At 66.0% G+C, this 57,671-nt stretch carries 47 protein-coding genes and 1 pseudogene (2 of these 48 cut by a window edge); 21 read left to right on the top strand and 27 right to left on the bottom strand.

The annotated features are described in order from the left end of the window. On the top strand, positions 1-1,046 hold the 3' portion of the coding sequence (locus tag ML401_RS23575; protein ID WP_194403268.1) for a PLP-dependent aminotransferase family protein. 298 nt of this gene lie to the left of the window's left edge; 1,046 of the gene's 1,344 nt are visible here — the last part of the coding sequence; its start codon lies off the left edge, out of view; it ends in the stop codon at positions 1,044-1,046. Between the two features lie 153 nt (positions 1,047-1,199). Here ML401_RS23575 and ML401_RS23580 read toward each other — a convergent pair whose 3' ends face one another. Continuing rightward, positions 1,200-1,787, bottom strand: a complete 588-nt coding sequence (locus ML401_RS23580) for a hypothetical protein (RefSeq protein ID WP_285807074.1) — start codon at positions 1,785-1,787, stop codon at positions 1,200-1,202. A 93-nt stretch (positions 1,788-1,880) separates the two neighbouring features. Here ML401_RS23580 and ML401_RS23585 point away from each other — a divergent pair, with 93 nt between their 5' ends. Further along, positions 1,881-2,315 carry a hypothetical protein gene (locus ML401_RS23585; protein ID WP_285807075.1) on the top strand — a complete coding sequence of 145 codons (435 nt, stop codon included), beginning with the start codon at positions 1,881-1,883 and terminating at the stop codon, positions 2,313-2,315. Between the two features lie 3 nt (positions 2,316-2,318). Here ML401_RS23585 and ML401_RS23590 read toward each other — a convergent pair whose 3' ends face one another. From ML401_RS23590 to ML401_RS23600, 3 genes are all read right to left on the bottom strand, one after another. After that, on the bottom strand, positions 2,319-4,718 hold the full coding sequence (locus tag ML401_RS23590) for an EAL domain-containing protein (RefSeq protein WP_285807076.1): 2,400 nt from the start codon (positions 4,716-4,718) through the stop codon (positions 2,319-2,321). A 116-nt stretch (positions 4,719-4,834) separates the two neighbouring features. After that, on the bottom strand, positions 4,835-6,244 hold the full coding sequence (locus ML401_RS23595; protein WP_285807077.1) for an MFS transporter: 1,410 nt from the start codon (positions 6,242-6,244) through the stop codon (positions 4,835-4,837). Between the two features lie 138 nt (positions 6,245-6,382). Continuing rightward, positions 6,383-6,889, bottom strand: a complete 507-nt coding sequence (locus ML401_RS23600; protein ID WP_194403272.1) for a ferritin-like domain-containing protein — start codon at positions 6,887-6,889, stop codon at positions 6,383-6,385. A gap of 427 nt (positions 6,890-7,316) precedes the next feature. Between ML401_RS23600 and ML401_RS23605 the strand changes: the two genes are divergently transcribed. The 9 genes from ML401_RS23605 to ML401_RS23645 all read left to right on the top strand — a co-directional run bounded on the left by ML401_RS23605 (position 7,317) and on the right by ML401_RS23645 (position 19,220). Further along, the gene (locus ML401_RS23605; RefSeq protein WP_194403273.1) at positions 7,317-8,399 is read left to right on the top strand and encodes a YbhN family protein; all 1,083 of its coding nucleotides are present in this window, start codon (positions 7,317-7,319) and stop codon (positions 8,397-8,399) included. Positions 8,400-8,485: 86 nt separating this feature from the next. Then, complete coding sequence (locus tag ML401_RS23610) at positions 8,486-10,438, top strand: hypothetical protein (protein ID WP_285807078.1); 1,953 nt, start codon at positions 8,486-8,488, stop codon at positions 10,436-10,438. Positions 10,439-10,733: 295 nt separating this feature from the next. Continuing rightward, on the top strand, positions 10,734-12,086 hold the full coding sequence (locus ML401_RS23615; protein ID WP_285807079.1) for an MFS transporter: 1,353 nt from the start codon (positions 10,734-10,736) through the stop codon (positions 12,084-12,086). 125 nt (positions 12,087-12,211) lie between these two features. Beyond that, complete coding sequence (locus ML401_RS23620; protein WP_285807080.1) at positions 12,212-13,117, top strand: LysR substrate-binding domain-containing protein; 906 nt, start codon at positions 12,212-12,214, stop codon at positions 13,115-13,117. 131 nt (positions 13,118-13,248) lie between these two features. Continuing rightward, positions 13,249-14,193, top strand: a complete 945-nt coding sequence (kdgD, locus tag ML401_RS23625; RefSeq protein WP_285807081.1) for a 5-dehydro-4-deoxyglucarate dehydratase — start codon at positions 13,249-13,251, stop codon at positions 14,191-14,193. Positions 14,194-14,217: 24 nt separating this feature from the next. Further along, positions 14,218-15,561, top strand: coding sequence for a glucarate dehydratase (gudD, locus tag ML401_RS23630; protein WP_285807082.1), 1,344 nt, complete (start codon positions 14,218-14,220; stop codon positions 15,559-15,561). A 77-nt stretch (positions 15,562-15,638) separates the two neighbouring features. Then, complete coding sequence (locus tag ML401_RS23635; protein WP_194403279.1) at positions 15,639-17,087, top strand: aldehyde dehydrogenase family protein; 1,449 nt, start codon at positions 15,639-15,641, stop codon at positions 17,085-17,087. A 131-nt stretch (positions 17,088-17,218) separates the two neighbouring features. Further along, entirely contained in the window at positions 17,219-18,760 is a 1,542-nt protein-coding gene (garD, locus tag ML401_RS23640; RefSeq protein WP_212068750.1) for a galactarate dehydratase, read from the top strand. A gap of 190 nt (positions 18,761-18,950) precedes the next feature. Then, positions 18,951-19,220, top strand: a complete 270-nt coding sequence (locus tag ML401_RS23645; RefSeq protein ID WP_285807083.1) for a hypothetical protein — start codon at positions 18,951-18,953, stop codon at positions 19,218-19,220. Positions 19,221-19,274: 54 nt separating this feature from the next. Here the strand turns inward: ML401_RS23645 and ML401_RS23650 are convergent, their stop codons facing one another. The 3 genes from ML401_RS23650 to ML401_RS23660 all read right to left on the bottom strand — a co-directional run bounded on the left by ML401_RS23650 (position 19,275) and on the right by ML401_RS23660 (position 21,608). After that, the gene (locus tag ML401_RS23650) at positions 19,275-19,631 is read right to left on the bottom strand and encodes a hypothetical protein (protein WP_285807084.1); all 357 of its coding nucleotides are present in this window, start codon (positions 19,629-19,631) and stop codon (positions 19,275-19,277) included. 249 nt (positions 19,632-19,880) lie between these two features. Beyond that, entirely contained in the window at positions 19,881-20,474 is a 594-nt protein-coding gene (locus ML401_RS23655) for a DUF2147 domain-containing protein (RefSeq protein ID WP_194403283.1), read from the bottom strand. A gap of 105 nt (positions 20,475-20,579) precedes the next feature. Continuing rightward, entirely contained in the window at positions 20,580-21,608 is a 1,029-nt protein-coding gene (locus tag ML401_RS23660) for an NAD(P)/FAD-dependent oxidoreductase (protein ID WP_285807085.1), read from the bottom strand. A 182-nt stretch (positions 21,609-21,790) separates the two neighbouring features. Here ML401_RS23660 and ML401_RS23665 point away from each other — a divergent pair, with 182 nt between their 5' ends. Continuing rightward, positions 21,791-22,258, top strand: coding sequence for a thioesterase family protein (locus tag ML401_RS23665; protein ID WP_285807086.1), 468 nt, complete (start codon positions 21,791-21,793; stop codon positions 22,256-22,258). Between the two features lie 44 nt (positions 22,259-22,302). On the opposite strand, the gene ML401_RS23670 is transcribed toward ML401_RS23665, so the two are convergent. Next, complete coding sequence (locus tag ML401_RS23670; RefSeq protein ID WP_194403286.1) at positions 22,303-22,623, bottom strand: 2Fe-2S iron-sulfur cluster-binding protein; 321 nt, start codon at positions 22,621-22,623, stop codon at positions 22,303-22,305. 164 nt (positions 22,624-22,787) lie between these two features. Then, positions 22,788-23,162, bottom strand: coding sequence for an Hpt domain-containing protein (locus ML401_RS23675; RefSeq protein ID WP_211419767.1), 375 nt, complete (start codon positions 23,160-23,162; stop codon positions 22,788-22,790). A gap of 398 nt (positions 23,163-23,560) precedes the next feature. Here ML401_RS23675 and ML401_RS23680 point away from each other — a divergent pair, with 398 nt between their 5' ends. Then, complete coding sequence (locus tag ML401_RS23680; RefSeq protein WP_285807087.1) at positions 23,561-29,401, top strand: apolipoprotein A1/A4/E family protein; 5,841 nt, start codon at positions 23,561-23,563, stop codon at positions 29,399-29,401. A 73-nt stretch (positions 29,402-29,474) separates the two neighbouring features. Here the strand turns inward: ML401_RS23680 and ML401_RS23685 are convergent, their stop codons facing one another. The 7 genes from ML401_RS23685 to ML401_RS23715 form a co-directional block, all read right to left on the bottom strand. Further along, complete coding sequence (locus ML401_RS23685; protein WP_285812728.1) at positions 29,475-30,128, bottom strand: response regulator transcription factor; 654 nt, start codon at positions 30,126-30,128, stop codon at positions 29,475-29,477. After that, positions 30,125-33,670 carry a PAS domain-containing hybrid sensor histidine kinase/response regulator gene (locus ML401_RS23690; protein ID WP_285807088.1) on the bottom strand — a complete coding sequence of 1,182 codons (3,546 nt, stop codon included), beginning with the start codon at positions 33,668-33,670 and terminating at the stop codon, positions 30,125-30,127. The genes ML401_RS23685 and ML401_RS23690 overlap by 4 nt, the downstream gene beginning before the upstream one ends. 142 nt (positions 33,671-33,812) lie before the next feature. Next, a complete protein-coding gene (gene mctP / locus ML401_RS23695) occupies positions 33,813-35,306 on the bottom strand; it encodes a monocarboxylate uptake permease MctP (RefSeq protein WP_259214323.1) in 1,494 nt (497 codons plus the stop codon). After that, positions 35,296-35,472 carry a DUF3311 domain-containing protein gene (locus ML401_RS23700; protein WP_194403291.1) on the bottom strand — a complete coding sequence of 59 codons (177 nt, stop codon included), beginning with the start codon at positions 35,470-35,472 and terminating at the stop codon, positions 35,296-35,298. The genes mctP and ML401_RS23700 overlap by 11 nt, the downstream gene beginning before the upstream one ends. 322 nt (positions 35,473-35,794) lie before the next feature. Next, the gene (locus tag ML401_RS23705; RefSeq protein ID WP_194403292.1) at positions 35,795-36,667 is read right to left on the bottom strand and encodes an MlaD family protein; all 873 of its coding nucleotides are present in this window, start codon (positions 36,665-36,667) and stop codon (positions 35,795-35,797) included. 56 nt (positions 36,668-36,723) lie between these two features. Further along, a complete protein-coding gene (locus ML401_RS23710; protein WP_285807089.1) occupies positions 36,724-37,506 on the bottom strand; it encodes an ABC transporter ATP-binding protein in 783 nt (260 codons plus the stop codon). 2 nt (positions 37,507-37,508) lie between these two features. Next, positions 37,509-38,642: an ABC transporter permease gene (locus ML401_RS23715; protein ID WP_285807090.1), complete on the bottom strand. Its 1,134-nt coding sequence runs from the start codon at positions 38,640-38,642 to the stop codon at positions 37,509-37,511. A 134-nt stretch (positions 38,643-38,776) separates the two neighbouring features. Here ML401_RS23715 and dgcA point away from each other — a divergent pair, with 134 nt between their 5' ends. After that, entirely contained in the window at positions 38,777-39,772 is a 996-nt protein-coding gene (dgcA, locus tag ML401_RS23720; RefSeq protein WP_285807091.1) for an N-acetyl-D-Glu racemase DgcA, read from the top strand. Here dgcA and ML401_RS23725 read toward each other — a convergent pair. Beyond that, entirely contained in the window at positions 39,742-40,938 is a 1,197-nt protein-coding gene (locus ML401_RS23725; protein WP_285807092.1) for a major facilitator superfamily domain-containing protein 6, read from the bottom strand. The two genes, dgcA and ML401_RS23725, sit on opposite strands and share 31 nt — an antisense overlap. A 75-nt stretch (positions 40,939-41,013) precedes the next feature. Here ML401_RS23725 and ML401_RS23730 point away from each other — a divergent pair, with 75 nt between their 5' ends. Beyond that, entirely contained in the window at positions 41,014-42,462 is a 1,449-nt protein-coding gene (locus ML401_RS23730; protein WP_285807093.1) for a hypothetical protein, read from the top strand. Between the two features lie 9 nt (positions 42,463-42,471). After that, positions 42,472-42,824: pseudogene (locus ML401_RS23735) on the top strand (ADP-ribosylation/crystallin J1). A gap of 13 nt (positions 42,825-42,837) precedes the next feature. Here ML401_RS23735 and ML401_RS23740 read toward each other — a convergent pair. Then, positions 42,838-43,197 (bottom strand): hypothetical protein, encoded by a 360-nt coding sequence (locus ML401_RS23740; protein WP_211419776.1) that lies wholly within the window; start codon positions 43,195-43,197, stop codon positions 42,838-42,840. Between the two features lie 148 nt (positions 43,198-43,345). On the opposite strand from ML401_RS23740, the gene ML401_RS23745 reads away from it, so the two are divergent. Continuing rightward, positions 43,346-43,729, top strand: coding sequence for a glyoxalase (locus ML401_RS23745; protein ID WP_285807094.1), 384 nt, complete (start codon positions 43,346-43,348; stop codon positions 43,727-43,729). Here ML401_RS23745 and ML401_RS23750 read toward each other — a convergent pair. Continuing rightward, entirely contained in the window at positions 43,726-44,169 is a 444-nt protein-coding gene (locus tag ML401_RS23750) for an RbsD/FucU family protein (RefSeq protein ID WP_285807095.1), read from the bottom strand. The two genes, ML401_RS23745 and ML401_RS23750, sit on opposite strands and share 4 nt — an antisense overlap. A 164-nt stretch (positions 44,170-44,333) precedes the next feature. On the opposite strand from ML401_RS23750, the gene ML401_RS23755 reads away from it, so the two are divergent. Then, positions 44,334-46,136: a caspase family protein gene (locus tag ML401_RS23755; protein ID WP_285807096.1), complete on the top strand. Its 1,803-nt coding sequence runs from the start codon at positions 44,334-44,336 to the stop codon at positions 46,134-46,136. Positions 46,137-46,250: 114 nt separating this feature from the next. Here ML401_RS23755 and ML401_RS23760 read toward each other — a convergent pair whose 3' ends face one another. The 4 genes from ML401_RS23760 to thiD form a co-directional block, all read right to left on the bottom strand. After that, positions 46,251-47,234, bottom strand: coding sequence for a threonine/serine dehydratase (locus tag ML401_RS23760; protein WP_259214336.1), 984 nt, complete (start codon positions 47,232-47,234; stop codon positions 46,251-46,253). Positions 47,235-47,297: 63 nt separating this feature from the next. Then, positions 47,298-48,341, bottom strand: coding sequence for a glycosyltransferase family 1 protein (locus ML401_RS23765; RefSeq protein WP_285807097.1), 1,044 nt, complete (start codon positions 48,339-48,341; stop codon positions 47,298-47,300). Positions 48,342-48,354: 13 nt separating this feature from the next. After that, on the bottom strand, positions 48,355-49,167 hold the full coding sequence (locus ML401_RS23770) for a UDP-2,3-diacylglucosamine diphosphatase (protein ID WP_285807098.1): 813 nt from the start codon (positions 49,165-49,167) through the stop codon (positions 48,355-48,357). A gap of 344 nt (positions 49,168-49,511) precedes the next feature. After that, positions 49,512-50,312, bottom strand: coding sequence for a bifunctional hydroxymethylpyrimidine kinase/phosphomethylpyrimidine kinase (gene thiD / locus ML401_RS23775; protein ID WP_285807099.1), 801 nt, complete (start codon positions 50,310-50,312; stop codon positions 49,512-49,514). Between the two features lie 272 nt (positions 50,313-50,584). Here thiD and ML401_RS23780 point away from each other — a divergent pair, with 272 nt between their 5' ends. Both ML401_RS23780 and ML401_RS23785 read left to right on the top strand, forming a co-directional pair. After that, positions 50,585-52,564: a PAS domain-containing sensor histidine kinase gene (locus tag ML401_RS23780; protein WP_285807100.1), complete on the top strand. Its 1,980-nt coding sequence runs from the start codon at positions 50,585-50,587 to the stop codon at positions 52,562-52,564. 96 nt (positions 52,565-52,660) lie between these two features. Further along, positions 52,661-52,906, top strand: coding sequence for an Lrp/AsnC family transcriptional regulator (locus ML401_RS23785; RefSeq protein WP_018317369.1), 246 nt, complete (start codon positions 52,661-52,663; stop codon positions 52,904-52,906). Between the two features lie 9 nt (positions 52,907-52,915). On the opposite strand, the gene ML401_RS23790 is transcribed toward ML401_RS23785, so the two are convergent. After that, positions 52,916-53,854, bottom strand: a complete 939-nt coding sequence (locus tag ML401_RS23790) for a cytochrome c (protein WP_285807101.1) — start codon at positions 53,852-53,854, stop codon at positions 52,916-52,918. Positions 53,855-54,009: 155 nt separating this feature from the next. Here ML401_RS23790 and ML401_RS23795 point away from each other — a divergent pair, with 155 nt between their 5' ends. Then, positions 54,010-54,426, top strand: coding sequence for a CHRD domain-containing protein (locus ML401_RS23795; RefSeq protein WP_194403308.1), 417 nt, complete (start codon positions 54,010-54,012; stop codon positions 54,424-54,426). A gap of 73 nt (positions 54,427-54,499) precedes the next feature. Here ML401_RS23795 and ML401_RS23800 read toward each other — a convergent pair whose 3' ends face one another. From ML401_RS23800 to ML401_RS23810, 3 genes are all read right to left on the bottom strand, one after another. Then, complete coding sequence (locus tag ML401_RS23800) at positions 54,500-55,783, bottom strand: cystathionine gamma-synthase family protein (RefSeq protein ID WP_211419786.1); 1,284 nt, start codon at positions 55,781-55,783, stop codon at positions 54,500-54,502. Between the two features lie 299 nt (positions 55,784-56,082). Next, positions 56,083-56,529 (bottom strand): cytochrome c, encoded by a 447-nt coding sequence (locus tag ML401_RS23805; RefSeq protein WP_285807102.1) that lies wholly within the window; start codon positions 56,527-56,529, stop codon positions 56,083-56,085. A gap of 148 nt (positions 56,530-56,677) precedes the next feature. Beyond that, positions 56,678-57,671 carry the end of a xanthine dehydrogenase family protein molybdopterin-binding subunit gene (locus ML401_RS23810; protein ID WP_285807103.1) on the bottom strand. The gene runs 1,316 nt beyond the window's last position, so only the last 994 of its 2,310 coding nucleotides appear in the window; the start codon falls outside the window, past its right edge; it ends in the stop codon at positions 56,678-56,680.

A 57,671-nucleotide genomic window follows, 5' to 3' on the forward strand; every position in this document is an offset into this window, starting at 1 on the left:
GGGCGATGATCGCCAAGAGCCTTGCGGGACTGGAGCGCGTCGATGCGCTCGAATCGGCGCTGCGCGTCTCCACCAGCACCGGCACCAAGAGCGCGCGCAATGCGGCCGCCGCCTATCTCGCGCGCAAGGATTTCGCGCCGCAGGCCGAGCAGATCGTCTTCACGGCCAATGGCAAGCAATCGCTCGCGGCCGCGCTCGCGGCGCTCGTGCCCACCGGCGGCCGCTGCGGCGTCGAGGCGCTCACCTATCCCTACGTCAAGAGCATCGCGGCGCGGCTCGGCATCACGCTGGTCCCGATACCGATGGACGAGTACGGCGCGCGGCCCGATGCCATTCAGAAGGCGCATCGCGAGGCGCATCTGTCGGCGCTGTATCTGCAGCCCATCATCCAGAACCCGCTCGGCGTCACCATGAACGCGACGCGGCGCGCCGACATCATGCGCGTCGCCGAAAAGCTCGACCTCACCATCATCGAGGACGCCGTGTACGGCTTCCTCGCCGACGACACGCCGCTGGCAGCTCTCGGGCCGGATCGCTGTATCGTGATCGACAGCCTGTCGAAGAAGGTCGCGCCGGGCCTTGCGCTCGGCATCCTCGTGGCACCGCCGCAACTGCGCGAGAGCGTGATGAGCGCGGTCCGCACCGGCGGCTGGATCGCCTCCGGCCATGCGCTGGCGTCTGGGCAGCGGCTGATGGCCGACGGCACCGTCGCCGAGCTCACGCGCCTGAAACGCATCGACGCCTCGCGGCGTCAGCAGACCGCGGCACGGCTGCTCGCCGGCTACCAGCTCGCCGCCGACCCGCGCTCCTATCATCTGTGGCTGACGCTGCCGCCGCACTGGCGCTCGCAGACCTTCGTTGCCGCTGCGGCCCGGCGCGGCATTGCACTGACGCCGTCCTCCACCTTCGCCATCGCCCACGGTCATGCCCCGAACGCGGTGCGCCTCGCACTCGCCCCGCCCACCTTCGAGCAGCTCGATTCCGGCCTGCGCACCATCGTGTCGCTGCTCGGCACCAAGGAAGAGGATTTCGACTCCACGGAGTAGATCGCGGGGGCCTTTGCGCCGACGCGCCTCCAGCCGAGGACAAGTTCCGCAGGGATGTCCGTTCGGACCATGGCCGCTCATCGGCGTCTATTTGGATTGCTCCGAGTCCGGCGGCCGGCCCCGCTGACAATCGATCAGCGGCCGGTTGCAGGGCTACGGCAGCAGCGATTGCGGCAGGCGCGCCAGGGTATAGGCGCGTGGCTGGTTCCGCCGCACGAAGCCGCCGACCTGCCAGGCGAACAGCGCGGCAAAGCCGAGGATGAACAGCGCGCCGGCGAACTCGTCGATCATCAGCGCACGGATCAACAGGCCCGCCATCGCGACCGTCAGCATCGCCAGAAATACTAGCACCGTCGCATACGCTGTGCGGCCGAGCCCGGCGGTCAGCGCCGCGCGGCTGCCGGCCTTGGCCATCCGCGCATGCAATTCGACGATGAACGCGCGAAAGCCGTTGTCCTGCGGCGCCATCAGCGCCGCGGTCTGCCAGCTCGTCGACAGGATCGCGATGCGGCGGCCGCTATTGTGCGTGACATCGGCGCGAAAGCGGTGCTGCTGCATCGACACCGGGCGGAACGACAGCCGGATTGCACTGATCTCGTCATAAGGCCACAGGCCCGAGCGGCCGGAGATGTGCCAGGACAGCCCCTGCTCCGTCAGCTCGAAGCGATGCGCCGAGCCGATCAGCGACGCCTTGTAGGCATAGCTCACAACTGGCGCGGCCTCGGCCTCCGAACCCTGCATCCCGACAACCGATCCCGTCCGCGCGATCCCGTCCGCGCCATCCCGCCGGCGATCCGCTTGCGCGATCGCCCTTGCCCATCCTACAAGCGAGGCATGGCTGAGACGACCTTTTTTCCGCGCCGTCTGATTCTCGGCGCCGCAATGATCTCCGGCGTGCTGCTGGCGCTCGCGGTGCACATGCTGGGCGCGCGCTACGGCCTCGACCTCGGCGGGCTCTGGCGTTCCGACACGGCCGAGTTCATCCCCGCGGGCGCGGCGATTGCCTGGTGGCTGATCGCCACGGTCGGATTCTCCGGCGGCTATTTCACCGCGAGCTTGATGCAGAGCGCCGTGTCTGGCCAGATCCCGCAGCGGATGCGGCAGTTCCTGATCGCAGTCGGCGTGCTCCTGCTCGCAGGTGCGGGTCAGGTGGCCTCGGCGCCGAGCCCGATCCCGACCGTCTCGGGCGTGCTCGCCGGGCTCGCCGCGCTATGCCTTGGCGCCGTCATGGCGTTCTGCGGCGCCCATTTCGCGCTGCGCCGCGGCTGAACCTCACGCCGACGCCAGCAGCCGCGGGCGGTCCAGCATGATCGTCACGTCGGAGGCCGGCCGCGGCTTGCTGAACAGATAGCCCTGCGCCTGATTGCAGCCCTCGCGCCTGAGCAGCTCGAGCTGCGCATCATTCTCGACGCCTTCCGCGGTGGTGACGATGCCGAGGCTGCGGCCGAGGCCGGTCACGGCGCGGATGATCGCCATGGAATCCTCGCGCGTCGCCAGCTCCGACACGAACGAGCGGTCGATCTTGATCTTGTCGAACGGGAAGCTGCGCAGGTAGCTGAGCGACGAATAGCCGGTGCCGAAATCGTCGAGCGAGATCCGCACCCCCATGCCGCGCAGCTCGTGCAGGGTGGTCAGCGTCGCCTCGCTGTTCTGCAGCAGCACCGATTCGGTGATCTCGAGCTCGAGGCGTCGCGCATCGAGCCCCGAAGCGGCCAGCGCCTCGGTCACGGACGCGATCAGGTTCGGATTCTTGAACTGCACCGGCGACAGATTGACGGCGAGGTCGACGTCGTCAGGCCAGCTCGCCGCGTCGATGCAGGCGGAGCGCAGCACGAATTCGCCGAGCTGGACGATCAGTCCGGTCTCCTCGGCCAGCGGGATGAAGTCGATGGGTGCGATCAGGCCGCGGTGCGGATGGTTCCAGCGCAGCAGCGCCTCGAAAGCGACGACGCGACCGCTGATGACGTCGCGGATCGGCTGGTAGTACGGCTCGAACTCGCCACGTTGCAGCGCCGCGCGCAGATCCATTTCCAGGAGCCGCCGCGCCTGCGCGCGGGCATCCATGCCGGTCTCGAAGAAGCGATAGGTACCGCGGCCGTCCGCCTTGGCGCGGTAGAGCGCGAGGTCGGCATTCTTCAGCAATTCGTCCGGGTCGCTGCCGTCCTGCGGCGACAGCGAGATGCCGATCGAGACGCCGATCACGATCTGATGGTCGTCGATCTCGTACGGTGCCGAGATGACCTCGACGAGACGGCGGGCGAGCGACCTCGCGGCGGTTTCCTCGGAGCGTCCGATCTGGACCACGGCGAACTCGTCGCCGCCCAGCCGCGCCACGGTGTCGCTTTCGTCGACGACGGCCGTCAGCCTGCGGCCGACCTCCTTCAGCAGCGCATCGCCGATGGGATGGCCGAGCGAGTCGTTGATGTCCTTGAAGTGATCGAGATCGAGACAGAGCACCGCGAGCTGCTCGCCCGACCTTGTCCGGCGCAGCCCCTGCTCGAGCTGCTCGTGGAACAGCACGCGGTTCGGCAGGCTGGTCAGCGCGTCATGGCGCGCCATGTGCGAGATCTTGGCCTGCGCCTCCAGCCATTCGGTGATGTCCTCGAAGGTCGCGACCCAGCCGCCGCCGTGCATCGGCTGGTTGACCACCCGGATGGAGCGGCCGAACCGGTTGACCACGTCGGTCGTGGTGCGGCCCTCGCGCGCGTCGGCGACGAGGCGGGCGAAGAATTCATCGGCATCGCCCTGCCATTGGCCCTTGGCCTGCTCGTCCCGCAAGATGTCGACCAGCCGGCGGCCGGTCAGCGCGATGTCGGTGCGGCGAAGCATCGCCGCATAGCGCTCGTTGAACAGGATGATCTTGCCGTCGGCGTCGAACATGCACAGCCCCTGCGACATGTTCTCGAGCGCCGTGTCCAACACCATTTGCTGGGCCCCCAGTTCGCCCTTGGCGCGGCGGTCGAGCAGCGCGGCCACGAGGGCGATCGCGATGATCGCGACCGCGGCGCTGGCGGTGAGGAAGGACAGCGAGGCCGGCGGGATCGACAGGCCGCTGATCGCGAGCGTCGGATCCGGCGTCAGCAGCACCGCGCCCATGGCCGTGAAATGATGTGCCACGATGGCGATCGTCAGCAGCGCAGTCGCCGTCAGCGCATGGAAGAGGTCATCGCGTCGCGCCGCCACAAACAGGGCAAGCGCCGCAAAGAGAATTCCGGACAGGATCGAGATAGCAACCGTGCTTCCGATCCAGCCCACCCGCGCGGGTATCTCCAGCGCCGCCATGCCGGTGTAATGCATCGCCGCGACACCGGTGCCGACGATGGCGCCGCCAAGGGCGACCCACGCCGCGCGCGAGGACGATACGGCGATGCTCAGCCCCACGAAGGTCACCGCGATCGCAAAGATCAGCGACATGATCGTCACCGGGATGTTGTAGGCGCCCGCGCCTCCCGGCCCATAGGCGAGCATCGCGATGAAATGCGTCGCCCAGATGCCGCAGCCGCTGACGGCAGCATCGAGGCCGATCCAGGCAAGACGTTCGAGCCCGTGCGTCGCACGCGCGCGATGGAACAGGCTGATCGCCGCTGCGCTGGCGAGCAGGCACACCGCACCGCCGAGCGCGACGAGGCGCAGATCGTGCTCCTCGGTAAGACAGTAAAGAACTTGATACATTGCGGGCCCCGTCCCTATGGACTCGCACTTGAACCGACAGAGGTGGACGATCGGTAACCGGCTACATGACCGGTCCGCGAATGGTAAATGGCGGATGTCCGGATTCGTTCACATTGTCATTCTCGCGCCGGTGCACCGAAGCCGATCACCGCCGCCGCCAGCAACAAGACCGCCGCTGAAATAATCAACGACACATGCAGGCCTTCCATGAAGGCGCCTGTTCCCGCGATCAGCGATCCAAACAAGGCAACGCCGAGGACGCTGCCGGTCTGCCGCGTCGCGTTGAGGACGCCCGCCGCGATGCCGGAGCGCGCTTTGTCGACGCTGCCCAGCAACGTCGAGGTCAGCGGCGGTACCAATAGCCCTAGGCCGCCGCTGATCGCGATCATCTGCCCGCAGATCATCCAATAGCTCGTGTCGGCCGCGATCCACAGCAGACCGAGACAGCCGAGCGCCGACACGCAGGCACCGACGACGATGGTCGGGCACGCGCCGATGCGCTCGGCGAGGCGCGGCGCCAGCAGATTGATCGGCAGCACCGCCGCCATCATCGGCACGAAAGCAAGCCCGGTCCACCACGCCGACAGCCCGTTGATCCGCTGGAAGTACAGGCTGAGCACGAAGATCAGGCCGTAGATGGCGATGTTGACGAGCAGGCCGACGAGCGAGGTGAGCGCGAACAGCCTGTGGCCGAACAGCGACAACGGCAGCATCGGCTGCGCCGCGCACCTCTCGCGCCAGATGAAGAGCGCAGCGAGAATGGCAGAGCCGGCAAAGCCTGCGATCACCGCCGGATGTCCCCAACCCAGCGCACCGCCTTCGATAATGGCGCCGGCCAGCGCCCCCAGCGCTCCGATCGCGGCAAGCTGGCCGGGCAGATCGATCTCGCGCGAGCGCGCCCGTGTGGTCTCGCTGGCATAGCGCCAGCTCAGCCACAGGCCGGCGAGCCCGATCGGCAGATTGACCAGGAAGATGGCGCGCCATCCGACCAGCGTGATCAGCGCGCCGCCGACGAAGGGGCCGGCGGTGAGAGCAAGGCTGGCTCCGGCTGCCCAGACCGCAACGGCGCGGCCGCGTGCGCGGTCGTCCGCATAGGCATGATTGAGCAGCGCAAGCGAGTTCGGCACCAGGATCGCCGCCGCCAGCCCCTGGACCAGCCGGGCGCCGATCAGCACGGTCGCATTGGGTGACAGCGCGCAGGCGAGCGAGGCCGCGGTGAAGATGGCGAACCCCGCCATGAAGACGCGCTTGGCGCCGATCCGGTCGCCGAGAGCGCCAGCCGTCAGGATGAAGGCGGCAAACGCGATAGTGTAGGCGCTGACCACCCATTGCAGCTCGGCGACGCCGCCGCCGAGCGCCCGGCCCATCGCATCGAGTGCCGTGTTGACGATGGTGACGTCGAGCTGCACCACGCCATAGCCGAGACTCATTGCGGCCAGCGTGAGAGAAGTCGCAAGAGCCGAGCCCGCGCGTGGCGTGTCGGCCCTGCCGTCGAAGGTTTCATATTTGATGGTGTTGGCTCGCATGCTGCACCTCGATTGCAGCCCCATGCGACATGTACGCCTTTAACCCTCCGTCATGCTTCGAGAACGACCGAATAATGATGTTGAGCGTGAAAGCGCCGCGCGGACTACCGCGCGGCGCCAATCATGGTTGGCCTTGCATCAGCTCGCCGCGCGCAAATTCACCTTGCTCTCGGCGAGCGTCGTCAGCTTCTTGTCGGTCGCCTTTTCCTCCTCGAGCGTCTTGGCGAGCACGCTGGCGCAATCGTTGCGGCCGAGCTGCTTGGCCCAGGCGATCAGGCTGCCATAGCGCACGATCTCATAATGTTCGGCGGCCTGCGCCGCGTTGATCAGCGCGGCATCGAGCACCGCCTTGTCGGCGACTTCGCCGGCGGTCTCGTCGGCTTCCTCGATGATGCCGTCGATCGCCGGACAGTCGACCGCCTTCACGGGGACGCCATGCATCTTGAACACTTCCTCGAGCCGCTTGACGTGCTCCTTGGTCTCCTCGAGGTGCGTCAAAAAGCCCTGTTTCAGCTGTGGATCCGTGGCCTTGCTCGCCATCTTCGGCAGCGCCTTAGTCAATTGCTGCTCGGCGTAATAGATGTCCTGGAGCTGGTGCACGAATAGGTCATTCATGGTCTTGATGTCTTTTGTGAACAGTCCCATCGTTCCGTCCTCTTCCGGTTCTTGGAACACGAAGGCCGCGGCCTGCACGAAAAGCCGCTTATTCCGCCATGCTCGGTTGCTGATGGGGCCCAACGAGCGCCCGGCATCGACGTTCCAAAAAAGACCCGTAAGGCTTGCGCTGGAACAATGCGGCCGGCGCCGGGACCTGAAATCATAGGGCCCATACGAACGCACGAGCCGGACCGGTTTCACGACTCATATGCTTAACGCGCCTTCGATGTGAACCACGTATGACAAAGTGGCCGGTCCAGCGCAGAACCTCTTGTTGTCAAGGGCTGCACAAGCCGCTGTTTTTGCCTTAAATGAGCTGGATCATGCCGAGCGATCGATGCCTGCCTTTGGACATGATCACACCCGACTGGCCAATGCCTGGCCTGGTCGGTCTTGCCCCCCGCCGGGAGGATGAATGCACGGACTGCTGCCCGCGCTGAAACGCGGCTTCAAGAGATGGATCGGCTGGCGACGCCTTGGCGTTGCCGCGAGCATCTTCATCATCGCTTTCGCGATCACCACGCTGGTGCGGACCCTCAAGGGCATCGATACCGGGGTCATCCTGACTGCGTTAACCGAGATCCCCCGCGGGAGCATCGGGCTGGCGGCGATCTGCGTGTTTTTCGCGTTCTGTACGCTGACCTTCTACGATTTTTTTGCACTGCGAACGATCGGCAAGAAGCACGTGCCCTATCGCATCGCGGCGCTCTCCAGCTTCACGTCCTATTCGATCGGCCACAACATCGGCGCCACCGTGTTCACCGGCGGCGCGATCCGCTTCCGGATCTATTCGGACTATGGCTTGAACGCGATCGACGTCGCCAAGATCTGCTTCTTGTCCGGCCTGACCTTCTGGCTCGGTAACATCTTCGTGCTCTCGATCGGCATGGCGATCCATCCGGATGCGGCGTCTTCGATGGATCAGCTGCCGTCGTCGATCAACCGGCTGATCGCGCTTGGCGGCCTCGCCTCGATCGGCGCCTATCTGGTCTGGCTCTGCATGGGCGAAAAGCGACGCGAGCTCGGCCAGAAGGGCTGGAAGGTGGTGCTGCCTTCCGCGCCGCTGACCCTGGTCCAGATTCTGATCGGGGTGGTCGATCTCGGCTTCTGTGCCACGGCGATGTACCTCCTGATGCCGGCCAACCCGCCGATCGACTTCATGTCGCTCGCCGTGGTGTTCATCCTGGCGACGCTGCTCGGATTCGCCAGCCATGCGCCCGGCTCGATCGGCGTGTTCGACGCTGCCATGCTGCTGGCGCTGCCCGAATTCGGCCGTGAGCAGCTCCTGGCGACGCTCCTGGTGTTTCGCATTCTCTATTTCGTGATCCCGTTCGGCCTTGCCATCTCCATCATGGGCACCCGCGAGCTCTGGATGAACGTGGTGGAGCCCTGGCAGGAGCGGCGGCGGCTGGCGGAGGCCTGTGCCCAGGCCAATCTGCCCAAGGAGGTGACGCCCATGGAGCGCGAGCGGTTGCTGCGGCAGGCCAACAAGCGCTGAAATGGTCGGCCCAGACCAAAGGGTTGCGGGCGGCGGCGCAATGCTCTCTTATTTCCGCCTCAACTTTGCCGTTGAAGACGCGGGCCATGATCCCTGTATTCCTTCGTACCCTCTCCGCCTGCGCCCTGCTGCTGGCCGGGCTTTTGACCGTTTTGCCGGCAGAACGCGCCGCCGCCCAGGATGCCGGCACGCTGCAGATCAGTTGGGAGGTACGTAATCGCTTCCGGCTGTTCCGCGAGGAGCGCGACTTCCTGTTCCATGTCGAGAATGCGCGTAACCGCAACATCCTCGCCGCAGAACAATCGCTGGAGCAGCAGAGCGAAGGCCGCGGCTGGGCCCGCAACATGGTCAACCGCCTCTGCATCGACCTCCAGGGCCGCGTCAACCAGCCCTGCACCCGCGACAACACCAAGGAAAACTACCTCACCCCGATCGACCATCCCGTCACCGTACGCCTCGTCGGCGCGGTGCCGGTCGGCGCCATCTGCGCCTGGTCGTTCGACGACGGCGACGGCCCGCAACAATCGACCTTCGATTGCGCCGAGCCGATCAATTTGCGTGTCCGCTACGGCAAGCCGACGGTCGCGACCGTCGATGTCTCCTCCGGCTCCGATCCAACCCAGAAGATCCAGACCGAGATTCAGGTCCGCGACATCTTCGTCGCCGGCCTCGGCGACAGCATCGCCTCGGGCGAGGGCAATCCGGACCGGCCGCTGGCGCTGTCCGACGAAGGTTTCTGCTTCCGCTCTTATCTCGGCACCGCCGGCGGACAGTACTATCGGCCGAGCCGCCACGGCTACAAGGGCGGCCGCGCCTGCGAGGCGCCGGATACGCTCGCCAACTGGCAACGCTACAGTGCGCTCTGGTTCAACGCGCCCTGCCACCGCTCGCTGTACAGCTACCAGACGCGCACCGCGCTGGCCCTCGCGGTGCGCTACACCCACATTGCCGTGACCTATCTGCCGCTCGCCTGCACCGGTGCCAGCATCAGCGACGGGCTGCTCGGCTCGCAGCGCGCCCGCGAATGCCCCCCCGGCAAGACCGGGGTCTGCAACACCAGCGTGAACGCCCAGGTCGCCGAGCTGCGCGAGGCGCTGACCGCGGCGAAGAAGCGCCAGCCCGATCGCACGCTCGACCTCGTGTTGATCTCGGCCGGCGCCAACGATGTCTATTTCTCCGGCCTGGTCGCCGACGTCATCGTCGACACCGCGACCGAGCGGGCGCTGTTTCGCCGCTCCGGCGTGATGGCGAGCGTCGACGATTCCCGCGATGCGCTGGCCCGCGAGCTGCCGCAGAACTTCGTCAAGCTGCGCGAGGCCTTGAAGCCGCTGGTCGGCGGCGATCTCTCCCACGTCGTCTATGTCTCCTACGCCAATCCCGCGCTTGCCGATGGCGGCGTGCCCTGCCGTGGCGGCCGCGCCGGGTTCGACATCCATCCGTCCTTCAACGCCGACCCGCAGCGCCTCGCCCGCGTCTCGACCTTCGTCGACACCGAGTTCTTGCCGCAATTGAAGGCGCTCGCCACCTGCACCCGCGGCGCGCTGTGCCGCGATCCCGAGGCCGACCGCATGACCTTCGTTGATGCGCATCAGGCCGCCTTCGCCGATCACGGCTTTTGCGCGCATTCGGGCAACGATCCCGAATTCGACCGCGCCTGCTTTGCCGAGAACGGCCAGAGCTTCAATCCTGATATCGTGAGCGCAGCGAGCCAGCCGATGCTGTGCGGCCGCGGCGCATCGGAATACCGCGCCTACCTGCCCCGCGGGCGCTGGATCCGCGACGCCAACGACAGCTACTTCGCCGCGATGACCTATCCGCAAGGCCTGCCGGCGGCGAGCCAGCCGACCGACATCCACGACGCCACATGGGGCGTGCTCTCCGCCGTCTATGGCGGCGCGGTGCACCCGAGCGCCGAGGGGCATGCGGCGATGGCGGATGCGGCATTGCCGGCCGCGAGTGCCGTGCTCGGACTGGATGCCGTGCCGCCGGGCGTGACGCGCGGGGTGCTGCCGCAGCTGTTGCCGAGCGCGCAGCAGTAAGCAACGCTGCCTTCGCAAACTCAATGTCATCGTCCGCGCAGCCGGACGATCCAGTAATCCGTGACAGCTGCAATTGAATCGAGACGCTGCGGCATGCTATTCCCCGCCTGCGCGGGGAATGACCATGGAGTGCGCTGTGAGCGCATTCGCCATCTCCATGCAATCGTTCCCCTCACCTGCCGTTCCATCAATCCAAAAACGGCATCGATCGATACTGCCTTGAACTTGGACACTCCGCCGCACGCGCCTCTAGGAGTCGCCTGGAGGAAATGTTCGAGTTTCAAGGAGGCGCCTGATGAGCGCAGTGGTGTCCGCAGCGGACGTGAGGCGATCTCGCGTCAGGCTGTTCATCGTGACCATGTTGTTCCTGGTCACGACAGTCAATTATGCCGACCGCGCCACGCTGTCGATCGCGGGTCCCGCGCTCTCCAAGGAGCTGCATCTCGATCCCGTCGCCATGGGCTGGATCTTCTCGGCGTTCGGCTGGTCCTATGTCGTGGCGCAGGTACCGGGCGGCTGGCTGCTCGACCGTTACGGCTCGCGCCTCGTCTATGCCTTCAGCATCATCATCTGGTCGCTGTTCACGCTGATGCAGGGCTGGGTCGGCTTCCTCAGCGCCGGCACGGCCGTCGTGGTGCTGTTCGCGCTCCGCCTCCTGGTCGGCGTCGCGGAAGCGCCGTCCTTTCCCGCCAATGCCCGCATCGTCGCCGCTTGGTTTCCGGGCAATGAGCGCGGCACTGCGTCGGCCTTCTTCAACTCCGGACAATATTTCGCGACCGTGATCTTCGCGCCGCTGATGGGCTGGATCGCCCACTCGTACGGCTGGCGCTTCGTGTTCTTCGTGATGGGCGCGCTCGGCATCGTCATGGGCTTCGCCTGGCTCAAGACCATCTACGGCCCGAAGGAGCATCCCTCGATCAACGAGGCCGAGTTCGACTACATCAAGAACGGCGGCGCGCTGGTCGATCTCGACGCGCCCAAGGACGACCTGCCGCGCGCGCGGTCGCCCGAGGCCGGCTCCGGCTGGGACCACATCCGCCAGCTGCTCTCCAACCGCATGATGCTCGGCGTCTATCTCGGCCAGTACTGCATCAACACGCTGACCTATTTCTTCCTGACCTGGTTTCCGGTCTACCTCGTCAAGGAGCGCGGCCTGTCGATTCTGCAGGCCGGCTTCGTCGCGACCCTGCCGGCGCTGTGCGGCTTCATCGGCGGCGTGCTCGGCGGCATCATCTCGGACGCGATCCTGCGCCGGACCGGCTCGCTGACCATGGCGCGCAAGATCCCAATCGTCGGCGGCATGCTGCTGTCGATGTCGATCATCGCCTGCAACTATGTCGACGGACAGGCGCTGGTGGTCGGTTTCATGGCGCTCGCCTTCTTCGGCAAGGGCATCGGTGCGCTCGGCTGGGCCGTCGTCTCCGACACCTCGCCGAAGGAAGCCGGCGGCGTCTCCGGCGGCCTGTTCAACACCTTCGGCAACCTCTCCTCGATCACCACGCCGATCGTGATCGGCTACATCCTGGCCGCGACCGGCTCGTTCAACGGCGCACTGGTGTTCGTCGGCCTCAACGCGCTGGTGGCGGCGTTCGCCTACCTCGTCATCGTCGGCAAGATCGAGCGGGTGACGCTCAAACCTTCCTCCTGAGGGCTCCGATGGGAGCTTGACCAGGCAACTCAACGGCGGCCCTCAGAAGCCGCCGTCTTTGTTTTTGGGGGTGATCGATGCTAGAAGTCCCGGGGAAACGCCTTATTCATCTAAGGCATGTATCGATGTTCGACCTCAACCAGCTCCGCTGTTTCGTCACGGTGGCCGAAGAACTGCATTTCGGCCGCGCCGCCGCGCGGCTGAACATGACCCAGCCGCCGCTGTCCCGGCAGATCCAGGTGCTCGAGCACATCATCGATGCGCCGCTGCTGGAGCGCACCAGCCGCTCGGTCCGCCTCACCCCTGCCGGGCGCAGCTTCCTGCCGGAGGCGCGGCGCATCCTGAAGCTGGCGGAAAGCGCCTCGCAGGTCGCCCGCCGCATCGCGCTCGGCAAGACCGGCTCGCTGAAGATCGGCTTCACCGCGGCCGCCGCCTACGGCTTCCTGCCGGAACTGGTCGCAGCCTGCCGCGCAAAATTGCCCGAGGTGGATTTCTCGCTGAAGGAGATGGTGTCGGGCGACCAGTTCGAGGCGCTGACTTCGGGCCAGATCGACGCCGGCCTGCTCCGGCCGCCGATCGCGCGGCCCGAGCTCACCAGCCGCCGCGTCGTCGCCGAGCCCCTGCTCGCCGCGATCCCGAAGAAGCATCCGCTGGCGAGCGCCGACAGCATCACCATCAAGGATTTCGACGACCAGCCCTTCGTGATGTATTCGCCCTATGAGAGCCGCTACTTCCACGATCTCCTGGTGGCGCAATTCACCCGCGCCGACGTGCTGCCGCGCTATGTCCAGCATCTCAGCCAGATCCACTCGATCCTCGCCATGGTCCGCGCCGGACTCGGCCTTGCCATCGTGCCGGCCGCGGCTGCGGGCCTGAAGATTTCCGACGTCCGGCTGCGTCCGCTCAAGCTGCGGGGCCGCGTGCCGGTCGAGTTGTTCATGGTCTGGCGCCGCGACGACGAGAATCCGCTGCTCTCGGCACTGGTCAAAATCGCCGGTGAATTGTCCTCCGCGGAGGTGACGGAGGATTGATGCTCAATCCGCATCGGTCGATATAGGCTTTAGCTTGGACCCGCATCGAACGGTCTCCTAAACCACGGCGCATGGACGCGCAGGCATCGAGGCCCGCGTCCGACACAACACGCACGAAGGGAACAGCGCCCGTGAGCAAGATGACCCCGCAGGAAATGGCCCAGAAGATCGGATCCGGCCTCCTGTCCTTTCCCGTCACGCCATTCAAGGCTGACTACTCCTTCGACGAGGCGACCTACCGCGCCAACATGGACTGGCTGTGCGGCTACGACGTCGCGGGCCTGTTCGCCGCCGGCGGCACCGGCGAGTTCTTCTCGCTGACGCCGACCGAAGTTCCTGAAGTCGTGAAGATTGCCGTCGACGAGACCAAGGGCCGCGTGCCCGTGCTCGCCGGCACCGGCTACGGCACCGCGATCGCGCGCGAGATCGCGATCGGCGCGGAAAAGGCCGGCGCCGACGGTCTGTTGCTGCTGCCGCCCTATCTCACCCATGCCGAGCAGGAGGGCCTTGCCGCCCATGTCGAGGCAGTCTGCGCGGCCGTGAAGATCGGCGTCATCGTCTACAACCGCGACAACGCCATCCTGCAGCCCGACACGCTCGCCCGCCTTGCCGAGCGCTGCCCGAACCTCGTCGGCTACAAGGACGGCATCGGCGACATCGAGCTGATGACCCGCGTCTACACCAAGCTCGGCGACCGCCTGACCTATGTCGGCGGCCTGCCGACCGCGGAAACCTTCGCGCTGCCCTATCTCGACATGGGCGTGACGACCTATTCCTCCGCCGTGTTCAACTTCGTGCCGGAATTCGCCACCAATTTCTACGCGGCCGTGCGCAAGCGCGACCACGCCACGATCCAGGCTGGCTTGAAGGATTTCATCCTGCCGCTGATCGCGATCCGCAACCGCAAGAAGGGCTATGCGGTCTCGATCATCAAGGCCGGCATGAAGGTGATCGGCCGCGATTCCGGCCCGGTCCGCCCGCCGCTCACCGACCTCACCGAGCAGGAGATCGCGGAAGTGACCGCGCTGGTGAAGAATCTGCCCGCCATCCGATCGACACAACAGGCGGCAGAATAGACCGACCACAACGAGGAGCGAGCGATGGCCCTGACCGAGATTTCCGGCGCACCAATCGTCACGGCGATGCAGGTGATCCCGGTCGCCGGCCGCGACAGCATGCTGCTCAATCTGAGCGGCGCGCACGCGCCGTTCTTCACCCGCAACATCGTCATCCTCACCGACAATGCCGGCCACACCGGCGTCGGCGAGGTGCCGGGCGGGCAGAAGATCTGGCAGACCCTGCAGGACGCGCGCGACCTCGTGATCGGCAAGACCGTCGGCGCGATGAACAACATCCTCGCCGACGTCCGCACGGCTTTCGCCGACCGCGATGCCGGCGGCCGCGGCAAGCAGACCTTCGATCTGCGCGTGATGATCCACGCGGTCACCGCGATCGAATCCGCGCTGCTTGATCTGCTGGGTCAGCACCTCAACCTGCCGGCCGCCGCCCTGCTCGGCGAAGGCCAGCAGCGCAGCAGCGTCGAGACGCTCGGTTATCTCTTCTTCGTCGGCGATCGGCGCAAGAGCAAGCTCAGCTACGTCAACGGCGAGACCGGCAAACCCGAATGGTTCAATCTCCGCCACCAGGAGGCGATGACGCCGGAGGCCGTGGTGCGGCTCGCGGAAGCCACCCACGACCATTACGGCTTCGCCGACTTCAAGCTGAAGGGCGGCGTGCTGCGCGGCGAGCGGGAGATCGAGGCCGTCACCGCCATCGCAAAGCGTTTTCCCAACGCGCGCGTGACGCTCGACCCCAACGGCGCCTGGTCGCTCGACGAGGCGATCAAGCTTTGCAAGGGCATGCACGGCATCCTCGCCTATGCCGAGGATCCCTGCGGCGCGGAGGCCGGCTTCTCCGGCCGCGAGATCATGGCCGAGTTCCGCCGCGCCACCGGGCTGCCCACCGCGACCAACATGATCGCGACCGACTGGCGGCAGCTCTCCCATGCGCTGCGCCTGGGGGCGGTAGACATCCCGCTGGCCGATCCCCATTTCTGGACCATGCAGGGCTCGGTGCGCGTCGCCCAGACCTGCCGCGACAACGGCCTGACCTGGGGCTCGCATTCCAACAACCATTTCGACATTTCGCTGGCCATGTTCACCCATGTCGGCGCCGCCGCCCCCGGCAAGGTCACCGCGATCGACACCCACTGGATCTGGCAGGACGGCCAGGCGCTGACCAGGGAGCCGCTTCAGATCAAGGGTGGCAAGATCGCCGTGCCTGACAGGCCGGGCCTGGGCGTCGAAATCGACAGGGCCGCTATCGCCGCCGCGCATGACCTCTACAAGCAGCATGGACTTGGCGCCCGGGATGACGCTATTGCCATGCAGGACCTGATCCCCGGCTGGACCTTCGACGACAAGCGTCCGTGCCTGGTACGGTAAACACTCAGGCATGATCCCGGAAAAGTGGACACCGGTTTTCCGACCAGGATCATGCCCCCTTGAATATGGAGGAAACGATGACTGCGATCCTTAAGAACTTCATCGGCGGCGAATGGGTCGACGGCTCGGGCGTCACCAGGAACATCAACCCCTCCAACACCAACGACGTTGTCGGCGAATACGCCAAGGCCGACAAGGCGCAGACCGAGAAGGCGATCGCCGCCGCCAAGGCCGCCTTCCCTGCCTGGGCGCAGTCGACGCCGCAGGCGCGCTTCGACGCGCTGAACAAGATTTCCCTCGAGATCCTCGCTCGCAAGGAAGAGCTCGGCCGCCTGCTCGCCCGCGAGGAAGGCAAGACCCTCCCCGAGGGTATCGGCGAAGTCGCCCGCGCCGGCCAGATCTTCGCGTTTTTCGCCGGCGAGGCGCTGCGCCTGATCGGCGAGAAGGGCGCCTCGGTGCGCCCCGGCCTCGACGTCGAGCTCACGCGTGAGCCCGTCGGCGTCGTCGGCATGATCACGCCCTGGAATTTCCCGATTGCGATCCCCGCCTGGAAGATCGCGCCGGCGCTCTGCTACGGCAACACCGTCGTGTTCAAGCCGGCCGAGCTGGTGCCCGGCTCCGGGCACGCGCTCGCCGAGATCATCACCCGCTCCGGCATTCCCGCCGGCGTGTTCAACCTCGTGGTCGGCTCCGGCTCGGTGGTCGGCCAGACCCTGCTCGAGCACCCGGACGTCGCCGCGATCTCGTTCACCGGCTCGGTGCAGACGGGGCGCAAGATCGCGCAGGCCTGCGTGCTCTCGAACCCCATGAAGAAATTCCAGCTCGAGATGGGCGGCAAGAATCCGCTGGTCGTGCTCGACGATGCCGACCTCAAGACCGCCGTCGAGGTCGCCGTCAACGGCGCCTATTTCTCGACCGGTCAGCGCTGCACCGCCTCCTCCCGCCTGATCGTCACCGAAGGCATCCACGACCGCTTCGTCGCGGCGGTGGCTGAGCGCCTGAACAGCCTGTCGGTCGACGACGCGCTCAAGGCCGGCGTGCATATCGGCCCCGTGGTCGACCAGAGCCAGCTCGACCAGGACCTGCGCTACATCAAGATCGGCCAGGACGAGGGCGCCAAGCTCGCCTTCGGCGGCGAGCTGCTCAAGCGCGAGAACCCCGGCCATTATCTCGCGCCGGCGCTGTTCACCGAAGCCAACAACAACATGCGCATCGCGCGTGAGGAGATCTTCGGCCCGGTCGCCGCCGTCATCCGCGCCAAGAACTACGAAGAGGCCCTCGCCATCTCCAACGACACCGAGTTCGGCCTTGCCTCCGGCATCTGCACCACGAGCTTGAAATACGCCTCGCACTACAAGCGCAACAGCGAGTCCGGCATGGTGATGGTCAATCTGCCGACCGCCGGCGTCGACTATCACGTGCCGTTCGGCGGCCGGAAGGGCTCGAGCTACGGCGCCCGCGAGCAGGGCTCCTACGCCCGCGAGTTCTACACCACGGTGAAGACGGCCTATACATTCCCGGGCTGATGCACGTTCGTAGGGCGGGTTAGCCGGCGGCTGCGCAGTGCGCTGGCGCAACCCGCCTCCTATCTTCCAGCATCGAGAGAAGTGGCGGGTTACGCCTACGGCTGACCCGCCCTACAAGACGGAGTCCTCCCATGGACCAGGACGTCGCAGCGAAAGAGCAGCCCCGCTACATCAAGCTCAACGAGCGCGACAATGTCGCAATCGTGGTCAACGATTTCGGGCTTCCCGCCGGCTCCCGCTTCGCCAGCGGGCTGACGCTGCGCGCCTTCGTGCCGCAGGGGCACAAGACGGCGCTGGTCGATATCGCGGAAGGCGCGCCGATCATCCGCTACGGCGAGATCATCGGCTATGCGTTGTCGCCGATCCTGGCCGGAGAATGGGTGGACGAGGCGCGCATCCGCATGCCGGAGGCCCCCGACCTCGACAAGCTCGAGATCTCCACCGCCGTCCCCGCCCCGTTGCCGCCGCTCGAAGGTTTTACGTTCGAGGGCTACCGCAATCCGGACGGATCGGTCGGCACGAAAAACATTCTGGGCATCTCCTCCTCGGTGCAATGCGTCAAGGGCACGATGGAATATGCGGTGAAGCGCATCCGCGCCGAGTTGCTGCCGAAGTACCCCAACGTCGACGACGTCGTGCCGCTGACCCACGCCTATGGCTGCGGCGTCGCCATCACCGCGCCCGACGCTGTCGTGCCGATCCGCACGCTGCAGAACCTCGCGCTCAACCCGAATTTCGGCGGCGAAATTCTGGTGGTCGGCCTCGGCTGCGAAAAACTCGCGCCCGAGCGGCTGGTGCCGGAGGGCGTCAGCGATGCCATCGTGCGGATGCAGGACGAAGCCTTCGACGGCTTTGGCGCGATCGTCGATGCCATCATGACCCAGGCGGAAGCCCGCCTGAAGATCCTCAACAAGCGTACACGCGAGACCTGCCCGGCCTCCGATCTCGTCATCGGCCTGCAATGCGGCGGCAGTGACGCCTTCTCCGGCGTCACCGCGAATCCCGCCGTCGGCTTTGCCGCGGACCTCCTGGTGCGCGCCGGCGCGACCGTGATGTTCTCGGAGGTCACCGAGGTGCGCGACGCCATCCAGCTCCTCACGCGGCGCGCGATCAACGAGGATGTCGGCCGCGCGCTGGTGCGCGAGATGGCCTGGTACGATTCTTATCTGGCCCGCGGCGGCGCCGACCGCAGCGCCAACACCACGCCCGGCAACAAGAAGGGCGGCCTCGCCAACATCGTTGAGAAGTCGCTCGGCTCGATCGTCAAGTCCGGATCATCCGCGATCACCGGCGTGCTCTCGCCGGGCGAGAAGGCGACGCAGAAGGGCATGCTGTTCGCGGCAACGCCGGCAAGCGACTTCATCTGCGGCACGCTCCAGCTCGCCTCCGGCATGACGCTGCAGGTGTTCACCACCGGCCGCGGCACGCCCTATGGCCTTGCCGCGGCGCCCGTGATCAAGGTCGCGACCCGCAGCGAGCTCGCGCGGCGCTGGAAGGACCTGATCGACTTCGATTCAGGCAGCATCGCCACCGGCGAGAAGACCATCGAGGAATGCGGCTGGGACCTGTTCCGCCTGATCCTCGATGTCGCCTCCGGCCGCACCAAGCCATGGTCGGACCGCTGGGGCATCCACAACGATCTCACGCTGTTCAATCCGGCGCCGGTGACCTGAAGCGCCGACTTGGGTCTCCGCGAAACCGTCCGGAAACATTGGCGCGGAAAACTTCGTCGCCATTTCGTGCTGTCGCCTGACGCAATCAAGAAGTTCGTCAATGGACACATGAATGTTCGCACAGGAGCGAACCTGTTCCGGCATCGTCACGACCAAACCTCCGATTGACATCTTCAACGGAGATTTTCCAATGCGTGTTCTCACAATGATTGCCCTCGCCAGCGCCGTGATTGCGAGCTCGACCTGCGCGTTCGCCGGAGAGCTTCCCTCTTACGAAGTGAAGTCGTTGCCGATCTCGGCGACCCAGGTGCAGGTGCTCGGCGGTGCCGGCGTCGAGGAGCAGTCGACCGCGCCCACCATGATCGTCGCCGGCATGCCCGCCTCGCCCGCACAGGTCTCGGTGTTGTCGCCGCGCGTCAAGCGGCTTGCGAGTGCAAATTCGGAAAGCGAGGCGCGCTAAGACCTACCGCATCGCTTGCGGCGCCTGCATCCGGTGCGGGCGCCGTCAGCGTTTTCAGGTCATGCTGCCCGGCATGAAGCAGCGCACGCGCGGATGACCGTCGATATAGTGCTTCCACACCATGGTGCGGCCGATCTTGTTCGGCACGGTGATCACGGCACCGTCGGGCACCACGACCCACTCGTCGTCGATGCGGACGCGGTAGCGGCCGCGATCGGACTCCCAATCGACGTCGGCAATGATGTAGCCGTCGGCGTCGGTGCAGCACTGGCCGAATTCGCTGTGCAGGCTTTCGAACCAGGGTTTCAACGGCGAGTTGGCGTAACGCCCGTCGTCACGCGCCTGGGCCGGAAATGTCAGAAGCGCCGTCACGCCCAGCAGCGTGGCTGCGCACAAGCTTGAAAATTTCATCTCGTCGTCCCGCGATCAAAATGATCCGTGCGGGGGACGACAACGCCATCCGTTGTCCGCGCCTTGAATCCGGCGCGGCACCGGCGACACGTTTCCCCAGCAGCTGACGACAACTATGCAAATCCGCTGCCAGCGCGCATTCCGGGGAACTACTGCCGCAAGGCGCAAAGGCATCCGCCTTTCGACGGATGCGGCCTAGGATCAAAATCCGACGCCGAGACGGCGACGCTCAAGAAGACCGAAACCGGCCTACTGCTTCGCCGGTGCCATCATCATGCCGCCGCCCTTCTTCGGTGCGGGTGCCGGCGGCTTGGTCGCCGCCGCCTGCGCGGGCAGATATTTTGCCACGATGGCGGGATCGACCTGGGCGATGTTGGCGTCAGGCAGGCGCGTCCAGGCCTCGTCCTTGCCGAGCAGCGAAATCCCGAGATAGCCGCGCAGCGTCAAGGTCTGACCGTCGGGACTGACCTTCATGTTGGCCTTCCAGATCTGGCCATCGCGCGGATTGAGCACGTTGCCGCCTTCGTACTTCAAGCCTTCGCGCTTCATGTTGCGGACGAAGGAGATGCCGAGCACAGGCGCGTTCTTGCGGTCGTCGGTGCACTTGCTGCAGATCTCGTTCGGATCGTCGCCGGGGCGCGGGAAGGTCTTCGCGATCACGCCTTCGAAGATGCCGTTGCGGTCGATGAAGAGAAACCATCCGACCGTCTTGCCGTCTTCGACCTTCTGCCACAGGCCCGCCGCCGTGGGCTCGGCGGTCTGCGCCGCAGACGGTGTCACCGTCGCGAGCGACAATGCGAGCGCGAGGAAGGGGAGCAGCCGAAAGCTGGAAAAATTCCGCATTAGATCACCTTGTTAGTCCACGACCGGAATGGCCGCAGACTACGGCGATTTCGCGAACGTTTCCAGCACCAGAAACATGGGGCGACCCCTTGCCGCCCGTTGCCGTCAGTTGACACCGAGCTTCTTTTGCAGGCTGGAGGACGAGGTCGTGTACTGGAACACGAGCCGCTTCTCCGGATAGACGTAGCGATGGGCTTTTTGCGACATCAGCGCGCCCTCGTGGAAGCCGCACAGGATCAGCTTGATCTTGCCGGGATAGGTGTTGATATCGCCGATCGCGAAGATGCCGGGCACGTTGGTCTCGAACGCGGAGGTCTCGACCGGCACCAGATTGTTCTCCAGCGCAATGCCCCAATTCGCGACCGGACCGAGCTTCATGGTCAGTCCGAAGAACGGCAGCATGGTGTCGCAGACGACTTCGCTGATGCTGTTGTCGTTGCCCTTGACGGTGGCGCCGGAGAGCTTGCCCTCGGCACCGGAGAGCGCGGTGACCTGGCCGAGCCGCAGATCCATCTTGCCGCCGGCAACCAGCGCCCGCATCTGCTCGACGCTGTGGGGCGCGGCGCGAAACTCGTCGCGCCGGTGCAGCAGCGTGATGCGCTTGGCGATCGGATGCAGATTGAGCGTCCAGTCGAGCGCGGAATCGCCGCCGCCGACGATCAGCACGTTCTTGTCGCGGAACGTTTCCATCTTGCGCACCGCGTAATGCACCGAGGTGCCTTCATAGGCCTCGATGCCCGGCACCGGCGGACGCTTGGGCTGGAACGAGCCGCCGCCGGCCGCGATCACCAGCACCTTGCATTCGAACACCTTGCCCGCATCCGTGGTGCAGCGAAACAAGGGATCGCCGATCTTCTCCACGGTCTCGACCATCTCGCCGAGATGGAAGGTCGGATGGAACGGCTTGATCTGCTCCATCAGCGCTTCCGTGAGGCCCTGCCCCGAAACCTGCGGAATGCCGGGAATGTCGTAGATCGGCTTTTCCGGATAGAGCTCGGCGCACTGGCCGCCGACCTTGTCGAGGATGTCGACGAAATGCGTCTTCATGTCGAGAAGGCCAAGCTCGAAGGCGGCGAACAGACCGCAGGGGCCGGCGCCAATAATCAGCACATCGGTTTTGATCGCGTCGCTCATGTCGTCTCTTTGTCTGTCGTTATCTGTTGGACGGCGCCCTTTGGGCAGAGGTGACCCCGCCTGTCTAGCCAACGGGGATGGATCAGGGAAGGCATAAAAGCGGGAGCGCCCCGCGGCCGCGCCCACTTGCCGGGGCAGGATAACTGGGCTGTAACCAGCAAGGATATGACGGAGATCAATCGGTGAACGCACCTAGTCGCCTCGATACGACGCCGCGCCTGGAGGACTTTCCCTACCGCCTCAGCGACAACGTCCGCTTCGGCGATCTCGATCCCAACCAGCACGTCAACAACGCCGTCTACGCCACCTATTTCGAGACCGGCCGTGTCACGCTGATGAAGAGCCCCGAATACGGGCTGACGCCGCCGGGGCTCGCCTGGATCATGGTGCGGCTCGACATCCATTTCCGCGCCGAACTGCACTGGCCGAACACGATCGAGCTCGGCCTCGGCGTCGTGAAGCTGGGACGGACGTCCGTGACCTTCGAACAGGTCGTGTTCTCGGAAGGCAAATGCATCGCCTCGGCGATGTCGGTCGGCGTCATGCTCGACGAGGCGACACGGCGGCCCGCGCCGCTCAGCGCGGAGATCGTCGAGAAGCTCAGACCTTGGCACAAGCGCGGCATCGAGGTCGCGCCGCCGACCCTCTAGTTCAACTCAAAAAGGGCAGGACCAGGTCTATCAGGCCGACCCAATCAGGCCTGACGTTCCGGCGTCGACACGACGAGACCATCGAGATCGTCGCTGACCTTGATCTGGCAGGACAGGCGCGAATTCGGGCGAACGTCGAAGCCGAAGTCGAGCATGTCCTCTTCCATCGGCGTCGGGCTGCCGACCTTCTCGCGCCAGGCTTCGTCGACATAGACATGGCAGGTCGCGCAGGCGCAGGCGCCGCCGCATTCGGCCTCGACGCCGGGAATGCTGTTGCGGATCGCGGCTTCCATCACGGTTGCGCCGTTCTCGATTTCCACCGTGCGGGTTTCGCCCTTGTGGTCGACAAAGTGAATCTTGGCCATGTGTGCTCGTGCTGCCGCGGTGCTGGGAATGAAGGAGGGTCCGGGCTGTCCTATAACGGGTCGATCAGGCCGGCGCCATAGGGTTTTGCGACGAAGTAAATGCCGCTTTGCGGCAAGAAAATGCGTCGAAACAAGAGACTAGAATCCGGCTCGGCCGCGTGGCCTCAAGACTTCAGGATCGCCTCGATGGCGGCGCGGGCCTCGGTCACCGCCTCCTTCAACGCCGCGAAGGCGTGGCGCTCGTTATGGCCGGTCTGGATCGCGGTCTCCAGGCTCGCTGCGGCATCGGCTACCGCAAAGGCGCCGATCCCGCGGGCCGACCCCTTGAGCTTGTGGGCAAGTGCGCCGGCCTCGGCCGGCAGTCCCGCCATCGCCGCCATCAGGCGGACCGCCTGCTCGGCGAACATGGCCAGCACTTCCTGCTCCAGCTCCGCATCGCCGAGCGTCATCCGGGAGAGGTGGTCGAGGTCGAGCGGGCTGTCGATAGGTGCAAGCGGGGGCGAGGGCATCCAGTCCATCCGTTGCAGTTCAGGCGTCATGGCGAAAGGCCCCGGCATCGCGCGACGGTTCCGCCGGTCCGGCGGTGCGTTCGCCTCACCCAAGCATGGAAATGGTTAACGAAATGTTGGGGGTCGGCGACGCAGTTCTGCCAGCTTATTGACGAAAAGTTGCCGCAATCGGCCAAGTTCGGTGGAGAATTGCATTTATTGCTAAGGCGTTACGGCGCGATCCTGTTAACGATGATTAAGATTGTCTTAATCGCGGGCATTTCATTCGCGACGCTCTGCCAATAGGATGTTGCAGAAATTGGCGGACAAGCCGTCCGGGTGGGGACGGCTCGGAGATCCGCGCAAGCGGCATGATCCGGTCTGTGGGCTTGCGTAGCGCGCAGGGCTCGCGGGGGGACGCGTACAAGTAACGAGGGCTCGGACTGAACATGGCGAACACTCCGAAAAAGGTCAAAGACCCCACAGAAGTTGCGCTTTCTGCGATCCAGGAAGCCCTGAACATCAGCGACACGGCCGCGGACACCAGCCGCAACGCCTCGATGCGCAACGAGCCCGCGCCCTCGGTGGCGCCGCCCCCGATCTTCGACGAGCCGAGCTTCGAGCCGCGCCCTGCCGCCAACGAGCGGTCGACCGTGTTCGACCCGGTCGAGGAGCCCCGCTCTTCGCGCCGCGCCGCCAATGACGACCGCGAGACCATCGGCCAGCTGCTCCAGGCGCTTCAGAAGGGCCGCCCTGCCCGCAGCGTCTATACTTTCGCCACCATCTTCGCCGGCGTCTGGCTCGCGGCCTGCGCCGCGCTGACCTTCGGCTTCCTGCCCTCGATCCAGGCCGCCATGGGCCAGAGCGGCGGCGTGCTCGTCATTGCCGGCCTGATCGCGATGTTCTTCGCGCCGATCATGCTGTTCTATTTCCTCGCAAGCCTCGTCTGGCGCGGCCAGGAAATGCGCATGATCGCGCAGGCGATGGCGCAGGTCGCGATCCGCTTCTCCGAGCCCGAGGGCTCGGCCTCCGATTCCATGGTCACCGTCGGCCAGGCCATCCGCCGCGAAGTCGCGGCGATGGGCGACGGCATCGAGCGCGCGATCGCGCGCGCCGGCGAACTCGAGACGCTGGTGGCCAACGAGGTCGCCGCGCTGGAGCGCGCCTATTCCGACAACGAAGTGCGCATCCGCGCCCTGCTCCAGGACATCGCGCATCAGCGCGACAATCTGGTCGGCCAGGCCGAGCAGGTCCGCAGCGCCATCTCCGGCGTGCAGATCGATCTGCGCCACGACATCGCACTGATCTCCGATGCGATCGCCTCGCGCGTCGACGAGGTCGCCAAATCCATCACCGGCGCGCTCGAGGAGCGCGGCGCCCACATCACCAGCGCGCTGAGCAATGCCGGCGACAACATGATCCTGGCGCTCGGCGAGCGCGGCGGCGACCTGCTCGACCGCCTCGAGGAGGCCAGCAACGAGACCACGCGCGCCGTGCTCGATGCCAGCGAGCGGCTGACCACCAGCCTCAACTTCAAGACCGGCCACGTCCACGACGAGTTCGTCGATCTCGCCGACCGCGTCCACGAGATGCTGAACGAGCGCATCGACCGCATCACCGGCGAATTCGAGCAGCGCTCCGCCGCGATCGTCGACGGCATCTCCGAGCGCACCGAGCAGGTGCACGACAGCCTGAAGAATTCCTCGGACTCGCTGCTGCTCGAGCTCGAGCTGCGCTCCAACGACCTTTCCGCCAAGATCGACGACGCCGGCAACCGCCTCGCCGGCCAGATCATGACGAGCGGCGACAAGGCGAGCGAGGCGCTCGACGCCACCGTCAACACCCTCGTCGCCAAGGTCGTCAGCCAGACCGAGACCGCGCACGACTCGCTGTCGCTGCAGATGAGCGCGTTCGACGAGCTGGTCAGGAACCAGGGCACCGAGCTGGTCGAGAAGTTCGCCCGCGACTCCGGCACGCTGGGCGCCCTGATCACGCGCCACATCTCCGAGTTCGACCGCACCGTGAAGACCTTCGGCGGCGAGATCGTCGAGCGCATGGGCCAGCGCACGCAGGACATCCATGAATCGCTGAAGACCTATGTCGAGAATTTCGACACCCGCTTCACCGCCAACGGCGGCGAGATCACCGCGATCCTCGACCAGCGCCTGATGCAGTTCGAGACCACCATCGGCGACCGCGTCAGCAATTTCGACGCCTCTCTGAACGGCAAGATCGCCGGCCTCGACTCCACGATCGAAGGCCACATCAAGACCTTCGACGAACAGCTCGGCGGCCGCGTCACCGCGCTCGAACAGTCGTTCGACAGCCGTGCGAAGTCGATGACCGAGACGATCGACGGGCGCATCGACACGCTCGCCTCGTCGCTGACCGACGGCGCCGCGCAGGCGATCCAGTCGATCGACAGCCGCCTCACCCACCTCACGACCTCGCTGACCTCAGGTGCATCGCAGGCCGTCGAAACCATCGACGCGCGCCTCAACCACCTCACGAGCACGCTGACCGACGGCGCGTCGCAGACCATCCAGTCGATCGACACCCGTCTGACCCACCTCACGACGACGCTCACCGGCGGCGCCTCGCAGGCGCTCGAGTCCATCGATAGCCGCCTCACCTACCTCACCACCACGGTGACCAACGGCGCCTCGCAGGCCGTGCAGTCGATCGACACGCGTCTGACGCTGCTGACCTCGACGCTCACCGACGGCACAGCGCAGGCGATCGAGGCCGTGGACCGCCGCATCACCGGCGTCGCCGACATGATCGACGGCCGCAGCACGCATCTGACCGACACGGTCAGCGCGCGCTTCCAGGAGATCCAGCACGCCATCGAGACCAAGGTCGGCTCGGTCGCGAGCGACATCGACGTGCGCGTGGCGCAGTTCGAGGACCTGCTCGGCTCGCGCGTCGAGGCCGTTGCCGGCCGCATCGAGAGCAGCGGCCGCCAGGCCAGCGAGGACATGATGTCCCGCGCCGAGATGATCTCGACCGCGATCCGCTCGCATGTCGAGGACGCCGAGCGCTCGCTCACCAACCTCGTCGTCAACACCAGCGAGACGATCCAGACCGGCGCGCGCACCGCCCAGCAGTCGCTGATGACGGTCTCCTCCGACGTCAACGCCCAGCTCAAGATGACCTCAGCCGAGGTCGAACAGGCACTGACCGCGGTCGGCACCGGTGCAGCGAACTCGATCCTGACCAGCGCCCGCGATGCGCAGTCGACTCTCATCGCGGCGTCGGGCGACGCCTCCAACCAGATCAAGGGTCTCGCGGCCGACGTCGAACGCACGCTGTCGGCGGCAGGTTCTGCCACCGCGGCCTCGATCCTGGCCGGCGCCCGCGAGGTGCAGACCACCCTCGTCACGGCGTCCTCGGACGCCGCCAACCACGTCAAGACGCTCACCGCCGATGTGCAGCGTTCGCTGTCGCTGGCCGGCACCACCACCGCGGAATCGATCACCGCCGGGGCGCGCGACGCCCAGAGCGCGTTGATCGCGGCCTCGAGCGAGACCGCCAACCAGATCAAGGCGCTGTCCTCCGACGTGCAGCGTTCGCTGACGATGGCCGGCACCTCGACCGCCGAGATCCTCACCAGCGGCGCGCGTGAGGCCCAGAACACCCTGGTTGCCGGAACCGCGGACGCGGCGGGCCAGGTCAAGTCGCTCACGGCCGACGTGCAGCGCTCGCTGACGATGGCCGGCACTTCGACCGCTGAAACCATCACGGCCGGCGCGCGCGAAGCGCAGAACATGCTGGTCACGGCGTCTTCCGAGGCAGCCAACCAGGTCAAGTCGCTCGCGGCCGAAGTGCACCGTTCGCTCTCGCAGGTCGGCCAGTCGACCGCCGAGACGATCACCACCAGCGCCCGCGACGCCCAGAGCACCCTGCTCACGGTCTCGGCCGAACAGACCAGCCAGGTCCGTTCGCTCGCGGCCGAGATGCAGCGCGCGCTGGCAACCGCCGGCGGCGCCACCATCGAGGCGCTCACCAGCGGCGTGCGCGAGGCCCAGGGCTCGCTGATCTCCGCGTCGACCGACGCGGCGAGCCAGATCAAGTCGCTGACCACGGACATCGAGCGTACGCTGACCGCGGTCGGCGCCGACACCGCCTCGACCATCCTCAACAGCGCCCGCGAGGCCCAGACCTCGCTGACCTCCACCTCGGCGGACGCCGCAAGCCAGATCCGCGCGATCTCGACCGAGATCGAGCGTACGCTGAGCTCGGCCACCGCGAATGCGACCAACGACATCCAGACCAGCGCGCTCAACGCCCAGAACGCGCTGATCTCGGCCTCCAACGAGGCGAGCTCGCGGGTCAAGTCGAGCTCCTCCGACGTCGAGCGTTCGGTGCTCGCCGCCAGCTCGAGCTTCGGCCAGGCCATGACCGGCAAGACCGACGAGATCGTCACCTACGTGCAGCAGCAGGCCGACCGCCTGTCGAACATGATCGACGCCAAGCGCGGCGCGCTGGTCGACGCGATCGGTTCGAAGACCAGCCAGCTCACCCTCGACATCGACCGCGTCACCTCGGACGCGCTGAAGTCGATCGAGACGCGCGGCCAGGCCTTCTCGCAGACCATGATGGGCAACGGCTCGGAAGTCGCCCGCACCATCAACGCGGCGAGCGAGATCGCCACCAGCGCGGTCGGCAAGTCGCTCAAGGACCTCGAGCAGGCCTCGCGTTCCGCGATCGACCAGTCGCGCCAGGTCTCGATCGCGGCCGTCACCGAGATGCAGGAGACCAGCAAGATCCTGCGCACCGACACGGTGGCGCTGTTCGAACGTCTGCGCGAAGGCAACATCCTGCTCCAGGAGGTGCTGACCGGTGCGCACGACAACCTCAACTCGCTCGAGCGGGCGCTGGTGACGCGCGTCGCCGACTTCGTCTCGGCGATGAACGACGTCACCTCGCGCAACGGTGCGGCGACGCAGAACCTGGAAGAGCAGCTCAACGTCTTCAACAGCAAGACCACCAAGGCACTCCAGGACCTCGGCGAGCTGTCGACCCAGTTCGACGCGCACGGCAAGGCGCTGGTCGAAGCCGCGCAGGTCGTCGAGCAGAGCAACAAGAACACCACCGCCTCGCTCGCCGAGCGCAAGCAGGCGCTGGAATCGCTGGTCACCACGATCGACCTGCGCACCGCCGATCTCGACCAGCGGCTGTCGCGCTTCACCGGCCTGCTCGATGAATCGCTGGCCGCGGCCGAAGAGCGTGCCCGCGACATCGCCCGCGTCGTCGCCGAGACCGCCGGCGCCGGCTCGGCCGCGATCACCCGCCAGTTCGAGGCGGTGCGCGCGGCATCCGAGGAGGAGCACCGGCAGACCATCGATGCCATGCACGACATCTACCGCCAGACCACCGACGAGGCGGATGCGATGTTCAAGCAGTCGACCGAGAAGTTCACCAACCTCGTGTCCAGCATGAAGCAGATGGCCTTCGAGATGCACAACGAGCTCGAAGCCACCCGCAACGAGCTGCGCCGCGGCGTGCTCGAGATGCCGCAGGAGGCCGCCGAGAGCACGGCGCAGATGCGCAAGGTGATCGTCGACCAGATCGAGGCGCTCGCCGAGCTCAACCGCATCGTGGCCCAGCACGGCCGTGGCCTCGACGTCACCACGGCGGGCCGCGCCTCCGTCGCCGTCCAGCGCCAGGAAGAGCCGATGATGGCCGTTGCGGGCGCTCGCGCCGCCGAGACCCGCATGCGCGACACCGGCAGCGCGTCCACGCTGCCGCCGCCGGACCTCGGCATGCCGGCGCCCTCGCGCCGCACCGAAGCGCCGCCGGTCGCCCCTGTTGGCAACGACCAGGGCCGTGACGGCTGGCTGTCGGACCTGCTCAACCGGACCGACGCCAACCAGGGTGCACCGACCGGACGTGAGGCTTCCCGTGGCCGCGCCGCAGCCGCGCCGCAGCCGCAGGCCCCACAGGCCAGCAGCAATCCGCTGGAATCGCTGTCGCTCGACATCGGCCGGTTGATGGACCGCAACCTCGCGGCCGAGATGTGGGACCGCTACCAGCGCGGCGAGAACAAGGCGTTCACCAAGCGCCTCTACACGCCCGCCGGCCAGAAGGCCTTCGACGAGGTCGCCCGCAAGTACCGCGCCGACCGCAACTTCAAGGGCACGGTCGACCGCTACGTCGCCGAATTCGAGCGCCTGCTCGACGAAGTCGCCCGCGACGGCCGCGGCCCGCAGGAGCTGCGCAGCCACCTGACCTCGGAGACGGGTCTGGTGTACACGCTGCTGGCGCATGCGGCGGGCCGGCTGGGGTAAGCGGCCAACCAACCGCGAATGAGAAAACGGAGGCCACACGGCCTCCGTTTTTGTTTTAGGGATGTCCTGAAGCTCAATTGCCGCCGGGCTGGCCGAACGACAGCCGCTCGGCGAGCACGGCGGCCTGGGTGCGCGAGCCGACGCCGAGCTTGCGCAGGATGGTCGAGACGTGGCCCTTGACCGTCTGCTCGGCGATGTCGAGTTCGCCCGCGATCTGCTTGTTGAGCTTGCCCTCCACGATCATCGCGAGAATGCGCAGCTGCTGCGCCGAAAGGGTGGCCATGCGCGCAGCCAGCTCCACATCGGCGCTCTGGATCGAGCCGCGGCCGCCGACATTGGGCGGCATCCAGATCTCGCCGGCGAGGATCTTGGTGATCGCCTCGGCCATCTCGGGCAGGCCGAGCGATTTCGGAATGTAGCCGGATGCGCCATAGGCGATGGCGCGGCGGATCGTGGCCGCGTCCTGCCGCGCGGAGATGATCGCCACCGGCACGGTCGGGAATTGCGCCGACAGGATGAACAGCGCGGCAAAACCCTGAATACCCGGCATCGTCAGATCCCAGAGGATCAGGTCGATGTCGCCGGACTGGACCGTCAAGACGCCGATCGCCTCATCCAGCGATTGGCAGGCGACGATGTCGAGATCGGGCAGCATGCTCGACAGCGCGCTGCGTAGCGCAGCCTGCACCAGCGGATGGTCGTCGCCGATCAGGATGCGCATCGTCAGGGAGTCTCCGGTTCCGTCCCGAACTGTCGGCTCAATGCCTCACCACCGAGAAAGCGCCGAAGGGCCGCCGGCTTGACCGGCTTCGACAGGATCTCGCAGCCGCGCGCCCTCGCCTCGTTGCGCACCGCCTCGCTGCGATCACCGGTGACGACCAGCGCGCGGACGGCGCGGCCCGACTTCTGCCTGAGATCGTCGAGAAAGTCCAAGCCGTTGCGGCCGCCGTCGAGATGGTAATCGAGCAGCACGATGTCGGGCGGGACGGCCGCGGCCGTCTCCTCCGCCGCGGCCGCGTCGGTTGCGACCAGCACGCGATGCCCCCAGCCGCCGAGCAGCGCGGAGAGGCCTTCCAGGATCGTCGCATCATTGTCGAGACACAGGATCGTCAGCGGCCGCTCCGCCACCGCTGGAGCTGCGGTCGCAGCCGGGCGCTGGAGCGGCATTCCCGGCCCCCCGGCGAGCGGCACCGTGACGGCAAAGCACGAACCGTGACCCGGCCGCGAACGAACATCGACGGGATGACCCAGCAGCCGCGAGACGCGATCGACGATCGCGAGCCCGAGGCCCAGCCCCTTCTCCGATCCTTGCGCCAGACGCTGGAATTCCTCGAAGATGCGCTTCTGGTCCGCCGCGGCGATGCCGACGCCGGTGTCCCAGACTTCGATGCGCAGTGCGTTGCCGCGCCGCCGGCAGCCGAGCAGGATGCGTCCCCTCGGTGTGTAGCGAAGCGCATTGGACAGCAGGTTCTGCAGGATCCGGCGCAGCAGATGAGGATCGCTGCGCACGGCGCGGCGGCAATCGACGACGCGGAGGACCAGGCCGCGTTCGCGCGCCATCGCGGAGAATTCGACGTTCAACTGCACGAAGAGATCAGCGATCGGAAAGTCGGATATCTCGGCCCGAACGGCGCCGGCATCGTAGGAGGAGATGTCGAGCAGCCGGTCGAGCACATGCTCGGTCGAGCGCAGCGCCGTGATGGCGCTGCCGGTGAGGGTTCGCTCCTTCTCGGCCGCGCCGGATCGCGACGCGGCATGCAGGCTTTCGTCGAGCGCGGACAGAAACAGACGCGCCGCGTTCAGCGGCTGCAGCAGATCATGGCTCGCCGCCGCCAGGAAACGGGTCTTGCCGAGATTGGCCTGCTCGGCCTCCGCCTTGGCCTGCTCGAGCGCCTCGGTGCGCTCGCGGACGCGCAGCTCGAGTCCTTCATTGGCGCGTCGCAACGCTTCCGCGGCCCGATGACGCTCGGTGACGTCGGTGTAGGTCGAGACGTAGCCGCCCTCGGCGGCACGGTCGTAGACGATCTCGAGCACCGTGCCGTCCGGCCGCTTGCGCTCGTAGAGATAGGGCCAGCTCTGCGTGGCGACGTCGCGGTTGACCAGGAGCGCGGCGAATTCGGAGGCGGCATATTCGCCGCGCTCGACATTGAAGGCGATGAGGTCCGCCAATGGAAGCCCGACGCGCACGAAATCCGGCGGCAGGTCCAACAGTGCGATGAAACGTCCGTTCCAGGCCGTGATGTTGAAATCGGCATCGAAGGCGCAGATGCCCTGCGGCACGCTCTCCAGTGTGCTTTGCAACAAGCTGCGGTTGAAGCGCAACGCCTCCGAGGCCTCGTCGAGCATCGCCATCGCCTCCCGCCGCGACAGCGAATGGCCCTCCAGCGACGCTGCAATCACCACGCGCGCCGATGCCGCACCGATCGCGCCGGCAAGCAGGTTCTCGGTGAATCGGATCGAGTCGAGATCGACCAGTCCCGACGGATCAAGGCGCGATCCCATCCCCGCAACACGGGCCGCCAGATAAGCGTCAAAAGCTGCCGCGCCGCGCTCGACGCCGACGAAACGTAGCGCCAGCGCGCGGAGATCGTCGAGCCGGACCAACACCCGCGACGACAATTTCGGGATGGATTCACGAACGACACCGTCGGCGAACGCGGCCGCCTGGTTGCGCTCGACGGTCGATTGCCGTCCGAGCGCCGAGACGATCAGGAAGCACACGAGATTCGCGCCAAGGCTCCATAGCGTGGCGTGCGAAATCGGATCGACGCCTTCGAGGCCCAACAACGCATTGGGCTTGAGCCAGGCGAGTTGCCACGGGCCGTGGCGGACGATCTCCTCGATCCCAGGCCACAGAGGCGCGGCCGAGGGCAGCAGCAGCGTGTAAGCCCAGACGAAGAAGCCGACCGCGATCCCGAGCGAGGCGCCGGCCTTGTTGGCCCGCGGCCAGAAGAGCCCGCCGACGAATGCCGGACCGAATTGCGCGACCGCGACGAACGACAAGAGGCCAATCACGGTGAGCGGATAGGACTGATTGACCAGGCGGTGCATCAGATAGGCGAGCAGCAGGATGCCGAGTATCGACAGCCGGCGCACCGTCACCAGCACCGAGGTCATCGGCCGGCTCTGCGCGCGCAGGCCGAAGACGCGCGAGCGCAGCAGCAGCGGCATGACGACGTCGTTGCACAGCATGGTGCTGAGTGCGACCGACGTCATGATCACCATGCCGGTGGCGGCCGACAGTCCGCCCAGGAACGCGATCAGGCTGATGGTGCCCGCATCGGCCGCGATCGGCAGCGAGATGACATAGGTGTCGGGGTCCATCATCGCGCCGAACCGGTTGAGCCCGGCCGCGGCGATCGGCAGGATCAGCAGGCTGAACAGCGCAAGGTAGGTCGGGTAAAGCCAGGCCGCAGTGCGCGTGTGGCTCGGACTTTCATTCTCGACGACGGCGACATGGAAGGCCTGCGGCAGGCACAGGAAGGCGATTCCTGAGATGATGATGGTCGCGGGCCACACCGGCTGCGTCGGATCGAAGTTCAGGATTCCCGCGAGCTGCGGCTCCGACCGGAATTGCGACAGCAGAGCGGCCGGCCCGCCCGATAGTCCGAACAGCACGAACAGCGCGACGATCAGGAATGCGAGCAGCTTGACGACGCTCTCGAAGGCGATCGCGAGCATCAGGCCGCGATGATGCTCGCTGGCGTGGACGTGCCGGACGCCGAACACGATCGCGAACAGCGCCATCGACGCGGCGACGCCGAACGCGGAATCCTGCCAGAACCGCAAGCCCTCGCCGCCGGCCCGCTCGGGCTGGAGGATGAGATAGTCGAAGCTCTTGCCCACGGCCTTGAGCTGGAGCGCAATGTAGGGAAGCACGCCCAGCAGCGATGCGAGCGTCACGAAGGCCGCCAGCACCTGGCTCTTGCCGTAGCGTGCGGCGATGAAGTCCGCGATCGAGGTGACGTTCTGCGCCTTGGCGATCGCAATCACCTTGGACAGCAGCCTCTGGCCGAACAGCAGCACCAGCGTCGGGCCGATATAGATCGTGGCGAAGTCCAGCCCGCTGGTGGCGGCGCGCCCGACCGATCCGTAGAAGCTCCACGACGTATTGTAGACCGCGAGCGTCAGGCAATAGCTGATCGCGGCCGCCCAGGAGTTTGGCGACACCAGCGGCCCAGCGGCGCTCCGCCGGTCGCCCCACCAGGCCACCAGGAACAGCGTGGTCACATAGCCGGCAGCGACCGCAAGAACGAACCACGCCTGCACGACATCCTCACCCGAGACCTCCGATCCGCCGGCGACGAGCGGGGCCGGATCGCCGGCGGATACTAAGGCGTTTTCAATCGCATGGAAGGCTATTCATGCCGGAGAGAGCGGCGGCCGGAAGATCTCCGGCCGCCGACGGCAGTCATTCAGCTGCCTCGCGGGACAGCCGTTGCTGCGGTACGCGCTTGAGCGCCAGGTTGACCGCGACGGCCACCGCGATGTTGAGCGCGAGCGCGAGCAGACCGGTGTAGATCGCGACCTTGCCGGCGCCGAAGTCGATGCTGTGCAGCGGCTTCAGCCCGTCGGACCAGGCCAGCCACGATCCTCCGACGAGACCGACCGCCCAGCCGGCAAGCAGCGCCGTGCTCGAGAACCAGTTCAGGTAGAGACCGAACACCAGCGCCGGCAGCGTCTGCAGGATCCAGAGGCCTCCTAGCAGTTGCAGGTCGAGCGCGAACTGCGTCGGCATCAGCAGGATCGCGAGCAGCGCGCCGACCTTCACCAGCATGGAGGTGATCTTGGCGACCTTCGCCTCGCCGGCCGGCGTCACCTTCGGATCGACCCACACCTTCCAGAAGTTGCGGGTGAACAGGTTGGCCGCGCCGATGCTCATGACGGCGGCCGGCACCAGCGCGCCGATCGCGATCGCGGCGAAGGCGAAGCCCGCGAACCAGCTCGGGAACAGCATCTTGAACAGCTCGGGCACGACGTCGTTGTTGCTCGCGAGCTTCAATCCCGCCGCGTGGCCCATGTAGCCCAGCAGCGCGAGCAGGCCGAGCAGCAGCGTGTAGGCCGGCAGCAGCATCGCATTCTTGCGAATGGTGTTGCCGCCCGAAGACGCGAAGATGCCGGTCAGCGTATGCGGGTACATGAAGGCGGCGAGCGCCGAGCCGAGCGCCAGCGAGGCGTAGGGCACGATCTGCGCCGGCGACAGCAAGGTGCCGCCTGCGCCTTTCGCCGCGAACGCCGCGTCCGCCGCGGTGAAGATCGCACCGTAGCCGCCGAGCTTCGAGGGTACGATCGCGATCGCTGCGATCACCACGATGTAGATCATGATGTCCTTGACGAAGGCGATCAGCGCCGGCGCGCGCAGGCCCGACGAATAGGTGTAGAGCGCCAGCACCAGGAAGGCGAGCACGAGCGGCACCTCGCCGTGCAGGCCGAGCGCCTTGATCGCGACCTCCATGCCGATGAGCTGGAGCGCGATGTAGGGCATCGTCGCCAGCACGCCGGTGGCCGCGACCGCAAGCTCGAGCCCGCGCGAGCCGTAAGCGCCGCGCACCACGTCGCCGGCGGTGACATAGCCACGCTCCTTGGCGACCTTCCACAGCACCGGCATCACCGCGAACACGAAGGGATAGACGATGATGGTGTAGGGCAGCGCGAAGAAGCCATAGGCGCCGACCGCATAGACCAGTGCCGGAACGGCGATCACGGTGTAGGCGGTGTAGAAGTCGCCGCCGACCAGGAACCAGGTGATCCAGGTCCCGAACTTGCGGCCGCCGAGGCCCCACTCGTCGAGATGGGCGAGCGTCTCCGGCTTGCGCCAGCGCGAGGCGACGAAGCCCATGCCGGTGACGAGGATGAACAGTGCGAGGAATACGGCGAACGCCGCGCTATCGACATCAGCCAGCACGACGCACGCTCCTGTAGACGATCCAGGTAAGCAGCGAGGTGAGCGGCACCCAGGCGAGCTGGTACCAGTAGAAGAACGGGAAGCCGAACAGATAGGGCTCCCGGATATTGTAGAACGGCACGATCATCAGGCCGATGAACGGCAACAACAGCAGCAGGCGTACCATGCGCTCTCCTCCCCTGTGAGTGAAGTCGACGCGCCTTGTCGTGGGCACGCCTTGAGCGCGATATAGCTGACAACGACCGGCAGCCCCTCCCCCTACCTTGGCTCGGCCAGACCCCCATACTTTCGTATCGTCCCGTCATTGCGTGGAGCCCGCGACAAAATTGCGAAGCAATTTTGCGCTGGCGACGAAGCAATCCAGATTGCCTTTCGCAAAGACAGTCCGGATTGCTTCCGCCTTCGCCAAGGCTACGACGGACAAGTCGCTACGCGCGCAATGTCGGCTGAGAGAGCACGCCTCCCTCGTCTCGCGCGAACTTGCGGCGCTATCGCCTGCCGCTCGGCGCTGCGGCCGGCTTCGGCGGTTCGGGCGGCGGGGCGGCCGGCGCGCTGTTGCTGGCGCCGAACAGCACGCGGGTCGGGTTGCGGTCGAAATTGTTCACGGCGCGGCTGATGTCGCCGAGGGTACGGCGGCCGTCGGCCATCAATGCGCCGGAGCGCTTGTCGAAATCGTCGGCGAGCTCGCGGATCGACTTCACCGCCTGGAACAGCTCGCCGCCGTCCTTGCCGCCGGCGAGCGTGTTGAGGCCGAGCATGAGATTGTCGGCCTTGAGCATGACGCCGTCGACCTTGGCCATCACGCCGTCGATCTTCTCGGAATTGCGCGCGAGCGAGTTGGTGAAGGTCTCGAGATTCTTCAGCGAGTTCTTCACGGACTCCTGGTTGTCGGCGACGATCTTGTTGATGTTCTGCAGCGTGCCACGGATCGCCTCGGTGACGTCCTGCAGCTTGTTGGGGTCGGCGGTGAGCGTCGGGATGCCGTCCTGGTCGAGCGGCGGCGGCGCCGCGGCTTCGTCGCCACCCTTGAGCGAGATCGCGGCAACGCCGGTGAGGCCCTGGAATTCGAGGCCGACCAGCGTGTCCTTGCGGATCGGGGCGTTGTTCTCGATCATGGCGAGTGCGACAACCCGCCGCGGGTTGTCGAGCTTCACCGAGACCACCTCGCCCACCCGGATACCGTTGAAGTTGACGCTGCCGCCGTTGCGCAGGCCCGCCGCCGGGCCCTCGAACACCACGCGCAAGGGGCTGCGCTGCTTGGTGGTATGCAACGACTGGAACCAGAGCACGAAGCCGATCGCCGCGGCGATCACCGCCAGCGTGAACGACCCGATCAAGACGTAGTTCGCCCGCGTTTCCATCAGGTGCTCCGGCTACTCATCCCAGCTACTCAACCCAGCCACTCAACCCAAGGCACTCAACCCATGACCGCGCGGGCGCGCTTGCCATGGAAATACTGCCTCAACCAGGGATGCTGCGAGGCCTGCATGTCGGCGATCGACCCTGCCGCAATGATCTTACCGCTCCCTAAAACGGCGATGCGGTCGCATGCGGTGTAAAGGCTGTCGAGATCGTGGGTTACCATGAAAACTGTCAGCCCCAAAGTGCGCTGGAGCGTCCTGACCAGCTCGTCGAAGTCGCCGGCGCCGATCGGGTCGAGGCCCGAGGTCGGCTCGTCCAGGAAGACGAGGTCGGGATCGAGCGACAGTGCGCGCGCCAGCGCCACGCGCTTGATCATGCCGCCCGAAAGCTCCGAGGGAAATCGCTCGGCGACCTCCGGCTTGAGGCCGACCATGGCCAGCTTGGCCATGGTGATCTCGTCCATCAGCCGCTGCGAGACGCGAAGATATTCGCGCATCGGAAACTGGATGTTCTGCCGCACGGTCAGCGAGGAGAACAGCGCGCCCTGCTGGAACAGGACGCCCCAGCGCCGTTCGACGTTGCGCCTCTGCGAGGTGTTGGAGGAATCCAGATCGACGCCGAACACCTCGATGGAGCCCGCGACCTTCGGCACGAGGCCGATGATGGTTCGCGTCAGCACCGATTTGCCTGCGCCTGACGGACCGACGAAGCCAAGGATCTCGCCGCGCTTGACGTCGAGGTCGAGGCCGTCGAGCACGCGCGTTGAACCGAACTGCACGGTGACGTCACGGACGCGGATGATGGGGTTTTGGATCTCGCTTTGAGCTTCTGTCGCCATCGTCACATTCCGATCGCGGCGAAGAATATGGCGAACACGCCGTCCATGACGATGACGAAGAAGATGCCTTTGACGACGGACGACGTCGTGTGCTGGCCCAGCGATTCCGCACTACCCTGCACGGCAAGCCCTTCGACGCAGGCGACGATGCCGATCACGGCGGCCATGACCGGGGCCTTGACGATGCCGACGATGAAATGGTCGATCGAGATGGCGTCGCGCAAACGCAGCAGGAAGGCCTCGGGCTCGACCCCGCCATAGAGCCAGGCCACGAGCCCGCCGCCATAGAGCGCGGCCATCGCGCCGAGAAAGGCCAGGATCGGCAGCGCCAGCACCAGCGCCATCATGCGCGGCAGCACCAGCACCTCGATCGGATCAAAGCCCATGGTGCGCAGCGCGTCGATCTCCTCGCGCATCTTCATCGAGCCGAGCTCGGCGGTGTAGGCGCTGCCCGAGCGCCCCGCGACCATGATCGCGACCAGCAAGACGCCGATCTCGCGCAGCACCAGCACGCCGAGCATGTCGACCACGAAGATGTCGGCGCCGAATCTTCGGAAATGGAAGATGCCCTGTTGCGCGATGATGCAGCCGATCAGGAAGGTGATCAGCACGATGATCGGCACCGCGCGCCAGCAGACCTGCTCCATGTGATGCACGGTCGAGGTCAGGCGGAATGAGCGCGGATGGATCAGGACGCGAAACCATGCCGCGAGCACGGCGCCGAGCATGTCGACGAGCCCCGCGATCGTCCCGCCGACGCCGGCCACGGCCCGGCCGATCTGCTCCAGCATGCCGGCGATGGTGATCGGATTGTTGTCGATTTCGGCCCCCGCCCGGACCCGCCGCACCTCGTCCACGAGGCTGGAATAATTGGCGGACAGCCCGGCGATCTGCGCCTCGACCGGCCCCTTGGTGAGGCTGCGGCGCAGCCGCTCGATCAGCCAGGCCCCGAAGGTGTCGAGCTTGGCGACTTCGGACACGTCGATGAAGATGCTTTGGGGGGTGCCGGCGAGCTTCTCGGCGTCGGCCACCATCCGTTCCAGGACCGGCGCGAAGCTCGCGGTCCAGGTCCCAGTGGCGCAAAGTGCCAGCGCGTTGCCCTTGGCAATCCGTTCCAGCTTCGGATCGCTGTTCAAGATGTCCGCTCCCGTACCGGGGCGGAGAAAATCAGAGAGTTGCGCACGCGCCCTTACCCAGAGAAGGTATCCCCAAGTGGTTAATGTTAGTTGCTAGAGGTAACTAGCAGGTTCAGATTTCGCCAGAGTTCAAAATGACTTCCATGAAATTTGCGTCCCTGGCGACGCGAATCGAGCGCTTCCCGATCGCGGGCAGCTTTACCATCAGCCGCGGGGCCAAGACCGAGGCCGTGACCGTCATGGCCGAGGTCAGCCGGAACGGGCTGACCGGCCGCGGCGAGTGCGTGCCCTATCCCCGCTATGGCGAGACGCCCGAAGCGACGCTGGCGGCCATCCAGGCCATGCAGCAGGCCGTTGCCGATGGCATCTCGCGGCAGGCTCTGCAGGCCGCCATGGCGCCGGGTGCGGCCCGCAACGCCCTGGATTGCGCCCTGATCGACCTCGAGGCCAAGGCGGCGGGCCAGCGGGCCTGGAACCTGCTCGAGCGCCCGGTGCCGGGCGAGCGCACCACGGCGTACACGATCTCGTTAGGGACCCCCGAGGCCATGGCCGCCGCGACCGCCAAGGCGGCGCACCGGCCGCTGCTCAAGATCAAGCTCGGCGGCGACGGCGATCCGGAGCGGATCGCGGCGGTGCGCAAGGCCGCGCCCGAATCCGAGCTGATCGTCGATGCCAACGAGGCCTGGACTGAGGCCAATCTGGAAGCCAACCTCGCCGCCTGCGCCGCCGTCGGTGTCACGCTGGTGGAGCAGCCGCTGCCGGCGGGCAAGGACGCGGTGCTGGCACGGATCAAGCGGCCGCTCGCGGTCTGCGCCGACGAGAGTGTGCATGACCGCTCCTCGCTTGCGCCCTTGCGCGACCGCTACGACGCCGTGAACATCAAGCTCGACAAGACCGGCGGCCTCACCGAGGCGCTGGCGATGGCCGATGCGGCGCAGGCGCTCGGCTTCGAGATCATGATCGGCTGCATGGTCGCGACGTCGCTGTCGATGGCCCCCGCCATGCTGGTGACGCCGCAGGCACGCTTCGTCGATCTCGACGGCCCGCTGCTGCTGGCCCGCGACCGCGACCATGGGCTGCGTTACGACGACAGCCTGGTCTATCCACCGGACGTCTCGCTCTGGGGCTGAGCCATGAGCCGGTGCCGCGCCGACCAGATCAGCAGCGCGCCACCGGCGGCCATCGCCGCCATGACGTAATACAGGCCGTCGCCGATGCGGGCGTAGATCGCGCCTGACGCGATCGAGGTCGTGGCGCCGAGGAGACCGTTGCACGCGGCATAATAGCCCTGACCGCGCGCGATCTGATGCGAGGGCACGCGCTGCACCAGGAGGTTCATCGTGCCGACGATGGTCATGCCGAAGGTGAGGCCATGGCCGAGCTGCACGATCGCGAGCAGCGCCAGCGGCGGCTCGCTCGCGGTGACGATCCAGCGCACCACTGCGCTTAAGCCTCCGATCGCGATCATGGTGGAGGGATGCAGCGAGAAGCGCGGCGACAGTGCGAAGACGACGATCTCCGCGATCACGCCCAGCGTCCACAGGCCCGCGATCGTCAGCCCGCTGATGCCATGGAGCTGCCAGTTGATGGCCGAGAAGGTGTAATAGGCGACGTGGCTGCCTTGGATCAGCGCCGCCGAGACGATGATCGCCCAGAAGCCGGCATCGCGCAGCAGCGCCTTGCCGGCATGCCTCTCCGCCGTCTTGCGCCTGACATCATCGAGCGGCTGCAGCAGCAGGCTGGCTGCGACAGCAACGACGGCCCAGGCGACGATGATCCAGATCAGGTCGCGCGGCGCGATGACGTCGATGAGATAGCCGCAGGCGAGCGAGCCGGCGGCGAAGGCCGCCGAGCCCCACAGCCGCAACGGTCCGTAATCGAGCCCGTAGCGAGCGACGCCGCGCAGCGCATAGGCATCGGTCAGCGGCATCGTCGGCGTCCACATCATGCAGGTCAGCGCGTAGATCAGGAACAGCGCCAAGGGCTGCTGCTGCAGGCCGACCGCCGCAAATCCGATCGCGGTCGCCAGCACCGACAGCATCATGGCGGCGCGGATGGCGTGTCGCTTTTCGGCAAAGGCGGTCACCTGCGGCAAGGTGGTGAAACGCGTGATCGCCGGCAGCGCGTTGATGAGCCCGATCCAGGCCGCGTCGATGCCGATCGCCTTCAGCCACACCGGGAAGAACGGCAGATGCGTGCCCGAGACCGCGAAGACGGCCGAGTAGAACAGGGCGAGACTGACGGCGAATCGCCGCTTCCTGGCTGCCGCGGTGGGGATTTGTGATTCGGACTGCATCAAACCAATTGCGATTCGGTCGATATCGTGGTGATCGTTACATTAACGCGCACTGATTTGCGCGACGAGATCGCCATGGCCAACGAAGCATTCGCACTCTCGCCTATGTCTGCCCGCGCAGCGGAGCCGAACGAGCAGGATTACGACGCGATCCGCGAAGCCTTCATGGAGACGGCGCGCGGCCGCTGGTTCCTCGGCGAATACGCCAAGCGCAACCGCAATGCCGACACGCGCATGGTGCTCGACGCGGTCGCGAAGATCGAGGAAACCCTTGCGGCGCAGCGGCAACCCGTCGTCGAGGACCGCCTGCCCGAGGCGCTGATCGAGATCCGCCGCGCGATCCGCGAGGCCGAGACCATTGCGCTTGCTGCCTTCGACCCCGCAGCGATCGAGGCGAGCCTCGCGCCGATCCCGCGCGGGGTGCGCATCATCAAGGAGATCTCCTGGCGCTGGCGCGAGATCGGCGCCGACGGGCGAATCTGCGACCTCATTGATTCGCAGCTCGCCTCGATCGAGTCCGCCTGCGGACAGGCCTCGACCATCGACCCCCGGGTCGAGCTCAAGATCGCCTTCGATCTCCTCAAGGATCGGGTCGACCAGACCGAGGGCGGCGCAACGCCGCAGGCGGCGCCCCCCACTCCGATGCAAGACGTGCCGTCATCCGTCGCCGAAGCGCCCGTCGAGGCCGCGCCTGCGGCGATGACCAGCGAAGCACCCGTGGCTGTTACGGAGCCGCCGCAGGACGTCGCGGCAAGTGTCGAGCCCGAAGCCGCAATGGCAGCGACCGGCATTGCCGAAGCGTCCGCCGCGGCCGAGCAGGCACTGCACGAGCAGACACTCGACGAGCTGGCAGTGGATAAGGCCGCCGCGACGGAGATGGCAGCCGAAAGCCAGGTCGCCGTTCAAGACATCGCGCTCGACCAGGTCGCGCCGGAGACCGTCGCGCCCGAAGCTGCCGCGCATGACGAGATCTCGTTTGAGGCGCCGGCGACCGAGCCTGCCGTCGATGCGGATGCCGCCTTCGCGGTCGATGCGGCCGCGCAGGCCGAGGACGACGCCGTGCTCGAGGCCATTGCGCTCGAGATGGCCGCGCCCGATCCGGAGTTCGACGAGATCATCGCCCCGGTCGAGATGGACGCGGCTGTTCCGGAGCCGGTGCAAGCGGAGACCGCAGCGCCCGTCGCCGCCGAGCTTGCCGAGCCGGTCGCACCGGAGCCTGTCGCCGCCACTGTCGTGGAAGAACACCCGGCGGACGCACCGATCGCGTTGGACTCGCTCGCGCGCCTCACCGACGCCATTGCGGAGGCCGCCGCCGAAGTGATGGAGCAGCAGGCCCCGGCGATGGCAGCCACCGCCATCTTCGCCGCGGCGCCGGCCACGTCACTGCCGCCGGCCCCGGAGCCCTCGCTCGGCGCCACCATCCTCGCCAGCGGCATCCTGCAAAAGCCCCGCGCGCCGGCAAATGACCCGCTCGCTCCGATCCGCCGCATGACCCAGGCCGAGAAGATCGCGTTCTTCTCGTAAAGGGCGTCCATGTCCGACACCGCAGACACGATCACCCTCTGGCGCCCTGTCGGACCGAAAGAGCTGGAACTGATCCAGAATTCCGGCATGCGCGCGTTTCCGCCGCGTCTGCCCGACCAGCCAATCTTCTATCCGGTGCTGACGGAAGACTATGCCATCAAGATCGCGCGTGATTGGAACGTGCCGGCGAGCGGCGAGGGTTTCGTGACGCGCTTCGAGGTCGACTGCAGCTTCATTGCGAAGTACGCCGTGCAAGAGGCGGGCGGCCGCGACCATCTGGAGTACTGGATTCCGGCCGAAGACCTCGATGCATTCATGCCGCGATCGTCGGCACAATCGAGGTCGTCCGCAGCTTTCCCTAGCCCGCGCGCGAGATCACCCGCAATTCCACACCGCTCCGATCGGCGTGCGCGTCCAGCACGGGCCGAAGCTGCCGCCGTTGTAGCGGCCGCCGTTGAAGCCGGGGCGGCCGAAATAGTGCCACTCGCCGTCCCAGCGGTAATATTGCGGAACCGGATCGATGTACCAGTGACGCCGATCGGCGCGCGACATTCGGCGCATCGCGTCCTTCTGCTTGTAGAGCGGAATGCTGTTGCTCAAGGGCTGGCGATAGCCCGGCAGGAAGCCGTAGCCCTGCCAGGCCTGCTTTGGGCGCTTTTGCGTTGACGCAGCGGACGCGACGACCGGCAGTAGCGACAGGACGATGGCAACAAATAGACACATAAGGCGAGACATGGCGCGAACATAGACAGTCAGGTGCAAGCGCGCCATTCAAATTCGAGTGCGGGACGTTTCGCCGCTTCTGCCGATCAGCCGCTGCGATAGACTTGCAACGCGCAGCGTGAACGCTGTGCGGACAGCTTGAATGTTCCGGAGTGACCGAATGCCTGAGAGCCCGCCCGTCGGCGCATTTGCGATCGTTCCCAGCAACGATCTTCCCGCTGCGATTCCCTTCTGGGAACGTCTCGGCTTCGCGCGCACGGGCGGCGATGCCGGTTACGTCATCATGAGGGGCTGGGATTGCGAGGTGCATCTCACGCAAGCCGGCGACGGCCCGTGGCGCGTGCCGGAACGCAATCCCTTCGGCGTGTTCATTCGCACGCCCGATGTCGAGGTCATTGCCGCGCGCGTGGATGATCTCATCATCCGGCCCGGCGGCGTGCTGCGTCACCGTGAATGGGGCATGTATGAGGTCGGCATCAACGGCCCCGACGGTCTCCTCGTCCGCATCGGCTGGCCCTCGGAGCTGATGCGCCAAGCCGGCTAGCTGATCACGCCCTTCCTGATCAGGAAGCAGCCGTAACCCCTGCTGTCGCCGACCTGCACGACGCCGAAGCCCGCCGCCGCCGCGCGATAGAAATCCGCCCGTGAGAGCCTGCCGGGAGCAATGGCGCCGCCGCTGGCGCGTTCGATCTCGGCCAGCACCGCGCGCTGCACGTCGGGCACGCGATCGGGATCGTCGACCGGCATCATCACGCGCACCGGATCTGGATCGAAATCATCGAGCGGATAGAGCGACATGATGGCGCGGACGGCCGCCTCCATCGTCATGCCCGGGAGCTGGATCAGGCGCTGCGACGATGTCGAGCGGGCGATGTGCGTCGCCGGGTGGTTGGCATCGACGACCACGAGATCGTCGCCGTGGCCCATGGAGGCCAGCAGCCAGAGCAGGTCGGGCGTCAGGATCGGATCGATCGATTTCAGCATGTGACGGCGGTTCCTCTTAGCGATCGTTCACCATAGCAGGTTCCAAGCGTGATTCAGATCACGGAGGCCATCATGGTGACTGGGATCACGGACCTCAAGCTCGAACGCGGTCAGGCTTCGTCGCAACCAATCTCGTATCGAGATCAGTGCCAAAGGAGCACGCCATGTTCCGCCTAAAGCCTCTGCTGATGACAGCCAGCCTTGTGGGAAGCCTGTTCGGCTTCGCCTGCGGCCCTGTTTCCGCGCAAGTTGCCCCGGTCGAGCCGGCCCCCACCGCGCTGCAGGGCCCGGAGCAGCGGGTTGCCCTGGTGATCGGCAATTCGAACTACCAGAACGCCCCGCAGCTGCAAAATCCCGACAATGATGCGCAGTCCATGGCGCAGTTCCTGAACTCCGCCGGCTTCGAGGTGGTTGCCGCAACCGACCTGACCCAAAACGACATGCTGCGCGTGGTGCAGGACTTCTCCGCAAGAGTCTCCGCGCGCGGCCCGAACACGGTGGCGATGGTCTACTACGCCGGCCACGGCGTGCAGCTCGCCGGCGAGAACTATCTCGTTCCCGTCGATGCGAAGGTGTCCAACCCTACTGAGCTCGTCAATAATTCGGTGCGCCTCGTCGACGTGATGTCGACGCTGGAGACGATCCCGAGCCGCATGCGCATCGTCATCCTCGATGCCTGCCGCAACAACCCGTTCCCGACCGTCAATGATGCCGGCCGCGGCCTTGCCATCGTCGATGCGCCGAACGGATCGATCGTCGGCTACTCGACCGCGCCGGGCGCCGAAGCGCTCGACGGCACCGGTGGCCACAGCCCGTACACGCAGGCCTTCCTGAACGTCGCGCGCGAGCCCAACGTGCCGATCGAGCAGCTGTTCAAGCGCGTCCGCCTGCAGGTGAACCAGACCACCAGCGGCGCGCAGATCCCGTGGGAGAGCTCCTCGCTCACCTCGGACTTCACCTTCTTCGGTGACACCGTGGTCGCCGCCAACCGCGCGCCGGTCAAAGCGCCCGTCGTGCAGATGGCCGCCAATCTGCCGAGCCGCTCGACGCGCCAGGCCTATGACTACGTCGTGTCCGAGGGCCGGCCGGAATATTATCAGGAGTTCATCCAGATGTATCCGCACGACCCGCTGTGCGACCACGTCCGCTGGCTGCTCAACAACATCCTGCTCTCGCAGGCCTGGCACAAGGCGGTGCTCGTGAACTCGCCGCTCGGCTACAAGAGCTTCTACGACAGCTACGGCAACAGCCCCTATGCGCAGATGGCGCTGAAGCTGCAGGTGCAGCCGAAGCAGATCCCCCTGATGCAAGCGACCAAGTTCCTGGCTCCGCAGAACATTGCCCCGACCTTCAAGATCGGCAATCTCGGCCAGCCCAAATACATGCCGCTGCAGCAGGGTAATGGTGGTGGCCAGAGCAATGGCAACCTGCCCATCGTGCAGAAGCCGGTCGATGGAAATGTCATCGGCAAGCCCGGCAATGGCGGCCAGATCGTCAACCTGCCGGCGGGCAACAACAACCAGCCGAACCAGCAGAACGGCACGCCGTCGCAGACCCCGGGCAAGATCGTCACCATGCCTGCGCCGACCAACACGCCCAACAACGGCGGTACCGGCAAGATCGTGACCTTGCCTGCGACCAACAACAAGCCGGACGTCGGCAACGTCAACGGCAACATCAACGGCAAGCCTGGCAAGATCGTGAGCATGCCGGTGAATGTCGGCAAGGGCGGCACGAATGTCGAGACCAAGCCGGTCGTTCAGACCCAGAACAATCCGATCCGCGTCAACAACGGTGTGAAGATCAACAACACTCCGGTGAACAAGGTGCAGGTGCAGAATAACAACCGCCCGCAGTTCAATGCGACCAACCGCATGGTCAACAACGGTGGCAACAATTTCCGCCAGTCGATGAACCAGGCCCCGAGCATGGGCGGCGGCAACAACCACCGTGGTTTCACGCGCTGATCGCCGCAAGCAAAACGATATAGGGGCAGAGCGCAAGCGCTCTGCCCCTTCTACATGGCGGCTCTTGGAGGTCGTCATTCCGGGTTCGCGCTCACGCGCGCCCCGGAATGACGACTAAGCCACCAGCTCGGCAAACAGATCCGCGTCGACATTGCCGCCCGAGAGCACGATGACGACGTTCTTGCCGGCGACGTCGAGGCGGCCGGCGAGCAGTGCGGCAAGACCGACGGCTCCGCCGGGCTCGACCACCAGCTTCAGCTCGCGATAGGCGAACGCGACGGCAGCGCCGACTTCCTTGTCCGACGCCGTGACGCCACGCGCGAGTAGCTTGCTGTTGATCGCAAAGGTCATCTCGCCGGGGATCAGCGCCATCAGCGCATCGCAAATGGTGCGCCCTGCGGGGCCATGCGGCTCGCGATGGCCTGCGGTCAGCGAAATGCCGTGATCGTCGAACGCCTCGGGCTCGGCCACCACGATCTCAGCTTGGGGATAGCGCGCCTTCACGGCCGTCGCGACGCCCGCGATCAGGCCGCCGCCGGAGGCCGGCGCCACCACGATGTCAGGGCTGAGGCCGAGAGCCGCCATGTCCTCGGCGATCTCGCGGCCGGCAGTGCCCTGCCCTGCGATCACGAAGGGATCGTCATAAGGCCTGACCAGCGTCGCACCGCGCTTCTCGGCGATGCCGCGCGAGATCGCCTCGCGGTCGTCCTTGTCGCGATCATAGAGCACGACTTCGGCGCCGTAGGATTTGGTGCGCTCGCGCTTGGACAGCGGCGCATCCGCGGGCATCACGATGGTCGCCTGCATGTCGAGGATTTTTGCCGCCGCCGCCACGCCCTGGGCGTGGTTGCCGGAGGAGAACGCGACGACGCCGCCGGCGCGCTTGTCCTGCGGGATCGAGAACACTTTGTTGAAGGCGCCGCGGAACTTGAAGGAGCCGGTGCGCTGGAGCATCTCCGGCTTCAAAAACACTTTCGCACCAACGCGCTCGTTGAGCACCGGAAAGGACAGCAGCGGGGTGCGGATGGCGTAAGGCGCGATGACACGCGCGGCGGCATCGATGTCGGCAGGGCCGATCGGGAGAAGCTGTTCGGTCATGGCTGACCTTATCGCGGCCATCGAGCCGCGGGCAAGACACCTCCGCGCGAGGAAATCTTCCCCTTAGGCGACGAAACGCGGCTGTTCCGCACCGTTCCGGCCCGGCAGCACAGCCCCTACCGCCCGGATACTGTCGACAAAGGCCCTCGCCGAGGCTTCCCAGGTGTAATTGGCGGCGAATTCGACACAGTCCTGCCGGGAGACATCGAGCGCCGCGAAGCAGGCGCTGCGCAGGTCGTGATCGAGCGCGCCGACCGGAGCGTCGCCGATCACGTCGCGGGGTCCCTTCACCGGGAAGGCTGCGACCGGCAGGCCGCTCGCCAGCGCCTCCAGCAGGACCAGGCCGAACGTGTCGGTCTTGCTCGGCAAGACGAACACATCGGCGGCCGCATAGATCTCCGCCAGGGCCTCGCCGTGCTTCTCGCCGAGGAAGATCGCATCGGGATAGGCCTCTTCCAGCGCGGCGCGGGCCGGGCCGTCGCCGACGATCACCTTGGTGCCGGGCAGATCGAGCTCAAGGAACGCTTCGAGATTCTTCTCCACCGCGACGCGGCCGACCGACAGGAACACCGGTGCCGGCAGGCAGAGGTCGATGGCGCGCGGATGGAACACATGGGTGTCGACGCCGCGGGGCCACAGCACGACATTATCGAAGCCGCGCTCGGTCAGCTCGCGGGCGAGCGCCGGCGTTGCCGCCATCACGGCGCGGCTGGGGGCATGGAAACGGCGCAGCGCGCGCCAGATCAGCGAGCCCGGCACCGGCACGCGGGCGCGGACATATTCGGGAAAGCGGGTGTGGAAGCTGGTCGTGAACGGCAGCCTGCGCTGGCGGCAATAGCGGCGGACCATCAGGCCGATCGGCCCCTCCGTCGCAATGTGGATGCTGTCCGGCCGCGCCTCCTCGATCAGCTTGGCAATCCGTGCCGGGCGCGGCATGGCCAGCCGCACGTCGCGATAGCTCGGCATCGCAAAGGTGCGGAACGATTGCGGCGTCAGGAACGTGAACTGGACGCCGAGCGCCTCCGCGGCGTCAGCGAGTTTGGTCAGCGTCCGAACCACACCATTGACTTGCGGGTGCCAGGCGTCGGTCGCGACCAGGATGCGCATCAGGCGACCTCTGTCATGCAGCTCTGGCTGCAACCTGGGGAACGTCTGCCGGCTTCTGCAGATGATCCGCCCAAGTGATGATCTCGAAATGACCGTCGTCATGCTCGACGAGCGCCGTGCAGCTCTCGACCCAGTCTCCGCAATTCATGTAGCGAATGCCGCCCTCGTCGCGGATCACGGCGTAGTGGATGTGGCCGCAGATCACGCCGTCGGCATCGTGACGCCGCGCCTCGGCGGCGAGCGCCTGCTCGAACGCGCCGATATAATTCACCGCGTTCTTGACCTTCTGCTTGGCCCATTGCGACAGCGACCAATAGGGCGCCTTGAACAGGCGGCGGAAGAAGTTGACGAAGCGATTCATCTGGATCGCGAAATCGTAGGCCTTGTCGCCGAGATGGGCGAGCCATCGCGCGTTCTGCACCACGAGATCGAAGATGTCGCCGTGGATGACGAGGTAGCGCTTGCCGTCGGCGCCGGTGTGCACGGTGTTCTCGACCACGTCGATGCCGCCGAAATGCGTGCCGTAATAATTGCGCAGGAACTCGTCGTGATTACCGGGGATGTAGATGACCTTGGCGCCCTTGCGCGCCTTGCGCAAAAGCTTCTGGACGAGATCGTTGTGGGATTGCGGCCAGTGCCAGCTCGATTTCAGCGCCCAGCCGTCGACGATGTCACCGACCAGATAGATCGTGTCGGCATCGTGGTAACGCAGGAAGTCGAGCAGAAGGTCGGCTTGAGAACCGCGGGCTCCGAGATGAACGTCGGAGATGAACAACGTGCGAAAGCGCCGCTCCGGGCTCTCGTCACTCACATCGTAACTTCCCATGCGCCAGCCTGTAACAATGTCCCGTGACAGGGGGATGACCGATTGAACTTTTGAGGCACCTTCAGCTACGAATCACGCCTTGCCTCGCCCTCCCCGCGAATATCAGTCGCATGCGACAATCAGGCGACATGGCGCCGCAGGGGGGACTCAGAGATAGATTCTCGTTGGAAGCCCTTGGTTAAGTGCGCTCCACCCCGCTTGCGGGAGAGGGTGTTTCCCCCAGTGGGATTTCCCAAGAGGAGGGAGCCCTCACCCGCGGCGGAGCCTGTCATCGGGGCGCGCCTTCGGCGCGACCCGTTGGGCGCGACCTCTCCCGCAACCGGGAGAGGTTCAGCAAGCCCGCCTCAGTAGAATCCGTGGAAATGATGGACCGGCCCATGGCCGTGGCCGACGCCGAAGCGGTCGGCGGCGGCGATCGCGGCGCTGATCCAGGTCTTGGCGTTGCGGACGGCGGTTTCCAGATCCTCGCCCTTGGCGAGCCCCGCCGCGACCGCCGAGGATAGCGAGCAGCCGGTGCCATGGGTGTTGCGGGTGGCGATGCGCGGTGCGGCGAGCGCGATCGTTGCTTCGTCCCTGACGAGATAGTCGATGCTCTCGGCGCCCTCGCCGTGCCCGCCCTTGATCAGGACCGCACGGCAGCCGAGCGCCAGCAGGCGCCGTCCCTGGCTTTCGATCTCCGCTTCGCTTGCCGCGACCGGCTCGTCGAGCAAGGCCGCGGCTTCCGGCAGGTTTGGCGTGATCACCGATGCCAACGGCATCAGTTTCGTGCGCAGCGCATCGACGGCTTCCGCGGCGAGCAGCCGGTCCCCTGACGTCGCGACCATCACGGGATCGAGCACGACATGCCCCGGCGACCAGCGCGACAGCGCGGCCGCGATCGCATCGATGCTGGCGGCCTGGGCCACCATGCCGATCTTCACCGCGCCGACGTCGAGATCGGAGAACACCGCATCCATCTGCTCGGTGACGAACGCCGCCGGCACGGCGTGGATGCCGGTGACGCCGCGCGTGTTCTGCGCGGTCAAGGCCGTGATGACGGACGCGCCGTAGACGCCGAGCGCGGCAAATGTCTTCAGGTCAGCCTGGATCCCGGCGCCGCCGCCCGAGTCGGAACCCGCGATGGTGAGTGCGACCGGGGTCGTCATCGCCGGACACATTTGCTGGATGGTGAAACCGCCATGGCCTGTCCTAGCGCGACCGTGGAACACCGGCAAGCGCCCGCCGCGGCCGGCCGTGATTCGCGGCGCGCGGCGCCGCAATCGTGCGGCATGGAAATGCGCCCGCGGCGAACCCTTGGTATAGTCTCGAACTGCTTCGCCGATGCGTGAGACGTCAATGGTGGAACTGTCCGGCGACACCGATATCGCGGGTCGCCCTGGCCCGCAAGCCGTCCGGAACGGAATCTTTGGGTGGAACGATGTGGGCCTTTTTTGAACGTCTCCTCGACTCGTTCGTGCTTTCGCCGCACGGCATCTGCCTGTTGTGGGAACCCGAGCTGATCTGGCTTCACGTCGTGGCCGACGCCTGCATCGCCGCCGCCTATTTTTCGATTCCCTTTGCGCTCGCCATTCTGGTCACCAAGCGGCGCGACCTCAAATTCGGCTGGGTCTACTGGGCCTTCGCGATCTTCATCATGGCGTGCGGCCTGACCCATGTGCTGTCGATCTACACGCTGTGGGTCCCGATCTATGGCATCGAAGGCATCGTCAAGGCGGCGACCGCGGTGGCATCCGTGGTCACGGCGGGCGCGCTGTGGCCGCTGCTGCCGAAGATCCTGACGATCCCCTCGCCGTTCGAGCTGCGCCAGGTCCAGGCCGCGCTCGAGGAGGAGGAGATCAAGAGCCGCGACGCCACGCTGCTGCTCCAGCAGGTCAGCGACGCGCAGCGTGCGATGCGCGAGAGCGTGACGCGCCTCACCGCCATCGTCGAGACCGCGGTCGACGGCGTCATCCTGTTCGACGCGCAGGACCGTGTCCTGCTGTTCAATCCGGCCTGCGAGCGCTTGTTCGGCTACTCCGCCGACGAGGTGATGGGCCGGAACGTCACGATGCTGATGCCCGAGGCCGGCGCTGCGCCCGACGGCCAGGCGAGGCAATTCGCGACCGCCGGCGAAGCCACTGGCCTGCGCAAGGACGGATCGACCTTCCCGATGGACGTGTCGGTCGGCCAGGCGCGGCAGGACGGCGAATTGATCTTCGTCGGCATCGTCCACGATTTGACCGCCCGCAAGCTGACCGAGCGGCAGCTGCAGCAGGCGCAGAAGATGGAGACGGTCGGCCAGCTCTCCGGCGGCATCGCTCACGACTTCAACAATCTCCTGACCGTCATCATCGGCAACGCCGAGCATCTGAGCGAGCAGCTCAAGGCGAGGCCCGACCTGCGGCGCTTTGCAGACGACATCTCCCAGTCGGGCGAGCGCGGTGCCGAGCTGACGCAGCGCCTGCTCGCGTTCAGCCGCCGCCAGCTGCTGCAGCCGCAGACGATCGATTGCCGGGGCCTGCTCGAATCCATGTTCAAGCTGCTCAAGCGCACCTTGCGCGAAGACATCGAGATCAAGACGGCCTCCCGGCCCGGCACGATCCTGGCCTTCGCAGATCGCGCCCAGCTGGAATCCGCCGTGCTGAACCTTGCGCTCAACGCGCAGGATGCGATGCCGGCCGGCGGTCACCTGACCCTGAGCACGGAGTTGACTGCGCTCGACGACGACTATCGCACCGCTCAGCCCGAAGTCGCATCCGGGGCCTACGCGTTGATCTCGATTAGCGACGACGGCGAAGGCATGACGCCGGAGGTCACCCAGCGCGCCTTCGAGCCGTTCTTCACGACCAAGGAGGTCGGCAAGGGCTCCGGTCTCGGCCTCAGCATGGTCTATGGCTTCGCCAAGCAATCAGGCGGCCATGTCTCGATCTACAGCGAGAAAGGCCTTGGGACGACGGTCCGGATCTACCTGCCGCGCGCGGACACCGGACAATCACAGACCGACCTGTCCGACGGCGAGGACGCGGCCCCGCGCGGATACGAGACCATCCTGATCGCAGAGGACGATCCGTTCGTCCGCTCCTCCGTCATTCGCAGGGTTGAGGCGCTCGGATATCGCGTCGTCGCCGCGGTCAACGGCAAGGAGGCGTTGCAGCAGCTGCGCACCGACCCCAGCATCGACATGCTGTTCACCGACATCGTGATGCCCGGCGGCATGAGCGGCTGGGAGCTCGCCGATCAGGCGCGGCGGATTCGCCCCTCGCTGCCGGTCCTGTTCACCTCGGGCTACGCGCTGGAGACCCTGGTCGAGCAAGGCCGCGCGCATGCGCAGGCGATCGTGCTGACCAAGCCCTATCGCAAGGTCGAGCTCGCCCAGCGGCTCAGGGACGCCTTCGCCGCGGCGGCCGTGGCCTTCTAAAGCTTCGGGCCGGCATCTGGCGGCCGGCAAGTCCGCTTGCTAAACCATGCCGGTTTTGGCCTATTAGCTGCCAGATACGCTTTCGGAGTGCCCGCGATGGTTCCTTTTTTCGTCCAGATCAAATGCAAGCTCGGCCAGTCCTACACGGTGGCCAATGCGCTTGCCGAAGCCGAGATCGCCTCCGAGATCTACTCCACGGCCGGCCAATACGACCTTCTCGTGAAGTTCTACGTCGACAAGGACACCGACATCGGCCATTTCGTCAACGAGAAGGTGCAGGTGCTGCCGGGCATCCAGGACACCCTCACCATCATCACCTTCAAGGCGTTTGGCGCCAGCTAGGGCGCGCAATTAGCCGGCGTCCTTGCCGGCTTCCTTGCGCTTGGGCCGCGGCGGGCCTTCCACAGGCGGCAGCGATTTGAGGTAGTCCGCCATCGCCGCAATGTCTTCCTCGGGCAATTGCGAGGTGTTCTTGATCACGCGCGTCATCGCACCGCCGACACTGTCGCCGTCGGGCAATTCGCCATTCTTGAGGAAATAGGCGATATCTTTCACGCTCCACTCGCCGAGGCGCTTCTGGGTGATGTTGGGCACCCAGCCCTCGCCTTCCGGATTGGGCCCGCCGGCAAAGCGCTGGCCCGCGATGATGCCGCCCAGCGCGTTGCGCGGGCTGTGGCATTCGGCGCAATGGCCAAAGCTGTTGACGAGATAGGCGCCGCGATTGAACTGCGGTGACTTGCCGGCGTCGACGATGAGCGGCTTGTCGTCCAGGAACAGGAATTTCCAGATGCCGACATTACGCCGGATGTTGAACGGAAAGCGCATGTCATGGTCGCGCACCTTGCCGGTCACGGGCGCAAGCGTCTTCAGATAGGCAAAGAGATCGAGCACGTCCTCGCGCCTGGCATGCCGGTAGGAGGTGTAGGGAAAGGCGGGAAAATAATGCTGCCCGCCCGGCGAGACGCCGTGCATCACCGCGTTGACGAAGTCGGTGTCCGTCCATTTGCCGATGCCATCGTTCGGATCGGGCGAGATGTTCGGCGCGTAGAACGTTCCGAACGGCGATTTGATCGCGACGCCGCCGCCGAGCCTGCCACGATCGGGCTGGTCCGGCGTCGCATGGCAGGACGCGCAGCCCCCGGCGTTGAACATCACCTCGCCATTGGCAAGGTTTGCCGCATGGGCCGGCGCATGGCCCGCGGCCGCCACCTTTGGCGCGCTGAGCCACCAATAGACCCCCGCGGCAATGACCGCGGCGAGCAGGCCTGCGAGAATTGTTCGTTGCAACATGCCCATCCATTCACTCGTCGCGGCGAACCTATGACCGATGTCGTCGCGGCTCCAACCACGAAGAATTTAGCCCGCCCTTGCCGGAAACGGGAATAAACTGAAATGCCGGCTGTTGGAAGTTTGGCAGCCCGAATGGGTTCAGCAGGGAGAGTGTCATGAACAAGACCATCATTGCCGCCTTAGCGCTCGGTGCCATCAGCTTCGCCGGCCCGGCCAGCGCCGAAAAGCTCAAAGCAACGCTCGACGGCAAGTCCGAGGTGCCGGCAACCACCAGCAGCGGCACCGGAACAGCGGACCTGAACTATGATGCCGCCAGCAAGAAGCTGTCCTGGACCGTCACCTATTCCGGCCTCTCCGGCCCCGCCACCGCCGCCCATTTCCACGGACCTGCCGAGGCCGGCAAGAACGCCGGCGTGGCGATCGCGATTCCGAATGCGACCGCCAGCCCCGTGAAGGGCGAAGCGACGCTCACCGACGCGCAGGCTGCCGATCTGCTCGGCGGCAAGCTCTACGTCAACATCCACACCGCGGCGAACCCGGGCGGCGAGATCCGCGGTCAGGTGACGAAGTAAGCCTCAAGGTTGCTTCGTTGCACGAAGGCCGGGCGCAGGAGGGGGCGCCCGGCCTTTTCGATTCCGTTGCACTCTAGGCCGCGTTCAGCGCCTGCGCGAGATCGGCGATCAGGTCCGAGGGGTTCTCGATGCCGATCGACAGCCGGATCGTGGAATCCAACACGCCGATCTTGCGGCGGATGTCGGCGGGAACGCCGGAATGCGTCATCGTCGCGGGCAGGCTCGCAAGCGACTCGGTGCCGCCGAGGCTCACCGCCAGCTTGAGGATCTGCAGCGCGTTGAGGAATTTCACGGCGGCCTCCTTGCCGCCGACAATGTCGAACGAGAAGGTCGACCCCGCACCCAGGCATTGCCGTGCGAACACCCGCCCGGCCGGTGAGGATTCCTCGTGGTGGCCGAGGTAGTGGACCTTGGCGACCTTGGGATGATCGCGCAGATAATCCGCCACGAGCCGCGCATTGTCGTTGGCCTTCTCCATGCGCAGGCTCAGCGTCTCGAGCGAGCGGTTGATCATCCAGCAGGAATGTGGATCGAGCTGGGTGCCGATGGCGCCGCGCAGCGCCTTGATGCCTTTCATGATCGCCTTCGAGCCCATCGCGGCCCCCGCGATCAGGTCCGAGTGACCGCCGACATATTTGGTCAGCGAATACAGCGACAGGTCCGCCCCGTGCTCGATCGGCCGCTGAAACACTGGCCCGAGCAGCGTGTTGTCGCAGGCGATGATCGGCGTGTGTCCCTGCGCCTTTCCGATGGCATCGGCGATGCGGCGGATCATGGCGACATCGACCAGGCCGTTGGTCGGGTTGGCCGGGGTCTCGATCAGGATCATCGAGACGCGGCCCTTGGCCATCGCCTCTTCCGAGGCCTGCTTGACGGTGGCTTCGTCAATCCCGTCGGCGAAGCCGACGGCGCCGATCGACAGACGCGCCAGCGTGTTGGTCAGCAGCGTTTCGGTCCCGCCATAGAGCGGCTGCGAGTGCAGGATGACGTCGCCGGGGCGGACGAAAGCCAGGATCGTGGTCGAGATCGCCGCCATGCCGGACGAGAACAGCGCGCAGCTCTCGGTGCGCTCGTAGATCGAGAGCCTGTCCTCGACGATCTCGCTGTTGGGATGATTGAAACGCGAATAGACGAGGCCCGCGCCCATGCCTTCCGGCGGCTCGCGCCGGCCGGCGACGAAGTCGAAAAAGTCCTGCCCGTCATCGGCCGTCTTGAATACGAAGGTGGAGGTCAGGAACACCGGCGGCTTGATGGCGCCTTCCGACAGCTGCGGATCATAGCCGTAGGTCAGCATCAGCGTTTCAGGATGCAGCATGTGATTGCCGATGTGCGTCTTCGACGGAAACGGTTTGACCATGGCCTGACTCGCTTTGATTGAGATCCTCGCCGCGCGCTGGAACTCCTGATGTCATGAGGCAGTCGAAAAAGACGAGCCGACTCACATCAACGCCACGGCCGTTGCTGCGAACATAACCGCTCGGACGGCGATCCGTCAGACCTTGCGGACGGAAAAAGGGCGGCTGCTTTCGCAACCGCCCTTCATCATTCAAATTGAGTCTGTAGCCCGGATGGGCGAAGCGACATCCGGGACAGACTATGAGCTTGGCTGGAAGCCCCGGATATCGCCTCGCTCATCCGGTCTACGAAAGTACCGCCTCAGCTGTTCTTCACGCGGTAAGTCTCGTGGCAGCCGCCACATTCCTTGCCGATGGCAGGCATGTTCGCCTTGAGCGAGTCCAGATCCTTGATCTTGCCCTTGGCCTCGCCGACGACCTTGGCGAAGCTTGCGATCTTCGCGTCGAAGCCGGCCTTGTCCTCCCAGACCTTCGGCGAGGTCGAGTAGTCGCCGTCGAGCTTGGCGCCTTTGGCGCTGGCCGGAAACAGGGTCGGCAGCTTCTTGGCGGTATCCTCGAACTGCGCCAGCGCGCTGTCCACCGTGGCCTGGTCGTAGGGCTTCTCGCCCTTGACCATCGCCGACATCGCGCCGGCATTCTTGCCGTTGCCCTTCATGAGCATCTGAGCTTCCTTGGCGGAATCCTGTTGCGCCCAGACGGCACCCATCCCGAGCAGCAGCGCGCCCCCGACAACCAACATTCGCTTCATTCGCAAAATCCCTTTCCCTGATGCAGGATCGTGCCGACCCCTGAATGGGCCAACACCGATTGGCAGATTTCATTCCATCGGGAGTGCGACGATAAATCGTCGCACTCCGGCTGATGGGTTAAGCAAACGCGTGCGCGTCTGCCTGGTATTACAGGCTGTGACGGCGATGGTGTTCGCTGATCGCGATCCATACCCGCTCCGGGGTCGCCGGCATGTCGATGTGGTCGATCTTGTATTCGCGCCAGAGCCCATCGACGATGGCGTTGACGACGGCCGGACAGGAGCCGATCGCGCCGGCCTCGCCCGCCCCCTTCACGCCCATCGGATTGGTCTTGCAGGGGACGTTGGCCGTCTCGAACACGAAGGCGGGACCATCCGCCGCCCGGGGCAGCGCGTAGTCCATGTAGGTCGCGGTGATGAGCTGGCCGTCGGTTGCGCCATAGACCACCTGCTCCATCAGGGCCTGGCCGATGCCCTGCATGGCGCCGCCATGGACCTGGCCGGCCAGCAGCAGCGGATTGAGCGTCTTGCCGAAATCATCGACGATCACGTAGTTGACGATCTTGATGATGCCGGTGGCCGGATCGATCTCGACCTCCGCAACATGGGTGCCGTTGGGATAGGTGCCGTCGGCGCTGGCAAAGGTCGCGCTGCCGTTCAGCTTCGAGGGATCGACGCCGGGCCGCTTGGCGAGATCGGCGAACGAGATCGAACGGTCGGTGCCGGCGATGCGCACCACGCCTTCGGAAATCTCGAGGTCGCCGGCGCCCGCCTCCAGCGCCTGCGCCGCGATCTCCTTGAGCTTTTGCCCAAGCTCCCGCGTCGCACGCTCGACGCTGACGCCGCCGGAGGGGATCGAGGCCGAGCCGCCGGTGCCGAGGCCCGTGGCAATCTCGTCGGTGTCGCCCTGGCGGACGTGGACCCGTTCCGGCGCGACGCCGAACTGCTCGGCGACGATCTGGGCATAGGCGGTCTGGTGGCCCTGCCCGCTCGACTGCGTGCCGATCAGCACGGTGACGTCGCCGTTGGGATCGAGGCGGACATTGGCTGTCTCCTCACCCATCACGCCGCAAATCTCGACATAGCTCGCAAGCCCAATGCCGCGGATCAAGCCGCCCTTCTTGGCCGCCTTGGCGCGCTTT

The sequence above is a fragment of the Bradyrhizobium sp. 62B genome (assembly GCF_030272265.2).
Taxonomy (GTDB): Bacteria; Pseudomonadota; Alphaproteobacteria; order Rhizobiales; family Xanthobacteraceae; genus Bradyrhizobium.

Coding starts and splice junctions, on each gene's coding strand:
- ML401_RS23580 (WP_285807074.1), bottom strand. CDS start 1,787: ATGCAGGGTTCGGAGGCCGAGGCCGCGCCAGTTGTGAGCTATGCCTAC.
- ML401_RS23585 (WP_285807075.1), top strand. CDS start 1,881: ATGGCTGAGACGACCTTTTTTCCGCGCCGTCTGATTCTCGGCGCCGCA.
- ML401_RS23590 (WP_285807076.1), bottom strand. CDS start 4,718: ATGTATCAAGTTCTTTACTGTCTTACCGAGGAGCACGATCTGCGCCTC.
- ML401_RS23595 (WP_285807077.1), bottom strand. CDS start 6,244: ATGCGAGCCAACACCATCAAATATGAAACCTTCGACGGCAGGGCCGAC.
- ML401_RS23600 (WP_194403272.1), bottom strand. CDS start 6,889: ATGGGACTGTTCACAAAAGACATCAAGACCATGAATGACCTATTCGTG.
- ML401_RS23605 (WP_194403273.1), top strand. CDS start 7,317: ATGCACGGACTGCTGCCCGCGCTGAAACGCGGCTTCAAGAGATGGATC.
- ML401_RS23610 (WP_285807078.1), top strand. CDS start 8,486: ATGATCCCTGTATTCCTTCGTACCCTCTCCGCCTGCGCCCTGCTGCTG.
- ML401_RS23615 (WP_285807079.1), top strand. CDS start 10,734: ATGAGCGCAGTGGTGTCCGCAGCGGACGTGAGGCGATCTCGCGTCAGG.
- ML401_RS23620 (WP_285807080.1), top strand. CDS start 12,212: ATGTTCGACCTCAACCAGCTCCGCTGTTTCGTCACGGTGGCCGAAGAA.
- gudD (WP_285807082.1), top strand. CDS start 14,218: ATGGCCCTGACCGAGATTTCCGGCGCACCAATCGTCACGGCGATGCAG.
- ML401_RS23635 (WP_194403279.1), top strand. CDS start 15,639: ATGACTGCGATCCTTAAGAACTTCATCGGCGGCGAATGGGTCGACGGC.
- garD (WP_212068750.1), top strand. CDS start 17,219: ATGGACCAGGACGTCGCAGCGAAAGAGCAGCCCCGCTACATCAAGCTC.
- ML401_RS23645 (WP_285807083.1), top strand. CDS start 18,951: ATGCGTGTTCTCACAATGATTGCCCTCGCCAGCGCCGTGATTGCGAGC.
- ML401_RS23650 (WP_285807084.1), bottom strand. CDS start 19,631: ATGAAATTTTCAAGCTTGTGCGCAGCCACGCTGCTGGGCGTGACGGCG.
- ML401_RS23655 (WP_194403283.1), bottom strand. CDS start 20,474: ATGCGGAATTTTTCCAGCTTTCGGCTGCTCCCCTTCCTCGCGCTCGCA.
- ML401_RS23660 (WP_285807085.1), bottom strand. CDS start 21,608: ATGAGCGACGCGATCAAAACCGATGTGCTGATTATTGGCGCCGGCCCC.
- ML401_RS23670 (WP_194403286.1), bottom strand. CDS start 22,623: ATGGCCAAGATTCACTTTGTCGACCACAAGGGCGAAACCCGCACGGTG.
- ML401_RS23675 (WP_211419767.1), bottom strand. CDS start 23,162: ATGACGCCTGAACTGCAACGGATGGACTGGATGCCCTCGCCCCCGCTT.
- ML401_RS23680 (WP_285807087.1), top strand. CDS start 23,561: ATGGCGAACACTCCGAAAAAGGTCAAAGACCCCACAGAAGTTGCGCTT.
- ML401_RS23700 (WP_194403291.1), bottom strand. CDS start 35,472: ATGGTACGCCTGCTGCTGTTGTTGCCGTTCATCGGCCTGATGATCGTG.
- ML401_RS23705 (WP_194403292.1), bottom strand. CDS start 36,667: ATGGAAACGCGGGCGAACTACGTCTTGATCGGGTCGTTCACGCTGGCG.
- ML401_RS23710 (WP_285807089.1), bottom strand. CDS start 37,506: ATGGCGACAGAAGCTCAAAGCGAGATCCAAAACCCCATCATCCGCGTC.
- dgcA (WP_285807091.1), top strand. CDS start 38,777: ATGACTTCCATGAAATTTGCGTCCCTGGCGACGCGAATCGAGCGCTTC.
- ML401_RS23725 (WP_285807092.1), bottom strand. CDS start 40,938: ATGCAGTCCGAATCACAAATCCCCACCGCGGCAGCCAGGAAGCGGCGA.
- ML401_RS23730 (WP_285807093.1), top strand. CDS start 41,014: ATGGCCAACGAAGCATTCGCACTCTCGCCTATGTCTGCCCGCGCAGCG.
- ML401_RS23740 (WP_211419776.1), bottom strand. CDS start 43,197: ATGTCTCGCCTTATGTGTCTATTTGTTGCCATCGTCCTGTCGCTACTG.
- ML401_RS23745 (WP_285807094.1), top strand. CDS start 43,346: ATGCCTGAGAGCCCGCCCGTCGGCGCATTTGCGATCGTTCCCAGCAAC.
- ML401_RS23750 (WP_285807095.1), bottom strand. CDS start 44,169: ATGCTGAAATCGATCGATCCGATCCTGACGCCCGACCTGCTCTGGCTG.
- ML401_RS23755 (WP_285807096.1), top strand. CDS start 44,334: ATGTTCCGCCTAAAGCCTCTGCTGATGACAGCCAGCCTTGTGGGAAGC.
- ML401_RS23760 (WP_259214336.1), bottom strand. CDS start 47,234: ATGACCGAACAGCTTCTCCCGATCGGCCCTGCCGACATCGATGCCGCC.
- ML401_RS23765 (WP_285807097.1), bottom strand. CDS start 48,341: ATGCGCATCCTGGTCGCGACCGACGCCTGGCACCCGCAAGTCAATGGT.
- ML401_RS23770 (WP_285807098.1), bottom strand. CDS start 49,167: ATGGGAAGTTACGATGTGAGTGACGAGAGCCCGGAGCGGCGCTTTCGC.
- thiD (WP_285807099.1), bottom strand. CDS start 50,312: ATGACGACCCCGGTCGCACTCACCATCGCGGGTTCCGACTCGGGCGGC.
- ML401_RS23780 (WP_285807100.1), top strand. CDS start 50,585: ATGTGGGCCTTTTTTGAACGTCTCCTCGACTCGTTCGTGCTTTCGCCG.
- ML401_RS23785 (WP_018317369.1), top strand. CDS start 52,661: ATGGTTCCTTTTTTCGTCCAGATCAAATGCAAGCTCGGCCAGTCCTAC.
- ML401_RS23790 (WP_285807101.1), bottom strand. CDS start 53,854: ATGTTGCAACGAACAATTCTCGCAGGCCTGCTCGCCGCGGTCATTGCC.
- ML401_RS23795 (WP_194403308.1), top strand. CDS start 54,010: ATGAACAAGACCATCATTGCCGCCTTAGCGCTCGGTGCCATCAGCTTC.
- ML401_RS23800 (WP_211419786.1), bottom strand. CDS start 55,783: ATGGTCAAACCGTTTCCGTCGAAGACGCACATCGGCAATCACATGCTG.
- ML401_RS23805 (WP_285807102.1), bottom strand. CDS start 56,529: ATGAAGCGAATGTTGGTTGTCGGGGGCGCGCTGCTGCTCGGGATGGGT.